The organism is Mucilaginibacter sp. P4_A11, from assembly GCF_056402535.1.
In genome coordinates this window covers 692,058-749,728 of the sequence record NZ_JBFUHE010000001.1, presented here as the reverse complement: position 1 = coordinate 749,728, position 57,671 = coordinate 692,058, and the positions used below count along the sequence as shown (strand labels likewise).

The window sequence follows — 57,671 nt, the reverse complement described above, 5'->3', positions numbered from 1 at the left end:
TTGCTTATGAACTAAATAAACTGCATGTATAGCTATAAATACAAAGAGTTGGCCTCAGCCTTATATGAAGCCCTCATCCCCGACCCATTTTATATAGAATTGCTACGGGATATTCCTGGCGGCGAACCCGAAAAGCGGGAAACGCTGATGAGATATATGGATTACTCCATGACAGAAGGCGAAAAGTACGGCAGGTTGACCATTACAGGTGATATCTCCTACGGCGCGGCCATCTGGACTAAGCCATTAGATACTGAAACTGATAACGAAAAGAGCCTGCAAAAGAAACATTTTATAAAAACGTACATGGGCGAAACATCGCTCAATGTTTACCTTACTATTGTTTCGTTCATGAGCGAGCAACTGGGTGAAGTACCGCCCGATGCGTGGTACCTGTCAATAGCAGGGATTAAGCCTGCCCACCAGGGGCGAGGATTGGGGGTCGATTTACTGATGAAAGTAATTAATGAAACCGATAAAAACGGAATCCCAACCTATCTCGAAACCTTTACTCCACGCAACATCAAATTTTATGAGCGGATGGGATATAAAATAACCAAAGAGATAGCTGAACCGGTTACAGGTTGTCCTTATTGGATCATGGTTAGAGAATCGTTGTAGTAGACAAAAAACGAAGAAAGGCTAATAACGTAATTATAATTTCATGAGGAGTTAACAAAATACGGGCACCTTTGCCCCGTTTTATTCCGGCTTAGCGAAAATCTTACCTGCGCAAACCGGGTATCTATCCACCATGAAAAAGCAATTATCAATCGCACTCCTTGCGCTGTTTATAACAACAGGGCAGCTTATGGCGCAAACCGCCAAGCACGTTATCTTCGTAACCATCGACGGGTTCCGGCCTGACTTTTACCTGGATAGCGGATGGCAGACACCTAACCTGCATGCGCTGATGAACGACGGCGCTTACGCCAAAGGCGTTAACAGTGTATTCCCTTCCATGACCTACCCTTCGCATACTACAATCGTTACAGGTGTGCAGCCCGCCAAACATGGCGTATTTTATAATAACATATTTACGCCGGACGGAGCACCGCAACAACCATACTGGCAGGATAGCTCCATTCACGCACCCACCATTTGGAAAGCAGCAAAAAACAAAGGCATGACGGTTGCTTCGCTATACTGGCCGGTGTCGGCCAATGCTCCTGTAGATTATAATATCCCGGACATAGGTGGTCTGAGTGATGGGGTTCGCGAGCAGTATTCCTTGCCGCAGGGATTTTATGCCGAAGTGAAAAAAGAAGTGTTCGGCGGCGTTGACAAGATAGATGCGGGAAAAAATCAAAACATCGCTAAGATTGCCGCCTATGTGATCATGAAAAGCAAGCCTGAACTGATGACCATTCACGTATTTTCTGTGGATGGTGCGGAACACGCCGAAGGGCGTTCCGGAACACGGGTTCAGGAAGCAGTGGCGGATGCAGATGCTGCAGTAGGCATTATTGTAGATGCTTTGAAAGCAGCAGGAATATGGGAAAGCACGGTATTACTTATTGGAGGCGATCATGGGTTTTATGATGTAAAGAAAACCATCTCGCCCAACGTATGGCTGAAAGAAGCCGGGTTGATCAATGATCTGAAAACCGGCGACTGGAAAGCGCAATTCAATTCAGTAGGCGGATCTGCTTACCTGTACCTGAAAGATCCTACTGATAAAGCCACCGCCAATAAAGTAAAAGCATTGTTGGAAGCCCAGCCCGACAGCGTAAAGCAATATTACCGCATCATCAGCAGGGAACAATTGAACAAAGGCGACTATAACCCGAATGTCGCGTTTGCGGTCACCGGGGAGCATGATGCTGCATTCAGCGCTGCCATTACAGGCAATGCCGTAAAGCCCGGCAAAGGTGGTACACACGGACATTTTCCCGATACAAAAAATATCCGTACCGGCCTGATAGCCCACGGCCCGGGCATCCGCAAAGGCGCTGTAATAGAAGAAATGAACCTGCGCGATATGACGCCCATTATGGTAAAACTCCTGGGCATTCCATTTCCAAAAGTAGACGGAAAAATTCCGGCGGGATTGTTGAAGTAAGCGCTATACAAGCTGTAGCGCACCATTACTTTATTAAGTAGAAGGGCATCACTAAAAGGAGTGAAGTGCAGCAACATCAATATAACGTCATTGCGAGGCACGAAGCAATCCCAAACTATACAGGGTGAATCTGTTAATCGGGGATTGCTTCGTGCCTCGCAATGATGTGTCCTTATTGTATGCTTACACCTTCTTTCTTAAGCGACCTCAGTTGGCACAGCTCTACTCCTGCCTCTCACCGGTTTCTTCTTCGTTTTACCGATACGGTTAAGCCACATCATTACCCCGGTTACCGGGAAAATAAGCGAAACCAAAGTAATAAGAAAAGCTAAAATCTGTGTTGGCCAGCCGTAGATAGAACCGGTATGGATAGGCTTAATAACCCCTCTGATTCGCTGACCAAGGCTTTTATCAGCGTACAAAGCTGATCCGGCAACCTTGCCGCTGTACTGATCTACATAATAAACATCAGTAGCCAACTCAATTGAACCTTTTTTTAGAACGTTGAAAGTATAAACCGCTGCCGTATCTCGCGGGTAACGGATGGTATAATTTTCGGCATCGGTTATTTTATCACCTAATGCACTAACGGCCGCTTCTGGCGAAATAGCAGCAATACCCGGCTGATAAACAGAAAGCGGGGCCTTAACATCTTCTTTGGCAACAACCTTTGAACCGGTAAGGAAAAACAAAGTATTGTTTGCCCACTTAAAGGTCATTACCAGGCCCGAAGCAGAAATAATGATCAGGAATATAGAAGTATAAAAACCGGTAACGATGTGCAGGTCGTGCGTTAGGCGCTTACCACTGCCATCCCATTTTATTTTAAGCCGCTGCTTCATAATGGCTTTGGTTTTTGGCCACCAGAGTATTACACCAGTTATCAATATCACAAGGAAAAACAGTGTCGAAATACTGATCACCCAATCGCCCAGGCTATTCTTACCACCTAATAAATAGCGGTGAAACATCTCTACCGAATACAGGAACGTTTGCCTGCGGTTAAACTGTTCAACTATTTGACCGGTGTATGGATTTACAAAAGCAGTAAGATTTGAGCGCTCGGCATCTTTTGGCTTAGCACCCTTTTTATCATGTGCTCCGGCATGTTTTTCTGTTTTTGGCTTATCAGCCGGCTTTTTATCTTTCTTTTCAGGTACAATGAGGCCCACTTCTACCGTACGTGCCGGATCATCATATACCATTACTGTTGCCAGCTTTGATTTTGGGATCTGTTTCAACACCCCGGCAGTTAAATCAACAAGCGGCAACCTTTTATCCTGCGGTTTTACAAAATACCGCTGCGGATGCAACGACTGTTGAATTTCCTTTTCAAAAACCAGCATCGTGCCCGTTAAACACGAACAGAAAATGATTACCCCCGCTGCGAGGCTCAAATAAAGGTGAATGGTGCGGAAAAATACTTTCATTGGTTGGTATAAGCATAAAAACCGGGCATGTTGCCATGCCCGGTTATTTCAATTAATTAAAATTTATAACTCAACGTAGTTAAAAACTGTCTTGGCGGTATAGGATTAATACTATAGTTTTCGTGTACATTGTAATTAAGCACGTTACCTATGTTAGAAATCTTACCAATGATAGAGATCTTTTTATAAGTATAACCAACTGAAGCATCAACCGTGGTAAAGCCCGGTACATACACTAACTTTGACAACGTCTGAGCCTGACCTACTGTATTGGCATTACCCGCTACACGGTTGCCCAGGTAATAAACAGATGCGCCTACTTTGAATCCCTTTAAATCGCCGTTGTAAAAATTATAAAATATGCTTGTATTCGCGGTATGTTTTGGTGTATTCAGCAAAGGTTGCCCTGCTATGTTACTCCCCTGTGCGGTTCCTGTTTCAGTATATTTAGCATTAGTATAACTGTAACCTGCCAATATATCCAAACCTTTAACCGGATGACCGGCAATATCCAGTTCAACACCATCGCTTTTAGTTGCGCCGCTTAATACCTTAATGTTGGTATTGGTATTCGGCGTAACGCCATCTGCACCGAAGGGTGCCGGTTGGGCCAAGTTATTGTTTTTAATACGATAAGCCGTTACGTTTACCGACAAGTTACCATTCAGGAAATCGTTTTTCACCCCTATCTCATACTGATCGATCAGCGAGGGGTCAATAGGTTTACCACTCACATCGGAACCTGTATTTACAACAAACGAATTAGAGTAGCTGGCAAACAAAGCGGTATTGTCCAAAGGTTTGTAAACAAGCCCTACTCTGGGCGAAAAGGCTTTATCCTCTTTGCCGACAGCCTGCGCTAAGATAGCAAGCGGCGAATAACTGGTTACAGAGGTAGGCGAAATGTATTGGTAGGACCAGCGCAAACCTGCTAACACTTTAAATTTATCTGAAAGGCTGATGAGATCGTTAAAATAAGCACCAAAACGGTTTGTAGGTGTAAGGATGCTGTAAAACGGGTTCATCTGTGGTTTATCCGTACGGAGCGTGTATTTATTCAGATCGAAAATATTGATCTTATCATAAACGGCGTTTTGCGCGACACCGTTTTGATCAAGATAGCTCGATACTTTGTTGCTTAACGTTGCTACATATGTAAAGGCATTATTACGATACCAATCGGCATCAACACCAGCCAAAATATTATGTTTTATTGACCCTGTATTAAACTGACCGGTAATATTAAACTGACCTGTGTAATAATCTTCAAGCGTTTTAGCCCTGTTCAGGGTACGGCCCCAATCGCCATTGGCATCGGGTAACACACGCTCGGTTGTTTGGTATGAGCGGTTGAAATGCTGGTATGAAAAACCGCCGCTTAACTGCCAAAGACTATTGAGCTGATGATTGATAGTTGCTGTAGCCGTAGTTTGTTTGGTGTTACCAGTTGACCATGACGCACCTAAATACCTGTTACGCGGAACTTTGGCAATAACATTATTGATTTGCCCGGTTCCGAAATCGGGGGTAAAGTCATAGTTCAGATAATCGCCTTCAACAATTAAGGTTGTTTTATCGCTTATTTTGTACAGGAATGAAGGGTTAATGTATTCCCTTTCTGACTTTACATTATCGCGGTAGCTTTTGGCATTTTCATAGGTACCATTTACGCGATAAGCTAATTTGGAAGATATAGGGCCATAAACATCAAACGACGGGCGGTAAAGATCATAGCTGCCATAGGTCATTGACACCGAGCCGCCCTGCTCAAATAAAGGCTTTTTGGTTACCATATTCAGGATACCGCCGGGGGCAACGTTTCCGTATAATAAAGCAGCACTGCCTTTTAATACTTCTACACGCTCCAGTGAGCTGATCTCCGGCACAACGCCCGAGTTAACCCTGAAACCGTTTTTAAACATGTTGTTACTTCCAAAATTATAGCCACGGGCACCAAAGGTTTCCTGGGTATTGCCACGGCTGCTGTATAAATACACGCCGTTCACATTCTTGATAACATCACTTAAACGTAGTGATTGTTGCTGGTCAAGCACGTCACGACCTATTACAGTAACGCTCTGGGGCAGGTCCATTGGCGAAACGTTCATTTTGCCGATGTTTAACTTTTTACGGTTAATGGTTTTGGTTGAAGAAACTACAACCTCATCTAACTGGGCCGAGCTTTCATTAAGCTTAAAGGATACAACAGTTGTTTTATTTGCTGAAACTGTTACCGTTTGCTCTTCGGTTTTTGTACCAACGTATGAGGTAACCAGGGTATAAGTACCCGGTTTAACGTTATGGAAAGCAAATGATCCGTTATCAGTTGTGGTAGTACTTTTATTTAATCCTTTAATGGCAACATTTACAAACGAAGCCGGTTTATCATCGCTGGTTTTAACAACACCGGTTATTTTGCCGTTATTGCCTTCGTCATCAGCTTTAAGGATCAACGTATTTGAAAACAGGAATAAAATTAAAAAAGGGATAATGCGCAGGGAATAGTAAAGGTTATTCAACATTCTATTTAGATTAAGTCTAATTAAGCGCAAAAGTATAAAAAGACTTTTTATCTGCAAGTTTTATTTATAATTAGTTTAAATAAGACGCTGGATGTTAATTCAAAAACAAAGGAGGCTGTCCTTTGGGAACAGCCTCCTTTGTTTTTGGTTTCTTTGATCTTTGCAGTCAGCACATATCATTAGATATAACAAACAGATCTAAATCGCTTCATACTATTCAATCACCCTTACCTTTAAATAACTCGGACTTGTTTTTGAAGTATAAACTTTATGCGTAGCCTTTTTAAAATCAGTGTCTTTAGCTTTCATGATATCCTGAAACTGTTGCGTGTTCCTGTCGATAAGCGGGAACCAGGTACTTTGTACCTGCACCATCATTCGGTGCCCCTTTTTGAAGGTGTGCAGCACATCCTGTAATTCAAAGTTTACCGGGGTTACTTTACCGGGCACAAAAGGCTCAGGTTTATCAAAGCCATTACGGAACTTGCCGCGCATAGCCTCACTGCGTACCATTTGCTGGTAACCACTCAGGTACACATCCTTGCCTGCCCATTTTGTATTTTTGGTAGAATCGGGATAAACATCTATCACTTTAACCACCCAGTCGGCATCGGTACCTGTTGTTGATACCTTAAGGTTGGCCCAGATATTACCGGCAATGGTTACGTCATTATCTAAAACATCAGTTTGATAAGTAAGCACATCCGGACGCTGCGAAGCAAAACGCTGATCGGCAGTCATGTATTCGCGTTTCATATCCATATCAATGCTGTTGATAAAAGGCACCGGCTTATTAGGATCAGATACAAACTCATCAAAAGTATTGGCAACGGTTGCAGGAGTCGTGAAAGATAATTTACCTCCCGGCAACAGGTACAAGTTCTTTTCTGTCGATTCTTTTGGCGGCCAGGTATTATAGGTTTTCCATTGGTTAACACCGGTTTCAAAAGTTGATATTGGTTTCAGGTCGAAATCAGCCGTGCCTTTTAAATAATGGCTAAAGAAACTGAACTCAATTTTCTCGCGGTAGAAGGGGCCTGTAGGGCCGCCAAAGCCAACATCGCCCAGGTGATCGCCATCCCCGCGAGCCCAGCCGCCGTGCACCCAAGGGCCCATAGCAAAATAAACCGGGGTTTTAGGATTTTCTTTTACCAGGGTTTTATAGGTATTGATAGCGCCATAAAGATCTTCGGCATCATACCAACCGCCGGTTACCAGTACCGCTGTTTTAATATCATGCAAATGATAAAGTACATTACGGTCTTTCCAGTGCTGATCATAGTTAGGGTGGTCAAGCATTTCGTTCCACAGGCGGATGGTGTCCTTATAATATTTATCGTTTGTATTTTTTACAGAGCCCATCTTCAGGAAAAAGTCGTAGCCGTCTTCGGTACCCGCGTCAAAGCCTTTACCACGCCGTTGGGTTGGTTTATCATCCTGCCTGTTGGTAAAGCCAGGGTAAAAACCAAAGTTGGCTACCAGCATAAACGCGCCGTTATGAAAAGCGTCATCACGATACAAATCAGCAATCGGGGCCTGCGGCGATGCAGCTACCAACGCCGGGTGACGGCTTAATAAAGCAGTGGTGGTATAAAAGCCGGGATATGAAATTCCCCATACCCCTACCTTGCCGTTGTTATTGGGAATGTTTTTCAGCAGCCAATCTATAGTATCATAAGTATCAGTGCCCTCGTCAACATCTTTATTAGTTTTATGATCTTCCTTTTCCGGGGTCATTTCCTCATAAATACCTTCGCTCATCCAGCGTCCGCGCACATCCTGGTAAACAAAAATATAACCATCATGCGCAAATAGCGACGACGGGCCAAGGCTGCCTTTGTAAAGTTCGGTACCATACGGCGCAACACTGTATGGGGTCCTGTCCATCATGAAAGGATATTTTTTTGATTGATCCTTTGGCACGTATACCGATGTGAACAGCTTTTTGCCATCCCGCATCGGGATCTGATATTCATATTTCTGGTAATTGGCCCTGATATAATCAGCATCAGGCGCTTTGGATTGCGCGTAAATACCCGATGCCGAAAGCAAAAGGCAGAAAAGTAAAAGTAAATTTTTCTTCATAAAATTTTTGTCAGTCAAATCAAATGTAACCGAATAAAACAAAATGGGCAACTAACTACATTGCTATTTAACAAAAGCCTCCTTTTTGTTACAGAATAATGGTTTTTGTTATAATTAAAATTAACTGCAAAAAACACCTTTATTAACCCTGGAAAATTTTTATAAAATAATAATTAAAACCTGTAAGCATTTATACTCGTTTAATGGTCTATTACCTTGACCGATATAATGCCGGAGCGAGGACCTAAGCGCCCGGTAACCTAAATATTTAAACAGTTTTTATGAGATAGTAATTATCCCCTGGCTATGCCATGGGCTGGCTTTACACAAACCCATTGCGCTAAAACAATTTACTTTTTATAAACAATTTAACAAAAAACAACAATTATGAGAACAAACTTCAATTTGCCCCTTGCAAAAACACTGATCGTGTTATTCGGTGCTGTGCTGCTCATTACCTCTGCCTGTAAAAAGGAAAAAGCGCCCCTCCCCACCGATGCCGGCAGTAACACTCCATCAAAATTAGGCACCAACGCTATAGGCGTAGCCGGGCCAAAAGGAGTTTGCTATGTGGAAGTAAACAACAATGATATCCGCAACGTGGGCAATTATACATTATCGACAGGGCAGCAACTTTTTGATATCGCTATCATATTTGCCGCAAACATCAACTACAACACCACAACCCAAAAGGCCGAACTATTTTTTAATCCGCAGGTTACCAATGTGCTCAACAATAAGGCAACCTATATCCAAACTTTACAGGCTAAAGGCATTAAGGTATTGTTGTCAATTTTAGGCAACCACCAGGGGGCGGGCATCAGCAATTTCCCAACCCAGGCAGCAGCAAATGATTATGCCCAGTTGCTGAGCAACGCCGTTACCACTTACGGGCTGGACGGTATCGATTTTGATGATGAATATGCCGATTATGGCACCAATGGCACCGGTCAGCCTAACTCGAGCTCGTTTGTTTACCTGGTTACCGCGCTTCGCACCCTGATGCCAACCAAAATAATTTCGTTTTATTTTTATGGCCCTGCAGCATCACGATTGAGCTTTAACGGCGTAACTGTAGGTTCAAAGGTTGACTATAGCTGGAATGCTATTTATGGCACTTATTCTGTCCCTAACGTACCGGGGCTTGCCGCTTCCAACCTTGGCCCTGCGGCTATTGATATTCAAAGCACCAGTTCTTCAACCGCAGCGTCACTGGCTACTCAAACGGTAAATAACAACTATGGCATTTACCTATATTACAACCTGCCAAATGCCGATTCACACACTTACCTCACAAGTGTATCTAATAAGCTGTATGGTAAGGCAACGGTGTTCAACTCGGGTACAAGTACTACCGGGGTTACTTTTTACCAGGATATCAATTATGGTGGCACAGTTACAAGCGCCATCCCTAAAGGAACCTATACCCTTGCCCAATTACAAGCTTATGGCTTTGTTGATAACTGGGCTTCATCAGCAAAAATTCCGACGGGTTGGACAGTTACTATGTATTCAAATGATAACTCAGCAGGCACAACCTGGACAAGGACTTCAAACACACCTAATTTTACCACGCTATCGCCTAATGCTAATGATGTGGTGACTTCGGTGAAAATTCAATAAAATATAATGAGGCTGTATCATAATCATGATCAGCCTCATATTTTGACTTATTCAGATACTTAAGCGATATATAGTTTTGGGTTGGATTGACTCTACTTAAAAAAAGGGGGGTTAACAGGGTTAACACAACGCAGGGCTAACATTTACTTATATATCTAATAATCAATTAGTTGATATCTACTTTCTCAAAAAACATGTTAACCCCCTTTTTGTATAAATATTATAGGCTAAATTTCAATTTACAGATAACACAACACCGTGGAGTGGTGAATTTGACTTATGATAAGCATCATTATTTATATGCTACGCTGCATTAAGAAATAATCTCCCAAAGTATCGCTCCCCTCACCTATCACTTCCCAATTCAAAGCACGATAAAATTGAACCGCCGCCTCATTCTTAACAAGACATTTTAAACTAAGTGAGGCTGGGTAAATTTGAGCCGCCAAAGTAAGCAGTGCCTTACCAATACCTTTTCCTCTGTATTCGGTATCAATATATAAATGATGAATAAAAACATCAGGGGGCCATACAGCCATAAACCCTGTTATCTTATTGTCGCAAGTTGCTACCCAGATCTCTTCTTCCCGCGTGTGGATGTCAAAATCATCGATATCAAACTGTTCACTATCGCACCAATAAAATGTTTGTATCCGGCAAAGAAGATAGATTTCCCGGAGCCGCTCCCTATCGGTTTCAACGCATGGACGGATAGTTATGTTAGTTTTCAAATGGATATATTAATACCTACTCAACGCAAAAAAGGCCCGGCTGTTCATCAACCGGACCTTTTTAATATTTTGATAACGATTACTCGTTTATCGCTTTTACACCAGGTAATTCTTTACCTTCCATGTATTCAAGCAAAGCGCCACCACCGGTTGACACGTAGCTCACCTCATCGGTCATACCAAATTTGGCTACTGCCGCGGCAGAGTCACCACCGCCTATCAGCGAGAAAGCACCATTTTCTGTGGCTTTAGCTACTGCTTCGGCTATGGCTTTGGTTCCGCCTAAAAATTTCTCCATTTCAAATACTCCCATAGGGCCGTTCCATAAAATGGTTTTTGATTCTTCAACTACCTTGCTGAATAAAGCAACGGTTTCAGGACCGATATCAAGGCCCATCCAGTTATCTTTTATTTCGCCTGTTTTAGCTACATCAGTATTGGCATTGTTTGAAAATGCATCGGCTATGATATTATCTAAAGGCAACAATAGGTTTACACCCTTTTCTTTAGCTTTTTGCCTCAGGCTAATCGCCAAATCGAGTTTATCAATCTCAACTAATGAAGTACCGATGTTACCACCGTCTGCTTTAGCAAAGGTATAAGCCATACCACCACCGATGATCAGGTTATCAACTTTATCAAGCAGTTTTTCAATAAGCTCTATTTTATCAGAAACCTTTGACCCACCCATAATAGCAGTAAAAGGCTTAGGTGCATTGTTCAGTATCTTTTCAGCGTTATTTAATTCTGCTGCCATCAGGTAACCAAAGTATTTTGCATCAGGGAAAAACTGAGCAATGATAGCGGTTGAAGCGTGAGCACGGTGAGCAGTGCCGAAAGCATCATTCACGTAAACATCGCCTAACTTTGATAGTTTCTCAGCAAAAGCAACATCGCCTTTTTCTTCTTCTTTATAAAAACGAAGGTTCTCTAATAATAAAACCTCGCCGTTACCAAGTGCTTTTGCTTTTTCAACAGCTTGCTCACCAATACAATCATCGGCAAACTGAACCTGCTGACCAAGCAGATCAGACAAATGAGACACAATATGTTTTAATGAATATTTTTCTGTAGGGCCATCTTTCGGTCTGCCTAAGTGCGACATCAGGATAACTTTACCGCCATCTTTTAGTATTTTTTTTATGGTTGGCAAAGCTGCCGTCATGCGGTTATCATCGGTAATATTGTAATTCTCGTCAAGAGGCACGTTAAAATCCACCCTGATGAGGGCTTTTTTGCCGGCAAAACTAATTTGATCTACTGTTTTCATATCTATTAAAGGGTCATTTGTTATGAACGGGCGCAAATTGAACATTTTAATTCAAAATACTTAACGAAAAAGGAAAAAAGCTGTTTCAATCCGCCAAAACTTCATCTTATTTTAACATACATTACATGGTGAGGACCTATCCCCGGAACCTCAAATTCAGGCGAAACGATCTCGAAACCAAGGCTGCTATAAAAGCGTACAGCTTTTTTACGGGCGTTGCACCACAGATAATCTGCTTTTTGTCCGCGCAGATATACCAGTGCAAAATTAACCAGCAGGTTACCGAAGCCTTGCCCCCGGTATTTTTCGATTGTTGCCATGCCCCGCAGCTGGTAGCCGATACCGCCAAATTCGCCATAGCTTTGAGGGTGAAACGAAGCAATACAAGTTAGCTCGTCATCAACAAAATAACCAAGGTGAAAATTACCTTCATTATTGTCTGATGGAAAACGGCATTCATCCAGCGTGAGTTTCCCTTCACGAAGCACCTCATTACGCACGTGCAACAGCTCATCAACTTTTATAAACCTGATCATGCCTGCAAAATTGGAAAAATTCCCGGAATGGGGAATTTTAATCCCATCAAATTAATAACCACTGGTTAATGTTTCGTTAAGCAACCTGCCTGCCCTAACTCCCAATTAAAAGGGTTTGCCTATTACTTACTATTAAACATATAAGGAGTAAGGCACAGTTGTTGCCAAAAGAGTAGAAACACAGAATATAAAAATGAAAAAAATCTTTACCTGCATACTTATCGCAACCACACTTTTCAGTTGTAAAAAAACAGATATAGTTTCTGAAATAATGAAAGGAAACAATGGTACAAACACGGGTACCAATACTGGCACAAATACAGATACAAGCACCGGCACAACAACAGCTTCGGTAAAACTTGATATTCCCGACCAGGTTGTATACACCAGGGTAAGCAACGACACGCTTTATTTAAATTATACCGAAACTGCTAATTTGATCTTAAATTCAGCTGACTATCAAAAATCATCGGCTGTGCATTTTAAAGAAGATTTTTCAAAATCAGGTTTGGCTAAGTTTGATTTTACAACTATTAATAAAGATAAACAGGTAGCGACCAACTATCTTGATGACAACCTGAACAATGTGGTTATCAAATCGGCCTCAACGTTAACAATTGATGGTAAACAATTTACTAAGCTGGTGCTTGAGCGGGCTATAACATTTTCAAAAGCATATAAACAGCATGATCTTGCAGTTGAATCTCAAAACCAGATTTTAACACTAACTAAGGATGTGATCAGCTTTTCGACATATTATTATACTAACGGCAAAAATACAGACACGACGTCGGCCACTGCTAATGTGGTATATAGAAAATAATTTGTGCAGCCGGCTTAGGCCGGCTGTTTTTTTAGTTCGGCAATCTGAATAACCAGGTCAGCCAACCTGCTGCTGTACCCCATCTCATTATCATACCAGCCAACAACTTTTACAAGCCCGCCCACTATGGACGTTAGCTGCGCGTCAAAAATGCAGCTATGCGGGTTATCCAATATATCGGTTGATACAATAGGATCTTCAGTATATTCCAATACATTTTTCATAGGCCCATCGGCAGCTTGCTTAAAAGCTTCATTAATTTGGGCTATGGTGGGCTGCTTTTTAAGGCTGCAGGTAAAATCTGTTAATGAGCCGTTAAGTACCGGCACACGGATCCCCGCACCACCCAGCCGGCCTTCCAAATGCGGAAATATATTGGTAATAGCCTTGGCGGCACCTGTGGTGGTTGGTATAATTGAAGCCGATGCAGCCCTTGCCCGTCTCAGGTCTTTATGAGGAGCGTCATGCAGGTTCTGATCGCCGGTCATGGAATGTACGGTGGTAATATAGCCATCAATGATGCCCCAGTTTTCGTCCAGTATTTTCACCATTGCGGCAACATTATTAGTTGTGCATGATGCATTTGATAATATAGGAGATTGCAGGTCAACCTGCCCGTCATTCACAGCAAGTACAACCGTTGGAACATTCTTGTCGGCTGATGGTGCCGATATAATAACCTGCCGTGCGCCGGCCGTTAAATGAGCTTCGGCACCTTGCATTGAGGTAAATTTACCAGTTGATTCTATTACAATATCAATATCGAGGGCCTTCCAGGGCAGTCTAAGCGGATCGCGTTCAGCAAATACATGTATGCGGTTGCCGTTTATAGCAAGGCTGTTATCATCAAAATCCACAGTGCCTTTAAAACCGCGGTGAACAGAGTCATACTTAAATAAATGCGCAAGGGTTTGCGTGTCGGTAAGGTCATTTATAGCTACCACCTGTATTTCGGGATGCGATAAAATATTCCTTAAAAATATGCGGCCAATGCGGCCAAACCCATTTATAGCTATCTTCATTGTATGCTGAAATAAAGCATCAAAGTTAATGAAGATGGATGGTTAATTTGTTGATTTACTTTATTACTACCTGCAGGTTACAATTGGTTATCAATCGCCAAAATTGCGGACTACCATGGCTTCGCGCTTTTTTGACCGGATAAAATAAGTGATCATCCCGTTAAATGATATCGACAGCAAAAATATAAGGACAATAAGCCAAGAATTATTTAAACTACTAAATACCAGTACCATTACTATGGAAACAAGATTAAGGCAGGCCAAAACAAGGGTAGTTTGTAAATGTGTTAAGCCCATTTTTAACATACGATGGTGAATATGGTTCCTGTCGGCATCGAAAGGGGATTTTCCGTTTAAAATACGGATGGTGAAAACCCTGAGCGTATCAAAAACAGGGCCTATGAGTATTGCTACAATAAGTGCCGGGGCTGTATATATGAATGGCATTTTAACAGTCGAAACTTTACTTAACTCAATAAATTTAATAGCCATTACTGCCGATACCAGGCCAATGAGCAGAGCGCCTGTATCGCCCATAAATATTTTAGCAGGGGTTATGTTAAAACGTAAAAAACCGACTACAGCTCCAACCATAGCAAGCGAAATTGCTGCAAGCTCATACTGTTTCATATAAATAAAAAGTGCCGCGAAGGTACTATTGGCAATGATGCCAGTGGTTGCTGCAAGGCCATCAATACCGTCAATAAGGTTAAACGAATTGATGATAAGCATAATAACCAGTATTGACAATATTACGCTGGGGATATACGGCAGAGCCGAAATATCAAAAACCCCGTACATACTGCTGATCCGGATATCTCCGGGGATAACGAGTATGGCGGCCACCACAAACTGGATCATGAATTTAGTACTGGAATTAACCCCCGAAAGGTCGTCCTTTAAACCCATTGCAAATAAAATAATACACGCAGTAAGAAGATAGCTGATAGGCAGCGATTTATCAATAATACTAAATAACAAAGCAGTAATAGTAAAGCTTACAAAAATAGCTACACCACCTAAACGTGGGATACCATGGTCGTGCTGTTTCCTGAAATGGCCAACATCATCATATAAATGGCGGGCACGTGCAACATGTAAAATGGAGGGAATACAAAGTGACGTTACCAGGGTTGAAAATACAACAATCAGCAAATTATAAACAAAATGATAAGAGCGTAGAAATTCAAGCATATGCTATAAATGTGTTAGTTATCTGCCTGTTCATTTATAAAGGTTTATACGGCTACCGCCATAAAAGGTTAACTAAAAATTAAAGAAATTGAAAAATCTTTCTCAGGGGTTTCAGCAAAATTGTTAAAGCAGGTAAAAAAAAATTATTTTCACGCATTGCTTTCAAATCAAACGACCATGCCTTAACCCGGTTTGTTAAATTACTGTTACTCACCCCACCAACCTGCATTTTAACCATAACCTTGTTAAGATGCAAGCTCCCTACCTGCCACTTATGCATAAGTCTTGCCATGAATTCGTAATCAGCTGCAGAACCATATTCAAGGCTATAAAAACCATATTTTTCAAACAAATTACGTTTACAATAGAAGGTAGGGTGCGGGGGCATAAAACCCCATTGAAAGGAATTTTTTCCACAGGTGTGACTTTCCCATTTACGGATAATTTTTCCTGCAGCATTTATATAATCAAGGTTTCCGTAAACGATCCCGGCATCGCTGTTTGAAAAGGCCTGAGCCACTGCTGATATAACTTCCTGATCTACAAAAAAATCATCGGCATTAAGCATCCCCACAATTTCGCCTGTTGACAAACGGATTCCCTTATTCATGGCATCATAAATGCCCTGATCCGGTTCGGATACTAAAACTTTGATGTGCGATTTGTACTGGTCAATTATTTGCAGAGAGCCATCAACCGAGCCGCCATCAATTACAATATACTCAATGTTACTGTAGTTCTGGCTGATGACAGATTCGATACATTTTTTAATGGTATCCCGGGCATTATAAACGATAGTGATAACTGATATCTTCAACCTTGCAACTTTGGGAAAAATACAACGTATTAATAGCCGAAATTATGTAATTTTGACCTTGAGGCCTAATTATATTAAATATAACGTGGAACTTTATAGCTGAACATGCGCAATTATATACCTTCTTGCCTGATTATCGGGATCCTTTTTTTACTAACCTCCTGCTCAAGCAAACAATATCAATATCTTTTTGAACAAAAAAACATTACTGATACCGCGTCAAAAGGAAGCGATGTTACCACCGGCCCATACCGCATCAAAGCTCAGGATATACTACAGATCAGAAACCTGCAAAGCATTAAGTATATAGTTGATGAAACTCCATCTAACGCTGGCGGCGGTGGAAGCGGAAGCGGCAATACCGGGCAAACCTTCCAGGTTGATGACGACGGTACCGTTGCCCTGCCAGCTATTGGCCACATAAAAGTTGCCGGTCTTACCCGCCCCCAAGCAGCAAAACAAATTGAGGAGCTTTATCGTAAAAATCTGCTAAAAGACCCCATCATTGAACTAAAGATAGTTAACCTTAAGGTAACCATACTTGGCGAGATAAAAGGACAGGGAAATTATACATTAACAAAAGACAGGACCACTTTGGTTGAATTGATTGGTGAAGCCGGCGGCCTTACAGATAAGGCTAATGAAGCAAATGTAAAAATAATACGGGGCGACCAGAAAAACCCACAGGTTACAGAAATTAACCTCCGGGATATCCAATCAATTAATGATCCCCGGGCCGTACTTCAAAGCGGTGATGTTATTTATATAGCACAAAACAAACGCGCTGTACGCAACGATAAATTGCAGAACTTGTCGGTAATAACCCAGCCTGTGTTATTACTGCTCAATACTGCTTTAATTATTTTTACGCTTTCTCATCGGTAAATGGAAGAGTTAGAAAAAGTACAAAGAAAGCTGCCCAACCAGGAAATTGATTATTTTAAGATAGGCAAGATACTATTCAGCCGTTGGTATTGGATATTGGCATCAGTTGCTATTACTTCGGCTATCTCCTACACCTATTTGTGGTATACCCCTAAAACATATGCCACAGGTGGTACTTTAAAAGTAGAGGAAAAAAAATCAGAGATCTCTGACATCATTAGTGTGATGACCACGCCCGAACGCGGGCCGTCAAAAATTCAAAGCATTACTTCGGTGTTAACCAGCCGTACCCTCATTCTTACGGCAATAAAAGATCTTGACTATCGCATCAGTTTTTATATTTCGGGCCGGGTGCGTACCTCCGAGACCTATCCGCAAAAACCGCTTGATATTGGCCTGGTAAAGTTTGATAGCCTTAACTTTTTCCGTAGCCTGATAACTTTTAAACCGGTTAACCCACAAACCTTCAATCTTACCTATAACATCAATGGTAAGGAGAACCAAAACAACTACAATTATGGAAGCCTTGTAACTATAGGCAATACCAGTTTCCGGATAAAATACCCGGGCGTAATTCCGTCCAAAACAATTTATTTGTTTAAGTTCAATACTCCCGAAGATTTTGTTGGCCGGGTACAAGGTAATTTATACGCGGGTGAAACAGCAAAAAACTCAAATATAATTGCCATTCAGCAAACAGATTCAAATCCTCAATTTGCTGCTGATGTACTCAATGCCATCATGAATGAATATGTGATTTTTGACCGGAACCAAAAAGCCCAGTCGGCCTCACAAATGATCGACTTTATTGACAGCCAGCTGGATTATCTGTCAACAGAAGTAAAAGGTTCTGAAAGCTCAATAGAAAAATACAAGAAAAAATCTAAGATCCTTGATGTAGCATCGGCCTCAACCACATCGGCAACCAAAGCAGCCGAGCTTGAATCAAACAAATCATTATTAAAAATACAACTAATAGCGCTCGACCAGCTTAGTAGTCAAATAGCTAAGGAAAAAAACAACGTAACCTTAAACTTTAATGTTGGCAGCGCCAATCTTCCGTCGTTAGAGACTCTGGTAGCCCGCCTGGACAACCTGATCACCGAGCGGGCCAGTTTACTAACTACTTATAATCCCGATTCGCAGCCTATCCAAAATATTAATCAAAGCATTATTCAAATTAAAACCACTGCTTTAAACAATATAAAACAGATCCGGTCCGGAATTGAAAAAAACATCCAATATCTTGATAGTCAGCTCGGGCAGGTTAACTCAACTATAGCAGCCCTTCCTGCTGCCCAACGCGATATGGTGAGCCTGCAGCGTGACTTTGACATTAATGACAAGGTATACTCCTTTCTATCCGAAAAAAAGCTGGAAGCCCAGATCAGCCGTGCAGGGATCTTACCGGGCGCAACTATTATTGAGCTGGCACAGCCAAACTTTAACCCGGTTTCACCCAATGAACATAGCATCCACCGCACAGCAACTATTTTAGGGCTGGCTATAGGCTTAGGCCTTATCATACTTATCAGGGTACTAAACCCCTATATTTATGATAAGGAAACTATTGAAAGCCTTACCAGCATACCTATACTGGGTGTTATCAGAAGATTTCCTGATGCACTTGATGAAAGCAGCGAACAGATCCTGGCTATCAGCAAGCCCAAATCAATTTTTGCCGAATCGGTTCGTTCCGTACGTACCAACCTCAGCTTCCTTTCGTCAGAGAAAGCAAGCAAGGTCATTTGTATAACCTCGGAGGTCGCGGGTGAAGGCAAATCTTTTGTAGCTGTAAATTTATCAAGTACACTATCTCTTATTGACAAAAAGGTAATACTAATAGGGGCCGATTTACGACGTTCAAGATTGCACAAAACGTTTCATGTAGCCAACGATATTGGCTTAACCAATTACCTGGCCCACCAAACAGAAATTGATGATATCATTCATCATTCCGATCAGGAAAACCTCGATTTTATAGTTTCGGGCCCGGTACCGCCCAACCCGTCAGAGCTATTGCACAGTAAAAGAATGGGCCTTTTAATTGAAACACTTAAAACAAAGTACGATGTAGTGATGATTGATACCGCGCCGATTGGCCTGGTATCAGATGCTATACCGCTTATTAGGGTAAGTGATATCAATGTTTTCGTGATCCGGTCGGGCAAATCAAAATATTATGCCGCAACAGTGCCGCAACGCATTGCACAGGAATATCACCTGGATAATACAGTAATAGTTTTAAATGCCTTTGAAGAAGATTTGCTGCATTCAAGATATTACACCACCAAGTTTACCGGCGAAAATGCAGGCTCACGCTATTACTATTATTCAGACTACAGCGGCTATGAAGGTTCGGGCTATTACCTTGACGATGAAAAGAAAAAATGGTGGAATTTAAAACGATGGTTTAAATAAACAAGTTTATTTAAAAGGATTGTTACTAAAATTAATATGGCAGTAAACAAATGGTACCCGGTTTACACCAACCCACGAGCCGAAAAAAAAGCGTATGAAGCATTAATGAGCAAAGGCATTAATGTTTACCTGCCCCTGCACCGTCAGCTTAAACAATGGAGCGACCGCAGGAAATGGGTTGAGGAACCGTTTTTAAAATCGTACCTGTTTGTACATATTGCCGAACAAGAGCAGGCCGAAGTATTAATGACCAAGGGGATTTCGCGGTTCCTTTATTTTTCGGGCAAGCCCGCCGTTATGCCCGATAAACAGATCCATGAACTTAAATTACTCATGGCAAGCCCGTATGAATTGGAGATAACCGAAGAGGACCTGCAACCGGGCGAAAAGATCAAGATCAGGGCTGGCGCTTTAAAAGGGATGACGGGCGAAATTGTATCGCTCAGATCACAAAAACAACTGATATTACGCCTGGAAAGCATTGGTTATTCCATTATTGTTAACGTTGCTGCATCGCTCATTGAGCGGTTTTAAAATAAAAGGAAGTGTTTTGAGCGACAGATAATATTTCATTATTTGCGTCCGAAATCCACTAAATATCCGGCTTATGCCATGCAACATAAGTCGCTAATAATTAATAAGTTACAAACAATAAATGTAACTTACGGGGCGAAGCTATGAAATTTAATGAACAATGTGCCGTATAGCAGGAATCGTTTCTGAAAAACGGTCTCCAAACGAGATCAGGAACAAGGTGAAATTGATGTGCGATGCATTGCAACACGGCGGGCCCGATGATGGGGGAATATTTGAGGATGAAGAAGCCCACCTTGCCTTCGGCCACCGCAGGTTATCTATCATTGACCTAAGCAGCAACGGCCACCAGCCTATGGTGGATGTGGGGCAAAACGCCTGGATCACTTTCAATGGCGAGATCTACAACTACCCTGAACTGAAACAGGAATTACTACGATCAGGCGCGCAATTTAAATCTGGCACCGATACCGAAGTAATTCTCCAGGCCTATCTCAACTGGGGTACCCAGGCGTTTGCAAGGTTGAGGGGAATGTTTGCTTTTGCCTTGTACGATATTAACAAAGCCCTTACTTATCTGGTGCGCGATACCGCGGGTATAAAACCGCTGTATTATTCGGCCTCGAACGGCGAATTGAGTTTTGCTTCCGAAGTACGGGCATTTAAAGAATCGGGACTGGTTACTGAAAGGGATGCCAACTGGCCAGTAAGGCTGCTGGCATTTGGCCATATCCCTGAACCATATACTACGCTAAAAAATGTATCCTGCCTGCCCAAAGGGCATTTTTTATGCTGGAACAACCAAAACGCCGGCTATACTTTAAACAAATACCAGGTTGATGGCTTGCAGAATGTAGTGACCGACGAAAACCAAGCGTACCGGTTGATCCATGATGCCCTAAGCCAGAGCGTAAACAGGCAGCTGATTGCTGATGCACCCATCGGCGTATTTTTAAGCGGAGGTATTGATTCAAGCCTGATCACACTGCTGGCCGACCAGCAAAAAAAAGAACAGCTTAAAACAATTTCTATATTTTTTTATGATAAAAGCTATGACGAAAGCAGCTATCAAAACATCATCAACAATAAAATAGATGCGCAAAACTTCTCGCACCTGGTAAAACAATCAGATTTTGAAGCATGCTTTCCGCAAATCATAAACGCTATGGATATGCCCACTACCGACGGTATCAATAGCTGGTTTATAAGTAAATATGCGCATGACGATGGATTGAAGGCTGTATTATCTGGCGTGGGCGCCGATGAGCTTTTTGGTGGTTACCCATCATTTAACCGCATCAAATATCTTGGCTACCTGCGTAAACTACCGTCATGGCTGCTTAAAATATCAGGTCATCTTTTGCCCGATCATTATAAACGGCTAACAAGCCTGGCTATTGACCATCCTGCTGCTGATTATATGGCATTACGGGGCTTTTTTCCGGTAGCAGACATTTCTGCTTTACTGGATACCGGTGTAGATCATATTAATGACGTGTTGTTCGGCTCAACCCCGGCTCCCGCGCCATCCGGTTATGATTATGAACACGCCGCATGGTTCGAAACACATTTTTACATGCAAAACCAATTGCTTAGGGATACCGACGTAATGGGTATGAGCCATGGCCTTGAAGTTAGGGTACCATTTTTAGATGAAGACTTTAGCCAAACAGTGCGAAGCATTGTACCGGGCATAAGGTTTAATAAAACCCAGCCAAAAAAAATCCTCATAGATAGCTTCAGCAACCTGCTACCACGCGAAATTTGGGACAGGCCTAAAATGGGTTTTACTTTCCCTTTACAAAAATGGATGAATGGGCATAGTCAAATAGGCAGCATCGATAATTACAAAGGCAAGGCGGTACAAAATATTATAAAGCAATTTAAGAGTAATAACATTCATTGGTCAAAGGCTTTTGCTTTGCACCTGGTTCAGCATAATGAGTAAAAACGTAATTCTTTTTACTTTACAAACTTTTAGCACTACAGGTGGCATTCAAAAAATGACGCGCACCCTCGGGCATTCTTTACACCGGGCTGCCGCAAATAATGATTGGAACTTTGAACTTTGGTCGGCTTATGACAAACAGGATGACCTGATAGAGCAATATTTACCGGCAGTAAATTTTAAGGGGTTCGGCATACACCGGGTAAATTTCGTTTTAAAAACTTTCAGTAACTCTGCAAAGCCCGATGTTGCTATATTAAGCCATATTAACCTGGCCATAATTGGCCTTATCATTAAACTGGTTAATCCTAAATGCCGGTTATGGCTTGTAGCCCATGGTATTGAGGTTTGGCGTCCACTTTCGTTTTTCAAACGCCTGATGCTTAAACGCTGCGACAGCGTGATTTGCGTAAGCAATTACACCAAACAGCAAATGATAAGCAGGCATAACATAAATGCAGATAAATGCATTGTACTGAATAATGCCATCGACCCTTTTATGCGCTTACCCGATACATTTGCAAAACCACAAAACCTGCTACATCGTTATGGCTTAAACGATAATGATTTTATTGTATTTTCCTTAACCCGCCTGGCATCTACCGAGCAATACAAAGGGTATGACCAGGTAATTAGTGTGCTGGGCAGTCTGAAATCAAAATTCCCGCAAATAAAATATGTGCTTTCGGGTAAATATGATGACCAGGAACACATCCGCATAAAAAAATTAATTGCGGACCATGAAGTAGGCGACCATGTAATTTTAACAGGCTTTATTGACGAAGCTGAACTTACCGACCACTTTCTGATGGCCGACCTGTTTGTTTTACCAAGCAAAAAAGAAGGGTTTGGCATTGTATTTATTGAAGCCCTTGCCTGTGGTTTGCCTGTTATTTGCGGCAATGCCGATGGAAGCGTTGATGCCGTCCGAAATGGCGAATTAGGAGAAGTTATTGATCCCGATAATCTCACCGAACTTAACAATGCTATAACCAGGCATTTGCAAAAGCACATAGCTGCCGATACCCGCAAAAGTTTACAGGAAAAATGTATAGGCCATTTTAATGAACACGATTATATGACCAAACTTGAACAGCTAATAAATGAGTGAACTGCAACCAGAACATTGGGACATTGAAATAAATGCCAAAAGCAGCCTGTTTGATCTCAAGCTAAAAGAGGTATGGCACTATCGTGACCTGCTCATATTGCTTGTTCGGCGCGATTTTGTTTCTTTTTATAAACAGACTATTTTAGGGCCGGTGTGGTTCTTTGTTCAACCAGTTATCACCATTCTGTTTTATACCCTGATATTTGGTAACCTGGCAGGTATCCCCGTTGATGGTTTGCCCAAGCCGCTCTTTTATCTTGCCGGCACCATCATTTGGAACTATTTTGCCGACTGCCTGAACAAAACCTCAACTGTTTTTAAAGATAATGCCGGCATGCTGGGCAAAGTATATTTCCCAAGGCTTATTATGCCCTTAAGTATTGTACTTTCCAATTTGATCCGCTTTGCGGTGCAGTTTTTACTTTTCATTACGCTGTACATTATATTTGTTTTAAAAGGCGAACATATAACTCCCAATATAGCAGCACTCCTATTGCCATTGCTTATTATCATGATAGCGTCATTGGGTTTAGGTCTCGGTATGATCATATCGGCGGTTACCACAAAATACAGGGATATTGCTTTCATAGTAAGCTTCGGCGTACCGCTTTTAATGTACGCGACAACGGTGATATACCCATTATCGGTAGCGCAGGCTAAATATCCTAAATACAGCTGGCTTATTAAATTTAACCCCATTACGGCAGTAATTGAAACATTCAGATATGGATGCTTAGGCAAAGGCAGTTTTAGCTGGGAATTGTTAACTTACAGCATCATCAGTACTGTTATAATACTGCTGGTGGGCATAGTGATATTTAATAAGGTTGAAAAAACTTTTGTTGATACCGTATAATGAGCAAGGCAATAAAAGTTGAAAACCTGTCAAAAGCCTACCAGTTAGGCGATTTCGGCACAGGCACCATCTCCCGCGACCTGGAACGCTTTTTTGCCCGTTTGCGAGGTAAAGAAGATCCTTTTTTAAAAATAGGCGAAGTAAACGACCGTACCACCAAAGGCGAAAGTGATGTGGTATGGAGCTTAAACGATATTAATTTTGAGGTTGAACAGGGCGATGCCGTTGGTATAATAGGCCGTAACGGAGCAGGCAAAAGTACCCTGCTCAAAATATTAAGCCGCGTTACCTCCCCTACCACCGGCTCAGTAAAATTAAGGGGCAGGATAGCAAGTTTACTCGAGGTAGGCACCGGTTTTCACCCGGAGCTGAGCGGCCGGGAAAACATTTACCTTAATGGTGCTATCCTGGGAATGCGCAAGGCCGAGATAAAACGAAAGTTTGACGAGATCGTAAGTTTCTCGGGGGTTGAGAGGTATATCGATACGCCAGTTAAGCGTTATTCATCAGGTATGTATGTGCGGCTGGCATTCGCGGTAGCAGCGCACCTTGAAAGCGAAATTTTGATTGTGGATGAGGTACTTGCTGTTGGCGATGCTGAGTTTCAGAAAAAATGCCTCGGTAAAATTGGACAGGTGAGCAAAAACGAAGGGCGTACAGTTTTATTTGTTAGCCACAACATGGCTGCTGTTAAAACATTGTGTAACCGGGGTATTGTGCTCGCCAACGGACAACTGATATATGAAAACCGCCAGCTTGAAGCAGTTAGTTTTTACCAAACCAATAACAATACCCGGTCAACTTTTGAACATCATGGCGATTTGAGCTCGGCACCGGGGAATGAAAATATAAGGGTGCTTAAATTTATTATCCGCCCGCTTACCGGCGACAGCATTTCCATTTCGACAGGTGTTAGCTTTGAGATGGCCTTTTTTAACCAAAAGGCAGGTATTAACCTCGATGCCACATTTGAATTAAAAAACAGCGATGAGATCCCGGTATTTCATAACGGTGTGCTTATATCAACCAACAACAATTCAAAAACTGGATTGTATACAGTTAAATGTACTATCCCACCAAATTTGTTAAATGCCGGTAACTATTCATTCAAGTTAATTTTTGGCGAAAATCAACGCTACCTGTTATTTGGTGCTGATGATTTTATAGGGTTTGAGGTTGAAAATGAAAGTAAGGGTAGTAACAGCGCATTAGCTCCGGGGGTAATCCACCCTAAACTTGATTTTAACGTTAGTTACCAGGCATAATAACATATGGAAGCTCCGCAAATCATACAATTGCCAAAGTTTTTAGACGATAGAGGGAACCTTTCCTTTATCGAAGAAAACAATCATATCCCATTTAACATTGAGCGTACTTATTGGATCTATGATGTGCCGGGCGGAGAACGGAGGGGCGGTCACGCTTATTTAAACCTGCAGGAATTTATAGTTGCCATAAGCGGCAGTTTCGATGTAGTACTTCATGATGGCGAAAAAGAAATGCGGTTTAGTCTTAACCGATCATATTACGGGCTGTATGTGCCTAAAATGATGTGGCGCGAAATCGAGAATTTCTCAACCAACTCCCTGGCCCTTATCCTGGCCGACGGTAAATATGATGAAAAAGATTATATCAGGGATTTTGATCATTTTATAAGCAGCAAGCATGGAAGGTAAGTCGTCAACTGTTTTTGATTGTAACATCATTCACCTGCGCCGTATCCACAACCGGGCTGGAAATATCACGCCTGTTGAAAACAATATCCATATTCCGTTTGCTGTTAAACGGGTATATTATCTATATGATATTCCAGGGGGCGAATCACGTGCGGCACATGGGCATAAACAACTGGAACAATTTATTGTAGCAGCCAGCGGGAGCTTTGATATTACTATAGACGATGGCATTAATAAAAAAACAGTACAGCTAAATCGCCCGTACATGGGGCTGCATATTAAGCCCGGTATTTGGCGCGATATTTCAAACTTTTCGTCAGGCGCCATTTGCCTTGTACTGGCTTCCATGTTATACACGGAGGGCGACTATTTAAGAGAATATAACCAGTTCAAAGAATACAAATCATTATAAATGCAGTTTCCATTTTATAAATTTGGCTTAATATTTAGATTGGTTGAAGAAGGCGATGCTGAATTTATTTTAAGCCTGCGAACCGATAAAGTCCATGCCCGGTACCTTTCATCCACCGAAAACGATTTGCAAAAGCAAATTGAGTGGATCAGGGAATACAAAAAGCGGGAAGAAAAACAGCAGGAATTTTATTTTTTATTTGCCAATGAGGATAATGAGCCTGTTGGGGTTGTAAGGGTGTATGATATAAAAGATGATACATACACAAACGGCAGTTGGATCGTAAAACCCGGATGCGATGAATTTATCAGTATAAAATCAGATCTTTTTCTTTCAGAATTTGCAGCCACCCAATTGAAAAATAAAAGGTGCGTGTTTGATGTAAGGAAAGACAACAAAAAAGCGCTGCGGTTTCATAAAATGTTTGCCCGCATAACCGGCGAAGATGAGCTCAACTATTATTTTACCATAGATGAAGACGGCGCCAAAAGAAAACATGAATTTTTAACAAGTATAATATAACCTAACACACAAGCTATGAATATTGAAAAATTTGTAAGTGAATTTGCTGATCAGTTTGACGATTTAGATACAAGTGCTTTCAGCCCCGAAACTTTATTTAAAGAAAATGACGAATGGAGCTCAATGACAGCCCTTTCGGTTATTGCAATGGTTGATGATAGCTACGCAGTTAGGTTAACCGGTGATGATATCAGAAACTCCAAAACAATACAAGAGATCTATGATATTGTGTTGACTAAATCAAACTCCTAAATGGCATTTTTAAGCATAAAAAATGTTGCCATAAAAGGGATATCAGCATGTGTGCCCGCATATGTTGAGGAAAACCTTGAAATTGCCGATGTCCCCAGTATGGATATCGATAAGTTAATTAAAACAACCGGTGTTGAACGCCGGCATGTGGCAACCCAGGGTATCTGTACCTCTGATATGTGTTTTGCAGCAGCCGAAAAACTGATTGAAGAATTAAACTGGAATAAAGATGAAATTGAAGGGTTGATCATGGTAACCCAATCGCCCGATTATCTTGTACCGGCTACCTCTCCATCGTTGCAGCACAGATTAGGCCTTTCGCAAAATTGTTTTACAATTGATATATCCTTAGGCTGCTCGGGCTATATTTATGGCCTAAGCACGCTGGCCAGTTATATGCAAAGCGGGATGATCAGGAAAGCCCTGCTTTGCGTTGGCGATGTATCATCGGTATCCTGTTCAAAACAAGATAAAAGCACATACCCATTGTTTGGCGATGCCGGCACCGTAACTGCATTAGAATATTGCGAAGGAGATGAAGGGATGAAGTTTCATCTATCAAGTGATGGAAGTGGCTATAAAGCGATTATAATACCCGACGGGGGGCACCGTAACCGCTTTTCAGCGTCGTCATTGCAAGAGCATGTGATTGATCAGGGTATTAGCCGAAATAACATTGAGCTATGGTTAGACGGTATGGACGTATTTTCGTTTGGCATTTCAAAAGCCCCCGAAACCGTCAATCAACTACTTACAAAATTCGAGATAGTGAAAGATTCGGTTGATCATTTCTATTTTCACCAGGCCAACCTGATGATGAATGAACGCATCAGGAAAAAATTACAGCTACCCGAAAACAAAGTACCCTATTCATTAAAAGATTTTGGTAATACAAGCAGCGCAAGTATCCCTTTAACCATAGTTACTGAAACCGCCGATGAATTAAGAAACGGGCAAAATAATATAATTGCGTGTGGCTTTGGCGTAGGCTTGTCATGGGCAACAATGCACTGCACTACTACTAACCTGGTAATCCCCGATTTAATATACTATGGATAATCCATTCTCTTTAAAAGGTAAAAAAATTTTAGTTACAGGAGCCTCATCCGGCATAGGCAGACAAATTGCTATAAGCGCATCTGGTATGGGTGCAGAAACCTATATCACCGGCAGAAATGAACAAAGACTATCTGAAACTTTCGACCAGCTTGAAGTACCCGGCGGAAAATATATTGCCGATTTGGCGGTAGAAGAAGAACTGGAAAACCTGGCGCAATTAATGCCCAATTTAGATGGCGTAGTACTATCGGCAGGCATTATAAAAGCATTGCCATTCAAGTTTATAAACAGGCCTGATTTTGATGCAATTTTTCAAACAAATTTTTTCTCAGCTACCTTTTTAATTACCAAGCTGTTAAAAACTAAAAAGCTAAATAAAAAGGGATCAATAATATTTATATCATCCATAGCCGGCAACTATATAGGCGCGCCGGGTAATGCCATGTACAGCGCTACAAAAGGGGCCATAAATGGTGTTCAAAAAGTATTAGCTGCCGAGCTCTCCCCTCAAAAAATCAGGGTTAATAATATCTCGCCCGGAATGATCAAAACTGAGCTCATCAACGACCCCTCGTTTACGGAAGAGCAGATGAAAAAAGATGAAGAAAAGTATCCTTTAGGGTACGGTGAGCCCATTGATGTTGCCAATGCAGCGGTTTACTTATTATCTGATGCCAGCAAGTGGGTAACTGGAAGTACATTGGTAGTTGACGGAGGCTTTATAATACGATAAATGCAAGCCTTTATCAAAGCTATTTCGTATTATCTGCCGGGGAATAAACTAACCAATGCTGATCTGTCGGCCTTATTTCCCGAATGGGGAGTTGAAAAAATAGCTAACAAAATAGGCATCGATACACGGCACATTGCCGCCGGCGACGAGTTCGCATCTGACATGGCCATAGCTGCGGCACTAAAACTTTTTGACGAACATAATGTCAATCCGGCCAAAATTGACTTTATATTATATTGTACACAAAGCCCGGATTATTTTTTGCCCACAACAGCCTGTATTATACAGGATAAGCTGGGGATCCCGGTTAAAGCTGGCGCTCTTGATTTTAATTTAGGATGTTCAGGTTTTGTTTACGGACTTGCTTTAGCCAAAGGCCTGATTGCGGCCGGTATTGCGGCCAATATCCTGCTGCTTACGTCCGAAACTTATTCAAAGTTCATACATCCTAAAGATAAAGGAAACCGCACCATCTTTGGCGATGCCGCTGCCGCCACCCTTATCAGCACCGAGGGCTTTGCAGCCATTGGCCAATTTGAACTGGGTACCGACGGCAAGGGCGCCGAAAACCTGATGGTAAAGCAGGGGGCTATCCGCCATCCCGAAAAAACCGCTGATACCATGGACGACGGCTATGGCAATGAGCAGTCGCCAGGTAATTTACATATGGATGGGCCTGAGATCTTCGCTTTCACCTCAAAAGAGATCCCTGCCCTGATAACAAATACTCTCAAAAAAAACAGCGTAAACAAAGCCGATATCGGGCAGTTTATCCTGCATCAGGCCAACCGGTATATGCTGGAGCACCTGCGTAAAAAAATGGATATAGCTGCTGAAAACTTCTATATCTATATGGCTAATGTGGGGAACACAGTATCGTCATCGGTACCTATAGCGCTTTATGAGGCTATGAAGGAAAAACCTGCCGCCTCTACAGATCAATGGCTTTTGGCCGGTTTTGGTGTTGGCTACTCATGGGGGGCAACCGTAATAACGTTTATATAAAGCTCAAAGCAAAACGCATGAGGCTTAAGCTACATCAATGAATATTCCATTTTTATCATTTACCGCCCAGAATAATTTAGTTGAAACAGAAATCCGTGCGGCATTTGAACGCGTTTTTCAAAATAAATGGTACATACTTGGTAAGGAAGTAAGCGATTTTGAAAATGCTTACGCTACCTTTAACAAGGTACAACACTGCATTGGCGTAGGCAATGGACTTGACGCCTTGCACATTGCTCTTAAAACACTTGAAATAGGCGAAGGTGATGAAGTTATTGCTCCCTCGAATACTTTTATAGCTACCTGGCTTGCCATATCGCAGGTAAAAGCAACTATAATTCCGGTTGAGCCAAACAGGAATACTTATAATTTAAACCCCGATTTGATCAAGGCCGCTATCACCCCTAAAACCAAGGCGATAATGCCGGTACACCTGTACGGGCAGGCCTGCCAAATGGATGCCATTATGCAGATAGCCGGTAAATACAACCTCTATGTTATTGAAGATAATGCCCAGGCTCAGGGCTGTACCTATAATGAAAAACTTACAGGCAGCTTTGGCCACATCAACGCCACCAGCTTTTATCCAACAAAAAACTTGGGGGCTTATGGGGATGCAGGGGCTTTAACTACAAACGATACCAGCCTGGCGCATAAAGCAAATCTGCTGCGCAATTATGGCTCCGAAAAAAAATATTACAACGAGGTTATCGGCGTAAATTCGAGACTGGATGAATTGCAGGCCGCATTTCTTTCGGTAAAGTTGAAATATCTGAATGGATGGATCGATGAAAGACAAAAGATAGCCGAAGCTTATGATCAGCAGCTTGCAGGTATCAGCGGGCTTATATTGCCGGTAACCGGACCAGGCGCAAAACATGTATATCACTTATATGTTGTCCGCACCGACAAGCGTGACACACTGGAAAAACATTTAAACAATAACGGGATAGGTACAGGAGTCCATTACCCTATTCCTGCCCATTTACAAAAAGCATATGACCATCTCGGTTACAAAAAAGGTGATTTCCCAATAGCTGAAGAGCTTGCAGAAACCTGCCTGAGTATTCCGTTGAATCCGGGCATGAGCGACGAAGAAATTGGGTACGTGGCTAAAACCATCAAAAAGTTTTATGCGTAAAATCTTAATTGTAAATGGTCAGCTGGTTCTTGGAGGCGCAGAAAAGCTTGTTTATGAACTGGTCAGCTTTGCGCAAAAAAATAATATTGAACCTACTGTATTAATTTTGGAAAACTACCAGAAGGAATACTATGATGATATATTTAGTCAAAAAAACGTTAAAGTTGTAAGGACCCGTCTTACCGGGATCAAAAACCTCCGGTCACCTTTAAGAATGTGCAGGTCGTTATTTTGGTCGTTCAAATTGAAATTCCTTGCCAATTCTATTTATGACAGCGTTCATGTTATAGGCTTATACAATATTTATCGTGCCAAGGATACCATCATTCACAAACACAGGTTTTTTTGGCATATTACCAATGCCATTCAGGGAGCATATAATTTCCCCGCAAGCTATTTTGATAATGCCAATGATACGATAGTGTACATCAATCAGTACCAGGAAGCTGAATTTAGCAATTATGAAAAAGACATTCCGGTAAAATGTAAAAAGGTGCTGTTTAAGCTTTTTTTAAATGATTAACTTAAATGTCGTATCGCGGATTGCTGAAGACAAAAACTCGTTCCCCAATTTGATTGAAGCACTCCATACACTAAAAATTGAAGGAATTACTGACGTACACATACTTTTTATAGGAGCAATTTATAGCCAGCAGGTATATCAAAACACACTTAACCTGGCCGGTAAATTGGCCGTTTCCTCAAATATTTCCTTTACTAAAACTTCAATCCCCTTGCAGGAGTTAAATGACGAAGTAAAAAACGGGTATTTCATAAACTTTACTATCGGCCAATTTACAGGGTTCTCGGGGTTAGAGGGGATCAGGAACGGACTAAAGACCATTCTTTACAATGTAGATCCTACGTTGGAAAACGAACGTTCAAACTCCACTGCCTACTGCTGCAACACCGCCGGGCTGGTTGCCTTGATCATGGCTATCAGGGCTGACCAAACTAAGCTTGACGAGGAAATCAAATTTTGCAATCGGGAATTGATAAACCAATTTACCCTCGACTCATCTTCGGCAAAAAAACTATTGAACATCATGCTGCCGGGCGAATAACCGACTACAAATAAATTGAATAGCGGAATATCAGTTATCGTTTGTTGCTACAATAGTGGCAAACGGCTTCCCGAAACAATTAAACACCTGGCCTTACAGCAGGTGCCGGTAGCTGTTAAATGGGAAGTTATTATTGTTGACAATGCTTCAACAGATGATACAGCCGGCATTGCCACAGCCGAATGGGACAAGTACAAATTGCCCAATGTCCCTTTCAATGTTGTGAACCAGCCGGTTGCAGGGCTAAGCCATGCGCGGGATATGGGTTTAAGCTATGCCCGGTACGAATACCTCCTTTTTTGCGATGATGACAACTGGCTTTGCGATGATTATATTGAACGCTGCTTCAAGATCATGAACAGTGATGGCCAGATAGGTGTATTAGGAGGATGTGGCCTGATAGAGGCCGAACAACCGCCTATGCTTTCTGAAGAACTGATGAAATTCACTACCGTTTGGGGTTCTCAAACATGGGTAGCTGATAGTCATTGGGTTTATGGTGCAGGATCTGTTTACCGGAAAAGTATCCTGCTTGAACTAAAGAACGCGAACTGGCATCAGGTGACAACCGGTCGGATAGGTAAAAAGCTGCTTTCGGGCGAAGATGTTGAGATCTGCCTGATGAACTATTTGATGGGCTATAAGATCATTGCCAATGATAGCCTGAGGTTTAAACACTTTGTTCCCCTTCAAAGGCAAAATATCGATTACATATTGAAAGTTGCATTTTGGCTAAATTACAGCAGTGCTTTACTCAATGGCTATTTTGCGTTAGTTAATAACAAACAACCTATTGAACAGGTCATAAACCATGACCTGCTTTCGGCGGCAAAATCATTAGCTAAATTTACTGGTAACTTGTTTTATCAAAGGGCGGTTAAATTCCAGCCAATAAGCATTGAACAAAAAATTTCATACTATCAGAAATTGGGCCAGCTCAAATCACTCCTAACTAACAGGCAAATGATAAAACAGCAGTACCAGCATATAAAACAATTATTAAAAGTTGTGAAAACAGCTCAGGCCGCTACAAGTCATTAAGGTTATGGGGTATTCTGTCCCGGTACTTTTTTTAATATTTAACAGACCCGCGTTTACAGACCTGGTTTTTGAGGCTATAGCCGAAATTAAACCAAAATACCTGTATATCGCTGCCGATGGCCCAAGGCCGGATAAACCCGATGATATTGAACTATGCGCCAAAACACGATCGGTAATTGAGCGGATAAACTGGGACTGTGAAGTTAAAACTTTATTGAGGGATAAAAACCTGGGCTGCAAATCGGCCGTTAGTGAAGCCATTAACTGGTTTTTTGAAAACGTTAGCGAAGGTGTCATTTTAGAAGATGACTGCCTGCCGGATAAATCATTTTTTTCGTTTTGCGAGGAGCTATTGGAAAAATACCGTTTTGATGATAGGGTGATGTCGGTATCCGGTTCAAATTTATTAGCGGATGGCTGGAAGAAAGACACACAATCCTATCATTGGGGACATGGCGGTATCTGGGGCTGGGCTACCTGGAAACGCGCATGGAACCTTTATGATCTTGAAATGCAACATTGGCCCGAGCAGCAAACAAAGGATAAGATCAAAGCCCAACTTGGCACTGCCGACTGGTACAACAGCTATTACGGCATGTTTGAATCATCCTTCAATAAATCATTAAATACATGGGATATTCAATGGTTTTACAGCATATTAATTAATGGCGGCATGGCCATTAACCCCTGTGTAAATCTTGTAAAGAACATTGGTTACGGGAATGGCACTCATACGCATTCGGCCGATGATGTTATTGCCAGTTTACCGGTGAACGCAATGAGTTTTCCGTTGATCCATCCTCAAAAAATGCTTTTGGATGTAGGTTATTTAAAGCAGGTTTATGCTCATCTCAATAAAAAATACAAAAGCTCCATTATACGCAGGGCACTTAAATTATTTAAGATAAAGTAATGAAACAGTTCATCAAACGGTTATTGCTTGGCTTTTTTGAAAAAATAAACCTTCTTCATTTAATTCACCTGCTCCAGGAAAAGCAAAGCAAACGTAATATCCAATTAAGTATTACTGATCTTGGGGCTACTTTTTACCCGGAGGCAGTAGTATCGAACTCGCTCGACAAATCAAAAATAGTAGTAGGCAAAGGGACCCATATCCGTGGGATGCTCAACGTATTTAAATACGGCGGTAAAATTATGATTGGCGAAAACTGTTACATTGGCGATCATACCAGGATCTGGTCGGGCGAAAGTGTAACCATTGGCAATTTTGTGCAGATCTCGCATAACGTAAATATCATCGATACCAACGCCCACGAACTTGAGGCCATTGAAAGGGCCGAGCGATGGATGGACCTGCTGCGCAACGGGCACTGGGCAGATAAAGGCAATGTACTTACCGCCCCAATAATAATTGAAGACTACGCCTGGATTAGTCTTAACGCCGTAATATTAAAAGGTGTTACCATTGGTAAAGGCGCTATCGTAGCAGCCGGAGCAGTAGTTACAAAAGATGTTGAGCCATTTACCATGGTTGCCGGTAACCCTGCACAATTCATAAAAACACTACCCCAACAATGAAGATACTCATCATAGGCTCCAAAGGATTTATCGGCTCGGTTTGTTACAGTTATTTTAAAGATCAGCCGGATAATGAGGTTTATGGTGCCGATGTAATGGTAGAATATGACGATCCCAATTACTTTTTGATTGATGCCACTAACGCAGATTTTAAAAAGGTATTCCACGATCATCAGTTTGATTGGTGTATCAACTGCGCCGGGGCCGCATCCGTACCAGAGTCATTCAATAATCCTGAGCGCGATTACCTGCTAAACGTTCATCACCTGGTAAGCATTCTTAACGCTATAAAAGAGGGTAACAGCAATTGCAGATTGATTCAAATGTCGAGCGCGGCAGTTTACGGAAATCCGCAGATCCAGCCTATCAAAGAAACACATACGCTTAAGCCGCTTTCGCCTTACGGCCTTCATAAAAAACAGGCCGAAGAGCTTTGCCGATTATATCATGATCATTTTGGTTTAAGCGTTCATGTCTTTCGGGTGTTTTCGGCATATGGGGCCGGTTTAAAAAAACAGCTGTTTTGGGACTTGTATAAAAAATCACAAAGCCAGGATAATATTACCCTGTTTGGCACCGGCACCGAAACCCGTGAATTTATTCATGTTACCGATATTGTAAATGCCATGGACCTGTTCATCAATGCCGATATGCCCGGGTTCAGCATTACGAACATCGCCAATAATAATACCATCACTATAGCAACAGCCGCCGAAACATTCTTAAAGTATATTGGCTTTAAGGGCGGGTTATCATTTACCGGCACCAACCGCATTGGTGATCCTTTATACTGGCAGGCCGATAACAGCCAACTGATGAGCATGGGCTATCAACAAAGAATAAACTTTGATGATGGCATAAATAACTATTGTAAATGGCTAAAAGGAAAAGAATAGGGTTAAGCTACGCCTATAACGAAAACTGGATAGGCGGTACTTATTATATCGAAAACCTGGTAAACGCATTGAACTCACTCAATGATGCGGAAAAGCCGCATATTGTTTTACTGACCGATAGTTACGAAAGTTTCCGGGTAGCACAGCAAAAATTCAATTATCCTTATATCAGCTTCCGGCTCGGTTCGGGCGAAGCAAATAAGGCATTTCAATTTTTGAACAGGGCAACAAATCGCTTATTTAAGGCACGCCTGTTCAATCAAAAGGTAAAAGGCCTTGATGCAGTTTTTCCTTATTATAAAAGTGAACAACAATCGGCAGCTAAAAAGAAGGTATACTGGGTAGCCGATTTCCAGGAGCATTTTGCACCCGAGTTTTTCAGTAAAGATGATATCGCCTCACGCCTGCAAAATCAGCAGGAAATCCAGGCTTCGGCCGAGCAGTTAATTGTGAGCAGCACTACCGCGCTCGGGCATTTCAAATCTATTTTCCCTAAGCATACGGTAAAAGTAAGCGTGCTGCCTTTTGCGGTAGCACATCCGCCTTACCAGGATCTTGACATCAAACAGCTGCTTGAAAAATATCAATTGCCTGTCCATTATTTTATCTGCCCTAACCAGTTCTGGAAACATAAAAACCAATTGGTAGTATTAAAGGCAGTTAAAGAATTAAAAGCAAAAGGTATAGAAATCACAGTTGCTTTTACCGGCAATACCAACGATTACCGCAACCCGCATTATTTTACAGAACTGAAGGCTTTTGTTGAAGAGCATAACATTGGCAGCAATATTAAATTTCTTGGTTTTATTGACCGGCGCGATCAGCTTCAGCTCATGAGCAATGCAATTGCCATTATTCAGCCATCGCTTTTTGAAGGCTGGAGCACCGTTGTTGAGGATGCCAAGCTGATGAACAAATTTTTGCTGGTTTCAGATATTGAGATCCACAGGGAGCAACTGGTTAACAGTTCGGCCCGCTTTTTTGATCCGCATAATGTAGATCAATTGGTGCAGTTGCTCCACCAGGCCAATGAACGTCAGGCCTCTCCCCCTTTATTTGAAAATAACACCTATCATGAAAACGTTGAAAAGTTTGGCCGCACCTTTCTGCAGATCATTGACTGAGCAACAAACATGAACCTCCCTGATCTTCAATCATATCGTTCAGATTTTATCAGCAAAGGTGTTCAACTACCCCTGCCCGTTGTAGCCGGTACCGAAAGGGGATTGCTGGAGCAATTGCCTAAACCGCCGCAAGGTAAAACCGGCTGGCCCTGGGATGAGCAGGTTGAGCCAACGGTTTATGATCATAAAATAAACTGGCCAAGGCTTACCATTGTAACCCCTTCATATAACCAGGCCAACTTTTTGGAGCAAACCATCAGGGCGGTACTTTTACAAAACTATCCTAACCTGGAGTTTATTATTATCGACGGCGGCAGTACCGACCAATCCAAACAGATCATTGAAAAATATGCCCCATGGATCAGCTACTATCAAAGTGAAAAAGATAGCGGACAAAGCAATGCTATCAACCTTGGGTTTAGTCTTTCATCCGGCCGGTACCATGCCTGGATTAACAGTGATGACTATTATCTTAAGGGTGTTTTCCATAAGGTAGTAAGCAAGTTTATAAGTACAAAAGTCGATTTTATATACGGTTACGGGAACGACTATAATGTGTTATCCGGCCAAACAACAACAACCAGGGTATTGCCATTTATGGATTACTTTATCAAAATCCCAAGCCTTGTGCAGCCCTCTACTTTTTGGAGCGCCGCTATTCATGAGCCTATTTGGGAGGAGCTTCATTGCTCGCTTGATTTTGAACTATGGCTCCGGCTGGTAAAAGGGCACAGCAGGGCCTTGATCAAAGCACCGCTTTCCGTTGCCAACGTGCATGACCAGGCCAAAACCCATTCGCCAAAAATGAAGACGCAGTGGGAAGCCGACCATCAAAGAATTTGGGCAGCCGATGCACATGGTACCGTTCATGAATGGAAAAAGATCGTTTTTTTAAACAGGATCAGGATTAAATTATATAAGGTATTTGGTTACTACCAATAATCAGGCATTTATTAAACATGATCATTAACTCAACCATATACTGTAATTTTTAATGCTCTTTAACTCCCTGCTGTTCCTTATATTTTTTGTAGTAGTAACCATTACTTATTACCTGCTGCCTCATAAATTAAGGTGGATATGGCTTTTAGCTGCAAGCAGTTATTTTTACATGTATTTTAAGCCGGTATATATCCTCATCATTCTTTTTACCATTATTGTTGATTACTGTGCCGGGGTCCTGATAGAAAAATCCAGCGGAAAAACCCGCAGGTTCTATCTTATTTTAAGCCTGGTTACCAATATTGGGGTGCTGGCGTTTTATAAATACTTCAACTTTTTGGCGGGGAACCTAAATTTGTTATCCGGCGCATTCCATGGCCCGCAATTACCGCTGCTTGATTTTATACTACCCATCGGTCTATCGTTCCATACGTTTCAAGCCATGAGTTATACCATTGAAGTTTATAGGGGCAACCAGCCTGCCGAGCGGCATTTTGGCCTTTATGCCTTGTATGTAATGTTTTACCCCCAAATGGTTGCAGGGCCAATTGAGCGGCCTCAGCATATTTTACCCCAATTGCACCGGGTTAACAAATTCCGGAGCAGCAACTTAATAACAGGCTTATTTTTTATGGCGATGGGCCTGTTTAAAAAAGTAGTGATTGCCGACAGGCTGGGCCTCTATGTTGACCCGGTATTTACCTACCCACATGGTCATTCGGCGCTCGAATTACTCGTAGCAACCTATTTTTTTGCATTCCAGATTTATTGCGATTTTAGCGGTTACTCGGATATCGCCATCGGTACAGCGCTAGTTTTGGGTATCGAGCTGATGCAAAACTTTAACTTCCCCTATCTGGCTACCAATGTTTCTGACTTTTGGAAACGTTGGCATATCTCCCTTTCCACCTGGTTTCGTGATTACCTGTATATCCCGCTGGGCGGCAGCCGGATTAATTTTTCCGTAACCTGCATAAACTTGCTCATTGTATTCATGATCAGCGGTCTTTGGCACGGAGCCAACTGGAAATACCTGGTTTGGGGATTAATTCATGGTCTGTTGCTTGTTGCTTACCAATTATTCCATAAGCTCAACATCCGTATTAAAGGCTTTGCCTTTTTAAAATGGCTCATCACCTTTAACCTGGTTTGTCTTGCCTGGGTATTTTTCAGGGCAGGTACGGTAACCGACGCTTTTTATATCTTAACTAAAATATTCAGTGGTAGCAGCTTTACCTATTCGGCAGGCAGCCTCATGTCGGTACATGAGCTTTGGTATTGTGCTTTCATTATCATCGCCCTGCTTTTAGGTGAACGCTATCTGCGAAAAGCGAAAGATTATTCAAACACAGGCAAGTTGTTTGTTATAGGCGGACTGGTACTTGCCTGCTATTTTTTGGGAATCTTTAATGAAGCACAGTTTATTTATTTCCAGTTTTGATGCGTAAGGTTACCGGTCTGTTCATATTGCTCATCAGTGTTATGTTGCTGGGTAGTGCCATGAACCAGTCGTTTATTAATAAAATAAAATTTGAAAAATATTTCGACCACCTGAATCCGCAAATGATCCGGGAAAACGCTTTGCACAAGGCAGCATTCGTACATTCGGACAGGTGGCGTTATGGCGACCTATATGGTGTCAGCTTTCTGCCTCAATACAAATTTGAGCTCGAACCTTTTAGGCAATACAGGCACAAGTCCGGCAGGCAAAACACCAATAAAGTACTGTATATAATAGGCGATAGCTTTTTGGCCGATAAAACACTTTCCGGTGCTTTTAATGCCTTTGATAATGTGGTTTTTCTTGATCGCCGTTTTGCTTTCGGCCCAATTAAACTGGACACTGCTAAACAAAATTACCTGCTGATGGAGTTTGCCGAACGTAATCTTAATGGCTATGATATCAGCAAAACCGATGAAATTCGTTGGACAAGTAACGAGATCAAAAGCGGCGTAAACTTCAGTAATGCGCCTGCCATGGCAACAAGTCAACCACCTCCGGTATCACTTTTTGAGCGCCTTAACAAGATCATTTTTAATAAAGACTTAAGCCGCAACCTTGAGCTTATTCTTTTTGATAATAAACTTGCATCACCTTTCAAAGAGGCTAAAGCATCGCTAAACTATAAGCTTTTTGACCGCGTAGCAAATGAGGTAGCAGTAAGCTCTGATAAAAAAAGACTGCTTTTTAATATTACCGTCGATAGCGCCAGTGTACAATCGGCCTTCAGGTGTAAGGCTGATCATGCTGTGGATTCTTTACTCCGCAACCTGGATACCGCACGTGATTATTACCTCGAGATTGGCTTTAAAAAAATTTTCCTTTCGGTGATACCTAATCCGGTTTCTGTTTATGATGACAAACGGATGCCTTACAACCACTTGTTGGAAAGAGTGGAGCAAAAAACCGATCTGCCCCTAATATCATTGTATAAAATTTTCAAGGCCGATAAGCGTAATCTTTTCTACCGCAGCGATTCGCACTGGAATCCGCTGGGGCTGGACATTTGGGTAAGCGAAACCAACAAAGTACTAACATCAAACCTTAATTGAAGCCATTTTTTTCCATCATTATGCCGCTGTATAATTGTGAGGGCACCTTACAGCAGGCATTAGATAGCATCACCAGCCAGGTTTTTAAAAACTACGAGCTGGTTTTGGTTGATGGGGGCTCAAAGGATGATACACAATATATCATCAGCAATTTTAAAAAGACCGGTGATATTAATACACAGTTCATTTCCGAACCCGACAGGGGCATTTATGATGCCATGAATAAAGGCATTGATATGGCAAGCGGGCAGTGGCTTTATTTTATGGGGGGCGATGATACTTTCAGCAATCCCATGGTATTGGACCAAGTTTATCAGGCCATTCAAAACGATCCTGCCGATCTGGTATACGGCAATGTAACAGGCCTCGTATCAAACACCAAATACGCTGATGATACTGTTAATAAAGTATTGTCGCGAGGCATCCATCACCAGGGCATTTTTTATAAACACGAAACGTTTAACTACACAGGCAAATACAACTTAAAGTTCAGGGTAGCTGCCGACTACCATTTAACGCTGAAAGTATTTTGTAACCCGGCATTTAAAACCAAATACATTGATCTGGATATAGCAAACTTTGGTGAAGCCGGCTTAAGCTCATCAACTTATGATTATCGTTTTTACAGCTATCATTATAAATTCTTATCCATAAATAAGGTATTAAATAAAATTGCTGACAAGTCAACCTGCCTGCAGCAATCCATATACTGCTGCCTGTGGCTGGTGAAAGAAAAACAAAGCATGACTTTTGCCTGGCTCAACATTTTATACTACATAACCGGCACAAACGGGCTTGGCATCGCCTTTAGGTTTAAAACCTTTTTAAGGATGATATACTGGAGCCTGGCACCCAAATCATGACTATAGCGCTGGTAACACCTTATTTCCCTGATGAGCATACTATCGACAGCGGCATAGCTAATCATTGCCTGCTGCTGGCCAAAAGCTTGGCAGCTAAAGGGAATAAAGTTATTGTATTACACATTCGGCCTCATTGTAAAGATGAGCCTGATACTTTTAGTAAGCATGACCTGGCCGAAAACATTACCGTACTTACCCATAAGGTTAAAGTGCCTGCACTTATCAATAAACTTTTTAAGCACAAATGGGCCATCATTGATTTTGCATTGAAGATCAGATCCATGCGTGTTACATCGCAGGTTCTAAACAAAATCATACAGCAATACGGCATTGAGGTGATTGAAACAACCAGCTACTTTTCGCTGTGTTATTTTTCGCTTTATAAAAAAATCAAAGCCCCTGTGGCTGTACGGGTAAGCACCACCTTTTCGCAGATCATGAACGAACATTACCCTTTTAAATCAAGAGTAATGGATGTGACAGCCAAAATGGAGATAACCTTTATTAAAAAGAGCAAGTACGTAATTACCCATGCGCACAACCATGCGCTGGAACTGGAACGTCTTTATGATATTGTACCTGAAAGGTTTGAAATTATTCCGCATGGTATAAACCTGCCTGTTATAACTGAGCATACAACTACCGGCCCGGTCATTAAAATATTATACACCGGTCGGTTGGAGTACCGCAAAGGCACCGATGTTTTGCTTTCGGCAATCCCCCTTGTGTTACAGCAAAACCCCAATGTTTTATTTGAACTGATTGGCAGCGATACTGGTAATGATTACCAGAATAGGTTTAAAGCTGATAATCCAGAAGCAGTTTTACAGAAGGTGATTTTCAGCGGGAAAGTTGATCACGAAGCCTTATCACAAGCCTACCGGGTATGTGATATTTTTGTTGCCCCGTCAAGATATGAATCGTTCGGGTTGATATTTATCGAAGCCATGAGCTATGGCAAACCTGTTATAGGCTGCAATGTCGGTGGCGTATCCGAAATTATTACAGACAGTTACAACGGCCTGTTTGCCAAAACCGGCGATACGCAAAGCCTCGCAGATAAGATCATTCAACTGGCTAATAATGGCAACTTAAGAAAACAAATGGGCCTCAATGCCCGCAAAACGGTTGAAGATAAATTTACCGGTGACCAGTTAGCCGATAATTCATTGGCATATTACAACATGATCATTACTGATTTTAACTGATGCAGCTTTCGGTAATTATCCCTACTTATAACCCGGATGCCACAAGGCTGGAACAAACGCTTACCGGTTTAAAAGGCCAATCCCTGCCAATTGCCCAGTGGGAGTTAATCATCATCGATAATAATTCATCCAACAATTTCGGGCAACAACTTAACCTAAGCTGGCACCCTGCCTCCCAAATTGTACATGAAACAAAGCAAGGGTTAACCTACGCCCGGCTTAAAGGCTTTAATGAATCAACAGGTAATATCATTGTCATGGTTGATGACGATAATATCCTTGATGCAGGTTACCTCGAAAAGGTATTGAACATATTTCGTCAAAATTCCCAAATGGGGGCTATAGGCGGTAAATCGATCCCACTGTTTGAGACTACTCCGCCCGAATGGCTGGGCGAATTTCGCGGCAACCTGGCCCTGCGCGATCTCGGCGATGAGCTCTTGCTGGCAACCTGGAATAATGAATACCCTGCCTGTGCGCCCATCGGCGCAGGGATGGCTATACGACGCGAAGCCCTCACATCTTATATCGAAAAAATAACATCGGGCAAAAGCAAGATCAGCGACCGGAAAGGTAATTCCCTAAGCTCGGGCGGAGACAACGACATGGTGATCGGGATCCTTAAAAGCGGCTGGCATGTTGGTTATTTTCCCGAACTTACCTTACAGCATATTATTCCAGCTCAACGAATGCAGGCAGATTACCTCGCCCGATTGCTTAATAGTACAAATAAATCATGGGTGCAATTGCTGCAAAGTCATGATATAAACCCCTGGAAACCAATCACCAAATCAGGAGCTTTATTAAGGAAAGCTAAAGCCTGGTTTACCTATCAGGCTTGGAAAAACAAGCCAAACTATATTAAATGGCGGGGCGCTTGCGGCACATTTGACGGCCTGGCGTCATTGCCTGATAAATAACAAAATGCAATCGATCATCAATTTCTTATATCGTACCCCACGCTCACAATTGCAAAAGTACAGGCGGTTTGGAGGCTATTTCAATTACCGCAGCATGATGAACGGGCGCAGGGAGATGGAACAGCGTTCGGTTGAGCTGCCCCCGGTAATTTCCCATATCAACGGGTTACCGATTTACTTTTTAACAGGCAAAAACTACCTTTACCAAACACTCTATTGCATCCAATCATTAATTAAAACATCCGCTGTTCAGTTTAAATTCATATTGGTTGATGACGGCAGTTTTAATACAGCACTAATTGAAAGAATAGCAAAACAGTTGCCCGGTGCTCAGGTAATCGCAGCGGAGCAGATCAGTAAAAATCTGCAAAATGCATTGTCCGAAGGCCGTTATCCATACCTGCATAAAAAAAGAGCGGTTTATCCCCACATAAAAAAATTAACCGATGTGCACACCATTCCGGGTGATGCATGGAAGCTGGTACTGGATTCGGACATGCTTTTCTGGCATGAGCCTGCAGAGATCATCAACTGGCTTAACAATCCGCAACAGCCCCTCCATATGGTTGATTGTACAGAGGCTTACGGATACTCACAACAATTGATGGAGCAATTGGCAGGTTCAGCGGTAAAACCATTGCTTAATGTGGGTGCTATCGGTTTAAAAAGCGAAGCTATCAACTGGGATAAACTGGAAAACTGGGTTAAAACGCTGGAAGAGCAGGAAGGCACCTCTTACTATTTAGAGCAGGCGCTTTCGGCCATGCTGATAGGAAATGCCGACGCCACCGTTTTGAAAGCAGAAGATTATATCGTTAACCCCGAGGCGGATCAGATCAAAAACAAAACAGGCATACTTCATCATTATGTCGACCTTTCAAAAGAGGGCTACTTTAAACATGCTTGGAAACATTTTTTATAGCCTGTGTCATTAGGTAAAATAGCGTACAAATACTTTTTTAAACCTACTTTTTCGGTAAGATACCACATCAGTCATTTCGGGCTGAGGGGCTGGCTGAACATGCGAAGGGGTGAGCAGCAAATGAAAAAAGCGGCCCTTAAGTTGCCGCCTGTTAATCTCTCCGCAGATAAAATACTGAACGTTAGCTTCCTGACGGGAGCAAATTACTGGCATCAAACTATTTTTTGCGCGTATACACTGGTCGGCTATCTGGATGGCCGGGTAGGGATCAAACTATATTCGGACGGGACACTGACCGATGAACATATTGGCTTTATAAACAAAGTATTGCCGGGTATTGAGGCCATATCCGAAAAACAGGTGCTGCAACACCTCGATGTGGCTTTACCACAATATAAATTTCCAACATTACGGCATTTGCGTAACTGGCACCCGTTTTTTCGCCGGTTGATAGATATTCATACCGCTCCTTCATGGACCATTCATTTGGATAGCGACATGATCTTTTTCGGTAAACCCGACCAAATCCTGGAGGCATATCAGCGTAAAACGGCTCTTTACATGAAAGAACAGCTGGCAAACTCCTACTTTGTTGATAACGAGGACACACTGAGGGATAAGTACAGTATCAATTGCATAAAAAGCGTTAACGGCGGCATCATAGCTTATGATAACGACAGAATTGATTATCTCGATCTTGAAGAAAAAGCCAAACTACTGTTGCATCATTATCCCCAAGCCGGCCCGGCACAGGTTGAACAAACACTCATGAGCTATGTGTTGTACCAACAAACCGCAGCAGCGCTCGATGAAAAAGCATATACCATCTTCTACGATGACAGACCTGATTTAAGCGGCCAGCAGATCGTTCGTCATTATATTTTCAAGGCCAAGTTGCCTTATTTTACTACCGAATGGAAAAAAGCGGCCCTTTAGTTTCTATTTGCATGCCCGCCTATAACGCGGGTAAATATATTGCCGAAGCCATTAGTTCGATACTTGATCAAACCTATACCAATTGGGAGCTCATCATTGTTAACGATGGCTCTGCTGATGATACCTCTTTTATACTGGAGCAATTTACCGATCCGCGCATCTGTATTCATCAGCAGGAAAATAGTGGGCAATGCGCTGCTGCAAACAAAGCTTTTGCGCTTTCAAAAGGCCAGCTCATCAAATTTATGGATGCCGACGACCTGATCTCACCCGGTTATATTGCCGAACAGGTGAAGCGTATTGGTGATGGGGATGATGTGATAGCCTCAGCCGCCTGGGGCCGTTTTTATAACGACGATATCATCACCTTTAAGCTGAACGAAGATCTCATCATGCAGGATTGTAAACCCATTGACTGGCTGGTATCCTCCATGGATAACGGTAAACAGGCTATGATGCAATGCGCCATCTGGCTTATCCCAAGGGGGATACTTGCAAAATCGGGGCTGTGGGACGAGCGCCTGAGCCTTGTGAACGATTTTGAATTTATCACACGGGTACTGTTACATGCAGATGAAATCCGCTTTGCCCCAAATGCGGTTTTGTACTACCGGAGTGGTATCAGCAATTCGCTATCCGCATTAACTTCAAAGCCGGGCGTGGAATCAGCTTTTATCTCTCTTTATGAGGGTACAAGCTACATGCTGAAATATGAAAATAGCCCAAGGGTTATGGCTGCCGTTGCCGATTGCCTGCAAAACTTTGTTTACGCCTATTACCCACATCATACCGATATCATCAGCAAGGCACAACAACGCGTCAAGGAGTTAGGTGGCTCAAAAGCTAAATTCCCGGCAGGTGGTTACACAAAAAAGCTGAACCAGCTCATCGGCTGGAAGCTAACACAAAAATTTAAAGCCCTTTTTGGCCTGTAATACATCCATGCGTATACTGCTTTCATTTCTACAGGATCAGGTAAGCAAGCCCCACCCCGTACCCTCATATCGCTTTTGGCAGCATTATATTAAAAACGGCATTGAAGAGGCAGGTATGAGCTATGTTGAAATACCGGAGGTTGACTGGGCCGAGGGATTGATACATGATGAAGGTTCGGTTGCTTTACAAAACTGGCAGGAACGGAGCTGGCAGGCAACCATCAATTATATCAAAGCTAACCGGCATAACATCGATATTTTTTTAACGTACCTGTATCCTAAACAAATCTATCCCGATGCGATAGAACAGATTCGAAAAATGGGGATCCCCTGTGTTAATTTTTATTGTGATAACATCAGGGAGTTTAAAACGATACCGGCAAAGTTCAGGATCTTCGACTTGATTTGGGTCCCCGAATTTGAGGCTTTGGAGATGTACAGGAAAGCTGGAGTAAAGCATATCAATTTACCAATGCCCATGTGGGTTGAACCCGAATTGAGAAGAGGCACCATATTTAACGAAAAGCCAGGCGTATCATTTATTGGTTCAAAAGACCTGCTGCGCGAAAACCTTTTAGGCCAGGCCATTCAAAAAGGGCTCCCGCTAAGTGTTCGCGGTGCCGGGTGGCTTACCCAAAGCGGCGATACTTCCGCATTTGTTGCAGGCTCTGTTTATCAGAAGCTTATTAACCAGGTTAACTTTGTAAAACAACAGGGGCTTTCCGGCTTGGCAATTAAAGGGGTTCAGCAATTAAACAAGCTCCCACACATCCCGGTTAGTGAAGATCATCTATTCCCGAGCCCTGATTTTGCTGAATACATCATCATCACACAATGCAGCATGGTTACTTTAGGGATTAACCGGGTCCCCACCTTTAAACGTACACATAATAAACCGCTTACCTATTCACGACTGCGGGATATAGAAGCACCCATGCTGGGTGCCTGTTATCTTACCGAATATTGTGAAGGCATTGATAGCCTTTATGACACCGATAACGAAATTAATGTTTACAGTACAGTTGACGAACTGGTGCAAAAAGCTACCGAACTGCTCAGCAATAAAGAAAAAAGGGACAAGCTCAGGGCAAACGGACAACAAAGAGCCTTGAGCGATCACACCATCCCGTCATCGTTAAAAAAAATAAAGAAAGCTGTTTTTGGCAGATAAGCGTCGCCAATAGCATAGTATTTAATAAACCAGACCTAAACCTTGAAAATAGCCCTTATAGTAAACCCGCTGATCCCTGTACCACCAGAGCAATACGGCGGCATTGAACGGATTGTTTTTATGCTGATCCAGGAGTTAAAAAAAAACAGGCATGATGTCACCCTCTACGCCAATGAACGTTCGCAGCCGGGTTGTAAACTTATCGGCTATCGCGAATCGGCAGGTTACGGGGTAAAGGATTTAATGAAGATCAACCGACTTACTTCAAAAATTGCTTTTCAGCATTTTGATCTTGTACATACTTTTGGTCGCATGAGCAATATTGCTTTGCTCATGTTAAGCAGGATTCCCAAGATCGTATCCTACCAGTTGCCGCCTACTATATCGCAGGTAAAAAAAGCAGTAAGCATAGCCCATAAAAACTCGCTAAGGTTCACGGCCTGCAGTAATTATATTGCCGGGCAGATCAGTGCTTTTGCTGATGTTACCACTATTTATAATGGAGTTGATATTAACGATTATCAGTTCAATGCCGATGTTTCCACCGATGCACCACTCACTTTTTTAGGCCGCATCCAACAGGAAAAAGGTACTGCTATTGCCATACATGCAGCAAAAAAAACAAATCAAAAACTGGTAATAGCAGGCAACATCCCCGACGAGCCGATCCACCAGCAATATTTTAATGAGCAGGTAAAACCACATATTGATGGTGAACAGATCAAGTATATTGGCCCCGTTAACAACAGTCAGAAAAACCAATTGCTTCGTAATTCAAAAGCATTCTTAATGCCTGTAACCTGGGATGAGCCTTTCGGTATTGTAATGGCCGAGGCCTTAGCCTGCGGCACACCCGTAATCGGGTTCAAACGGGGTGCAGTTCCGGAGGTGGTAACCAACGGATCAAATGGCTTTGTATGTGATACGGAGGCAGATATGATAACGGCCATTAGCAACATCGGCAGCATCAACAGGGCAACCTGCCGGCAGGTAGCCGAGCAAAAATTTAGCGCCACGGTGCTGGCCAAACAATACGAAGAGTTATACCAACTGGCAACAGGCAAAAATTGAAGAACGTTACTTTTATAACTACCGGCCAGCCTACTACTAACCCTCGCCTGGTTAAAGAGGCCGAAACCTTACACAAGCTTGGTTACAACGTAAAAGTGATCTGCTGTTTTTACCAGCAATGGGCGCAAAAACCCGACGAAGCTTTAACAGGCAAATTCCCGGGCATGTATATTTATTGCGGCGGCGACCCTGTTGAACAAAAAGCTGCCTACATTAAAACCCGCATCCGTCAAAAGCTAAGTATGCTGCTCTTTAAATATACCCGGCGGTTCGGCGTTCCCGAAAACGCCATCAGTCGCACCCATGCCGAGGCATTAGTTATCACCAAAAAAATTAAAACGGATCTTTATATAGCCCATAACCTTGGCGCGCTGCCCGCCGCTGTACTGGCAGCGAAATATACCGGAGCCAAAGTTGGTTACGATGCGGAGGACATGCATTCGGGCCAGTTCACATCAACGCATGATGAAAACTACCGGCTTAATAAATATATTGAAGAAAAGTATTTTAGCCAGGTTAATTACTTTACCGCTGCCAGTCCGCTCATTGCCGAATATTATCAACACGAATACAACTATTTGAAGCCATTTGTGGTAAACAATGTGTTTCCTAAAACAGCGCTTAATATCGGCCAAAATTATAAAGCCAATGAGCCGTTAAAACTGTTTTGGTTTTCGCAAACCATTGGCCCCGAACGGGGATTGGAAGATGTTATTAAAGCAATGGCCGCTGTTAAAGACAAGATACAGCTACACTTGTTAGGTAGTTGCAATGAAGGTCACAAAACGGCACTATTAAACCTTGCTGCTGCACTTAATTTGAACCCGGATCAGCTTTGTTTTCATGAACCCATTGGTGCCGATGAGATTTTCAGTTTCGCAAGCAGGTTTGATATCGGTATGGCTACCGAAACAGGCGTACCGCTAAACAGGAATATCTGCCTTACCAATAAGATCTTTACCTATATTCAATGCGGTTTGGCTATGATAGCGAGCGATACGCAGGCCCAAACACTCTTTATGGACCAATATCCCGGTACCGGAAAATTGTATCAGAAAAGCAACCTGCAATCACTTATGGATTGTATCAGTTTTTACCTCCAAAACCCGGATGTTTTATACCAAACCCGATTGCAAAATTATCAGTTAGGCCAAGCCGAATTAAACTGGGAAACCGAAAGCCATAAGTTTTTAGATCTTGTTGAAAACCTATAACCATTGAATAAAAAGCTGCTCATCATTTCACCATACTTCCCGCCGGTAAACGCGGCGGACATGCAGCGCATAAGGATGAGCCTCCCCTATTTTGCCTCTTGTGGCTGGAATGCCGAAGTAGTTACCATTGATGAGCAATATGCTGATCTGGCAAAGGATGAATTATTGCTTCAAAGCGTATCTCCCGATATTAAAGTTCACAAAGTAAAAGCGTTGAGTAAAACGCTCACTTCAAAAATCGGGCTGGGGAGTATCGCCATCCGGTCGTTATGGTATTACCGCAAAACGGTTAATCGCTTGCTGAAGGATAACAAATTTGACCTGATCTATTTTTCAACCACACAATTCCCGGTTTGCATCCTGGGAGCATACTGGAAAAAGCGCTTCGGCATCCCCTATGTTATTGACATGCAGGACCCCTGGCATTCCGACTATTATATCAACAAACCTAAAAGCGAACAGCCCCCTAAATATTGGTTTGCCTATCGCCTAAACAAATACCTGGAACCCATCGCCATAAAAAATACAGATGGGTTGATCAGCGTATCTGCCGCCTATATTGACGAGCTCAAATCACGCTATCCGGTAATTCAAAATATCCCGGCAGCAACCATTACCTTCGGCGCTTTTGAACCAGATCTTCAAATAGCTAAGGATAATCAAAAACTATTTACCGGTTTGCTCGATGAAGGTTTTGTTAATGTGGTATATATCGGTCGCGGGGGTAAGGATATGCACAAAGCCATCGGTCCGGTGTTTGAATCATTGCAAACCGGGCTGAATACTAATAAAGAACTGTTCAGCAAAATAAAACTTTATTTCATAGGTACCAGCTACGCACCTGCCGGGCAAGGGATAGCCACTATATTACCCCTTGCAAAGCAATATGGTATTGAGAAACATGTAGTGGAAATTACCGACCGGATCAGCTACTATCAAACATTGCTCACCTTGCAGCAAGCCGACGCGCTTTTTATCCCGGGCTCGGATGACCCCAAATATACGGCGTCAAAAATATTCCCCTACCTGCTTACCCGGAAAACGGTTTTAGCCATATTTAATGCCGCAAGTTCTGCTATACCTATTATGCAGCAATACGGGGTGGAGCATGTTTATAATTATGATAATATCACCTCCGAAAGCCTGTCTACATTTTTCGAGCAATTAATACAGGGTGATTTAAAACCTGTTGTATACAATACCGATGCCGTTAAACAATATTCGGCATCTGAAATGACACTGGCACAGTGCCGCTTATTTGATAAAATTATTGATGAACGCCATTAAACGAACCGTTGGCTTTATTTTAAAGCACCCTTTAGGAAAAAAGCATCCGGCTAAAGCGCTATGGCGGTTTGCGTGGTGGCAGGCCCAGTCGCGGCTTTCAAAGTCGAAATTCATTATAAAACCTTTTGTTGGCGATGTTAAATTTTACGCTGCAAAGGGCTTAAGCGGTATTACCGGTAACATATACACCGGTTTGCATGAATTTAATGACATGGCCTTTTTACTTCATTTTTTAAGGCCGGACGATACCTTTTTTGATATCGGTGCAAACGTAGGCTCATATACCTTATTGGCTTCGGGCATAGCAAAAGCCAACAGCATTACACTCGAACCCGTTAAAGCAACTTTTGACATTTTAAGCAGTAATATCGGGCTTAATAATTTGCAGGATAAAGTGAAGCTTATTAATGCAGGCGCCGGCGCAGCGGCAGGTGAGATCATATTTTCGGCAGATGAAGATACCGGGAACCATGTTATTGCCCAGGATGAAACAGGCAAAAACACTGTTACTGTACCCGTAATCACTATTGATTCATTATTGCACACACACCAGCCCTCTCTTATTAAGATTGATGTAGAAGGGTTTGAAACCGAAGTGCTTAAAGGAATGATAGCCACTCTTGATTCGCCTGTGTTAAAAGCCATTATCATTGAGCTCAACGGCAGTGGTGGCCGGTATGGCTTCAGCGATCAGGATATTCACAGCCTACTGCTGTCAAAAGGTTTTAAAGCTGTTGATTATGATCCGTTTAAACGTGCTTTAACCCAATTGGATACTTTTGGCAAATACAATACCATTTACTGCCGGGATATTGACTTTATCAAATCCCGTCTGCAAAGTGCTGCAGGTATTAATATCATGGGCGAAACCATCTGAATGAAAAAATTAGCCATAGTTATCACCCACCCTATACAGTACTATGCCCCGGTGTTTAAGCTGCTGCACGATCGGCAAAAAATAAATATCAGGGTATTTTATACATGGGGTGAGGGCGGCGCTCAAAAGTTTGATCCCGGTTTCGGTAAAAACATCAACTGGGACATTCCGTTGCTTGAAGGTTATCCTTATGAATGGGTGAAAAATATTTCGGCCGATCCAGGTTCCCACCATTCAAAAGGAATAGATAATCCGGATCTGATCAACCAGATAAATACCTGGCAGCCCGATGCCGTATTGGTGTATGGCTGGTTTTATAAAAGCCATCGCAAAACCCTTAAATATTTTAAAGGAACGATCCCCGTTATTTTCCGGGGTGATTCAACTTTACTTGATGATACCGGCGGGGTCAAATCTTTATTGCGAAGCTTATTCCTAAAGCGGGTTTACCGACATGTTGATTATGCGCTATATACCGGCTCTAACAATAAGGCCTATTTTAAAAAATGCGGATTAAAAGAATCACAATTATTTTTTGCACCGCATGCCATAGATAACAACCGCTTCGCTGCCGACAGGGCCGATGAAGCTCTTGCTCTGCGTAATCAGTTAGGCATAACTCAGGATGAAAAACTCCTGTTGTTTGCAGGTAAGTTTGAGAGTAAAAAAGATCCATTACTGCTGCTTGAAGCTTTTATCGATGTAAAACAGCCTGGTATCCACCTGCTGTTTGCAGGAAACGGCATTTTAGAGATAGAATTGAAAAACAAAGCTAATCAGCATAAAAACATCCACTTTATTGATTTTCAAAATCAGCTTTTCATGCCTGTGGTATACCAGGCCTGCGATATTTTTTGCCTCCCGTCAAAAGGCCCCGGCGAAACCTGGGGACTGGCCATAAACGAAGCTATGGCCTGCGGCAAAGCCATCCTTATAGCAAACAAAGTTGGTGCCGGTACCGATTTGGTAAAGGACCATGAAAATGGCCTTATCTTTAAGCCCGGTGATGTCACCGATCTTAAAAGCAAGTTAAAAACATTGCTTCTGTATAATAAAACTGCTTTATTTACAATGGGGCAACATTCCAAACAAATAATCGAGGATTGGAGCTTTAACAAACAGGTGGAGGCGATTGAACAATTAGTTAATAAATGCAGCAAAGCAAATCAATAGAGCGGTATATTGTATTATTTATACCATGGCTACTGGCATTGGCATGTAAAAGCGATAGCGTGCTCTCCTATTTTATTGCATGGGGCGGCTCATTTTTTATATTCCTGATCACGCTTACAGGCTGGGTACGCCCTATTCCCAATGACCGGCCCATGGCTGAACAATTGATGAGGCCCTTATTTATTATCCAGATAATTTTTGCAGGGTACATGTGCTGTACATCCATCTTCTTTTTCATGAATACCCTTGGCTATGAAAACTTTAAGCATGTATTTATCCATACGCTAAATGACAAGGATACATTAGGCTTAATTGCCCAATGCCAGCGTTACTATTGCCTTGGGCATGCTTCTTTTGTAATGGGCGTGCTTATCTTCATGAACTATCCTGTAACTAAAAAGTACTATATAGAAACCGAAAAACTGGCAAACCTGCTCATGATGTCGGCAATTATCAGTTTTCCGTTATCGCTGCTATTCATTGCTATTCCTGGTCTTTCGCAATTTTATTATCAGTTCAGTTCGTTAAGCTTTATTGCCGGTACCCTGGCGCTGGCTTTTGCCATACCGTTAAAAAAATCAGCCAATACACTCATCTGTCTTTTACTATACGCCTTTAACTTTTACCAGGCGCTTACATCAGGGTTTAAAGAACCTATAATTATCAGCGTACTGGTTTTGGGCATCTTCCTGTACCCAACCTATAAAAAACTGGTAGCCATCACCTTTATTCCGATCATTTTTTTATTATTTACTGTATTACCAACGTACAACCATATTTTCAGGGCCAACGCCTGGAATGGGGATACTAACAGCGATGAAGCCTCGCAACTGGCACTTGACGCCGCGCTGAATGGCGATAACAGTGATGTTGAAGAAACCAACTGGGATTTTTTAGTATATCGCTTAAGCGAAATTGATATGTTTACCAGGTTTGTTCAATCGACCCCTAAAAATGTTGGTTTTTATGGTATGGGCATTGTTTCGCAATCGGCCATAGCTTTGGTGCCGAGGGCATTATGGCCCTCAAAGCCAATTACCGAAGATCTGATCATGCAGCGAGTTTATGATGCCGGGGTGGTTAACCGTAACTCTTCCGTATCGGCCAAACCCGCTTATATTGTTGATGCCTATTTGTCGGGCGGCGATTGGGGGATCTTTATCTTCCTTTTTGCCTATGGCGCCCTCGCTCAACTAATTGCCGTTAAAGCCGAAACGCTTTTTGGGGGATATATATTAGGTACGGCACTCATATTTTCGGGCCTGTTCCAGATCATGTGGCGCGGTATCAGTTTTGAGTTTTTGTTCAATACCATTTTCTGGAGCTATATCAGTATGCTGCTTATTCATAAGGTGTTGGTAAGCTCCAAAATTTTAAAACAGATTTGAACCCAGGCAACTGGCCACTATACTTTTGAAAGAACTGCGCTAATGAAAAAACATATAAATACTTATCTGCAAATAACAACCGCATGAGCGCCTATAAAGATTACGATTATCCCGATGCAAGTCCCTGCCATGTATTTAAGGAGCTTGAGAAGCCGCTTATGTCGTTATTAAATAAAGATACGAACAGCAGTATTCTTGACCTCGGTTGCGGCAACGGCCACCTGGTAAATTATTTACTGGCCAGGGGATTTAACGCGTATGGTATTGACGCATCCAAACCCGGCATTGCTATCGCTGATAAAATAAATCCCGGCAGATTTTTCGTGCATGACCTTTCGGTCGAAGGTTTACCGGAACCGTTGAAAAATACGCAGTTTAACACCATTATATCAACCGAAGTTATTGAGCATTTGTATGACCCCTACGCTTTTATAAGTCTTTGCCGTGATGTTCTGAGCGAATCAAAAGGAGAGCTCATTATATCAACCCCATATCACGGTTATTTAAAAAACCTGTTTTTAAGTATCTTAAATAAATGGGATAACCATATCAGTCCTCTATGGCAGGGAGGGCATATTAAATTCTGGTCAGTTAAAACACTCACACAGATCCTGAACGAACATGGTTTTGAGGTAACAGCATTCAGGGGTTGCGGCAGGTTCTCTTATTTTTGGATGACGATGATCATTAAAGCCAAACTCAAGTGAGCGAGAGCCTGGATATTATTATTTTAACTTTTAACGAAGAGAAGAATATCGCCAACTGTCTGCAAAGCGGCGTAGCGCTAAAAGCTAATATCTACATTGTTGATTCAGGTTCAACCGATAACACTTTGGCTATTTGCCAAACATATACTCAAAATATTTTCAACCATCCGTTTGAAAACTATGCGGCACAGCGCAACTGGGCCCTTGATAACCTGCCTTTAACAGGAACCTGGATACTTAACCTTGATGCCGACCACCGGGTAACACCCGAGCTTGCCACCCAACTTAATGATATTTTCAGCAGACCTGTAGATGCTGAAACCAGTGGCTTCCTGATCAGCAGGCGTACTATGTTTATGGGTAAGTGGATCAAATATGGCGGTCACTATCCTACTTATCACGCCAACCTGTTCAGGAGGGGCTTCGGGCGTTGCGAAGAAAAACTGTACGATCAGCATTTTAAGGTTACGGGCAAAACACAGGTGCTTAAAACTGATATTATTGATGTGATAACTGATTCGCTTACCAGTTTCATTGCCCGGCATAACCATTGGGCAACACTGGAAGCCCAATACCTTGTTGAACAGCAAAACGCGCCGGTTATTAATGATGATGGAAAACTGGTACATCCACGGTTATTTGGTAACCCGATGGAACGCCGCCGGTATATGAAAAAGCGGTACGAATCGTTCCCTTTGTTTGTAAGGCCTGCAATTTATTTTTTCATAAGATATTTTATAAAACTTGGCTTTTTAGATGGAACAACCGGACTGATATTCCATTTTTTACAGGGCTTTTGGTTCAGATTTTTGATTGACGCTAAAATTTACGAATTACGAAAGGAGAGCAAAAAACAATGAAACAACCTGCTTTTTTAAATAACCCGGCAATACGGTTCATGCTGTTGTTTGTATTACTGTTTGCCGTATTTTACAGCTTTAATATTTTCTTTTTTGGCATTACCAATCCCGGCGGAAATTATAACGCCTTCTTAGCCGAGCATCTGAACTATATTGCAGCTTTGAGGCAGGTATTACTTGATTGCAGCGTAACGATATTGAAATGGTTTGGCTATGCCGCTATCGATAACAACTATGAATTATTGGTAGCAGGCAAAGGAACACTGGCTATAGTTTACAGCTGTTTGGGTTTAGGATTGATCAGCTTCTTTTCGGCGTTTGTACTGGCGTATCCATCTCCGCTTCGCTCAAAATTAGTGTTCCTGTTTTCAGGGATCTTTGTTATCGAATTTTTAAACGTGATCCGTTTTGTTTTGCTGGCCATCTTCTGGTCGAAAAAGGCAAACCGGATAGTTGATCATCATACCATTTTTAATATACTTCTTTACATTATTATAGCGGTTAGCCTGTATATTTGGGTTAAACGTAATGATAAGCTTACCGGCACTGATGTCCAAAACTGATCTTTCCACCTATAATAATCATCCTTATCACCCTGGCGGCAATGCTTTAAAACGTATTTTATGGTATTATTTTAATGCCGTATTCTTTAAAACAAGCATTATACCCTCAAGTGGCTTCAAAGTATTTTTCCTGAAGCTTTTTGGTGCCAGGATCGGTAAAAACGTAACGATCAAACCCTGTGTAAATATCAAATATCCATGGAACCTGCATATAGGCGATAAAAGCTGGATAGGCGAAAATGTATGGATAGATAGTTTGGTGCTCATCAGTATCGGGCACAATGTGTGCCTGTCGCAAGGGGCTATCCTGTTAACCGGCAGCCACGATTACAAAAAAACATCCTTTGATTTGATAACCAAAGGCATAATTTTGGAAGATGGCGTGTGGATCTGTGCCGGGGCTATGGTAACCCCGGGTATAACGGCGGCATCGCATGCAGTGCTGGCCAGCGGTTCTATCGCCACAAAAAACCTGGAGGCCTACAGTGTTTACCAGGGTAATCCTGCAGTAAAGATCAGGGAACGGGAAATCAATTAAAACTTATACAATCATCTGCTTAAAATAACGCTATGCTGAAACAAAAACTACAACCCCACCAGATCATTTTATTGGTTATGAGCGGGATTGTTTTCATTATGGGTATTATGCTGATCATAGCGCCGGCCGCCATTTACCCCGACCCGAGCAAAGGCTTCCAGGTAATGCGCTCAATGGAACTTGGCTCAGCGTTTAACATCAGCATCAAACCCGATCAGAATGACATCAGCAAAAACACGTCTGAATTTTTATCGTGGTGGTCGCCGGGTCAATACCTGGTACCTTACTTTTTCAAGCTTATTTTTGGTGTTAATACCGGGCAGGCTTCTTCAATAGTAACCCTGCTGTTTTCTTTATCCGGGATTTACGGCTTCTATTTTTTCTTTAAAAAGGCCGGGTTCACACCCATGATCTCAGCATTGAGCGTACTGTTCATCATAATTCAGCTATCGTTTTTTACACCATACGTATTTTATAATGGGGGCGAGCTATTACTTTTTGGATATGCCGGCTGGTTTTTATACGGATGCATGGCGATAGAAAAGGTCGGCTGGAAACTTGTTGTATTCCTCTTCATAGCTGGGATATTGGGCTTCATCTGTAAATCATCATTCTTATGGATGTTTGCTGCCGGCTGCTGCTTTTTATGGATCAGGCTTTCATCGGGCTCAAAAGCTCTTGTTAACTGGATAAAGAATGGTTTTTGGATAGGCGTTCCGGCGGTGCTATCCCTGTTCACGATTTATCATTTTTACCTTTCAAAAGGTGGTAATCCTTCATCTGGTGGGGGTGGTATTAAACTGGCATGGGAAACTTTTGGCTTCCCGCTGGCATCACCCTTATTGACCGCATTTTCGATAGATGACCTTACTAATGGCCTCCTGTTTCATGATGATACACCCATGTTCAACTACATTTGGGCAGTTATCATTGTTCTTATTTGTGCCGTATTAAGTATTTTACTGATTGGGTTTATCGTAAAAAAGGTACCCAACAAAAACTATGCTTTGCTACTTTCGGTTTTTTATGTGGTTGCAGTATTGTTTTTCGGACAGTCATTTTTGAGGCAGGCTTATATCTCGTATGAGGCAAGGCATTTAAGGCTTGTTGGGCTAATTGCTGCCCCGGGCATTATTTACCTGGTAAGCGGGCTGCAAACCGGTTATAAATACCTGTTTTATTTTGTATGCTTTGTGATAGCTTATTCAA

Annotated in this window: 56 protein-coding genes (1 of these 56 only partly in view); 47 read left to right on the top strand and 9 right to left on the bottom strand. The window is 42.2% G+C overall.

Going from position 1 to position 57,671, the window contains the following annotated elements; genetic code table 11:
* The first annotated feature begins 24 nt into the window (after positions 1-24).
* Both AC1DUD_RS03390 and AC1DUD_RS03385 read left to right on the top strand, forming a co-directional pair.
* The gene (locus AC1DUD_RS03390; RefSeq protein ID WP_477371611.1) at positions 25-621 is read left to right on the top strand and encodes a GNAT family N-acetyltransferase; all 597 of its coding nucleotides are present in this window, start codon (positions 25-27) and stop codon (positions 619-621) included.
* 133 nt (positions 622-754) lie between these two features.
* Positions 755-2,062, top strand: a complete 1,308-nt coding sequence (locus AC1DUD_RS03385; RefSeq protein WP_477371609.1) for an alkaline phosphatase family protein — start codon at positions 755-757, stop codon at positions 2,060-2,062.
* Positions 2,063-2,259: 197 nt separating this feature from the next.
* Here AC1DUD_RS03385 and AC1DUD_RS03380 read toward each other — a convergent pair whose 3' ends face one another.
* The 3 genes from AC1DUD_RS03380 to AC1DUD_RS03370 all read right to left on the bottom strand — a co-directional run bounded on the left by AC1DUD_RS03380 (position 2,260) and on the right by AC1DUD_RS03370 (position 8,099).
* Positions 2,260-3,492 (bottom strand): PepSY-associated TM helix domain-containing protein, encoded by a 1,233-nt coding sequence (locus AC1DUD_RS03380; protein WP_477371607.1) that lies wholly within the window; start codon positions 3,490-3,492, stop codon positions 2,260-2,262.
* Positions 3,493-3,548: 56 nt separating this feature from the next.
* On the bottom strand, positions 3,549-6,014 hold the full coding sequence (locus AC1DUD_RS03375; protein ID WP_477371605.1) for a TonB-dependent siderophore receptor: 2,466 nt from the start codon (positions 6,012-6,014) through the stop codon (positions 3,549-3,551).
* 213 nt (positions 6,015-6,227) lie between these two features.
* The gene (locus AC1DUD_RS03370) at positions 6,228-8,099 is read right to left on the bottom strand and encodes a CocE/NonD family hydrolase (protein WP_477371603.1); all 1,872 of its coding nucleotides are present in this window, start codon (positions 8,097-8,099) and stop codon (positions 6,228-6,230) included.
* A gap of 387 nt (positions 8,100-8,486) precedes the next feature.
* On the opposite strand from AC1DUD_RS03370, the gene AC1DUD_RS03365 reads away from it, so the two are divergent.
* A complete protein-coding gene (locus AC1DUD_RS03365; RefSeq protein ID WP_477371600.1) occupies positions 8,487-9,722 on the top strand; it encodes an endo-beta-N-acetylglucosaminidase H in 1,236 nt (411 codons plus the stop codon).
* A 296-nt stretch (positions 9,723-10,018) separates the two neighbouring features.
* Here the strand turns inward: AC1DUD_RS03365 and AC1DUD_RS03360 are convergent, their stop codons facing one another.
* The 3 genes from AC1DUD_RS03360 to AC1DUD_RS03350 form a co-directional block, all read right to left on the bottom strand.
* A complete protein-coding gene (locus tag AC1DUD_RS03360) occupies positions 10,019-10,453 on the bottom strand; it encodes an N-acetyltransferase family protein (protein ID WP_477371598.1) in 435 nt (144 codons plus the stop codon).
* Positions 10,454-10,532: 79 nt separating this feature from the next.
* Positions 10,533-11,723 carry a phosphoglycerate kinase gene (locus tag AC1DUD_RS03355; RefSeq protein WP_477371596.1) on the bottom strand — a complete coding sequence of 397 codons (1,191 nt, stop codon included), beginning with the start codon at positions 11,721-11,723 and terminating at the stop codon, positions 10,533-10,535.
* Positions 11,724-11,824: 101 nt separating this feature from the next.
* Complete coding sequence (locus tag AC1DUD_RS03350; RefSeq protein WP_477371594.1) at positions 11,825-12,259, bottom strand: GNAT family N-acetyltransferase; 435 nt, start codon at positions 12,257-12,259, stop codon at positions 11,825-11,827.
* 193 nt (positions 12,260-12,452) lie between these two features.
* On the opposite strand from AC1DUD_RS03350, the gene AC1DUD_RS03345 reads away from it, so the two are divergent.
* A complete protein-coding gene (locus AC1DUD_RS03345; RefSeq protein WP_477371592.1) occupies positions 12,453-13,082 on the top strand; it encodes a hypothetical protein in 630 nt (209 codons plus the stop codon).
* Between the two features lie 14 nt (positions 13,083-13,096).
* On the opposite strand, the gene gap is transcribed toward AC1DUD_RS03345, so the two are convergent.
* The 3 genes from gap to AC1DUD_RS03330 form a co-directional block, all read right to left on the bottom strand.
* Positions 13,097-14,104, bottom strand: a complete 1,008-nt coding sequence (gene gap / locus AC1DUD_RS03340) for a type I glyceraldehyde-3-phosphate dehydrogenase (RefSeq protein WP_477371590.1) — start codon at positions 14,102-14,104, stop codon at positions 13,097-13,099.
* Between the two features lie 90 nt (positions 14,105-14,194).
* Positions 14,195-15,298 carry an MraY family glycosyltransferase gene (locus AC1DUD_RS03335; RefSeq protein WP_477371587.1) on the bottom strand — a complete coding sequence of 368 codons (1,104 nt, stop codon included), beginning with the start codon at positions 15,296-15,298 and terminating at the stop codon, positions 14,195-14,197.
* A 79-nt stretch (positions 15,299-15,377) separates the two neighbouring features.
* Complete coding sequence (locus tag AC1DUD_RS03330; protein ID WP_477371585.1) at positions 15,378-16,115, bottom strand: glycosyltransferase family 2 protein; 738 nt, start codon at positions 16,113-16,115, stop codon at positions 15,378-15,380.
* Positions 16,116-16,220: 105 nt separating this feature from the next.
* Here AC1DUD_RS03330 and AC1DUD_RS03325 point away from each other — a divergent pair, with 105 nt between their 5' ends.
* From AC1DUD_RS03325 to AC1DUD_RS03115, 43 genes are all read left to right on the top strand, one after another.
* Positions 16,221-17,000 (top strand): polysaccharide biosynthesis/export family protein, encoded by a 780-nt coding sequence (locus AC1DUD_RS03325; protein ID WP_477371583.1) that lies wholly within the window; start codon positions 16,221-16,223, stop codon positions 16,998-17,000.
* Complete coding sequence (locus AC1DUD_RS03320; protein ID WP_477371581.1) at positions 17,001-19,421, top strand: GumC family protein; 2,421 nt, start codon at positions 17,001-17,003, stop codon at positions 19,419-19,421.
* 36 nt (positions 19,422-19,457) lie between these two features.
* Positions 19,458-19,955: a UpxY family transcription antiterminator gene (locus AC1DUD_RS03315; protein WP_477371579.1), complete on the top strand. Its 498-nt coding sequence runs from the start codon at positions 19,458-19,460 to the stop codon at positions 19,953-19,955.
* A gap of 160 nt (positions 19,956-20,115) precedes the next feature.
* On the top strand, positions 20,116-21,903 hold the full coding sequence (gene asnB, locus AC1DUD_RS03310) for an asparagine synthase (glutamine-hydrolyzing) (RefSeq protein WP_477371577.1): 1,788 nt from the start codon (positions 20,116-20,118) through the stop codon (positions 21,901-21,903).
* A complete protein-coding gene (locus AC1DUD_RS03305; RefSeq protein WP_477371575.1) occupies positions 21,896-23,014 on the top strand; it encodes a glycosyltransferase family 4 protein in 1,119 nt (372 codons plus the stop codon). The genes asnB and AC1DUD_RS03305 overlap by 8 nt, the downstream gene beginning before the upstream one ends.
* The gene (locus AC1DUD_RS03300) at positions 23,007-23,870 is read left to right on the top strand and encodes an ABC transporter permease (RefSeq protein ID WP_477371572.1); all 864 of its coding nucleotides are present in this window, start codon (positions 23,007-23,009) and stop codon (positions 23,868-23,870) included. Before AC1DUD_RS03305 ends, AC1DUD_RS03300 begins: the two co-directional genes overlap by 8 nt.
* Positions 23,870-25,135 carry an ABC transporter ATP-binding protein gene (locus AC1DUD_RS03295; RefSeq protein WP_477371570.1) on the top strand — a complete coding sequence of 422 codons (1,266 nt, stop codon included), beginning with the start codon at positions 23,870-23,872 and terminating at the stop codon, positions 25,133-25,135. The genes AC1DUD_RS03300 and AC1DUD_RS03295 overlap by 1 nt, the downstream gene beginning before the upstream one ends.
* Before the next feature lie 6 nt (positions 25,136-25,141).
* Positions 25,142-25,546 (top strand): sugar 3,4-ketoisomerase, encoded by a 405-nt coding sequence (locus AC1DUD_RS03290; protein WP_477371567.1) that lies wholly within the window; start codon positions 25,142-25,144, stop codon positions 25,544-25,546.
* The gene (locus AC1DUD_RS03285; RefSeq protein WP_477371565.1) at positions 25,536-25,958 is read left to right on the top strand and encodes a sugar 3,4-ketoisomerase; all 423 of its coding nucleotides are present in this window, start codon (positions 25,536-25,538) and stop codon (positions 25,956-25,958) included. Before AC1DUD_RS03290 ends, AC1DUD_RS03285 begins: the two co-directional genes overlap by 11 nt.
* Entirely contained in the window at positions 25,959-26,480 is a 522-nt protein-coding gene (locus AC1DUD_RS03280; protein ID WP_477371563.1) for a GNAT family N-acetyltransferase, read from the top strand.
* Between the two features lie 15 nt (positions 26,481-26,495).
* Complete coding sequence (locus AC1DUD_RS03275) at positions 26,496-26,732, top strand: acyl carrier protein (protein ID WP_477371561.1); 237 nt, start codon at positions 26,496-26,498, stop codon at positions 26,730-26,732.
* Positions 26,733-27,791 carry a ketoacyl-ACP synthase III gene (locus tag AC1DUD_RS03270; RefSeq protein ID WP_477371559.1) on the top strand — a complete coding sequence of 353 codons (1,059 nt, stop codon included), beginning with the start codon at positions 26,733-26,735 and terminating at the stop codon, positions 27,789-27,791.
* On the top strand, positions 27,784-28,524 hold the full coding sequence (locus AC1DUD_RS03265) for an SDR family NAD(P)-dependent oxidoreductase (protein WP_477371557.1): 741 nt from the start codon (positions 27,784-27,786) through the stop codon (positions 28,522-28,524). Before AC1DUD_RS03270 ends, AC1DUD_RS03265 begins: the two co-directional genes overlap by 8 nt.
* Positions 28,525-29,529 (top strand): ketoacyl-ACP synthase III, encoded by a 1,005-nt coding sequence (locus tag AC1DUD_RS03260; RefSeq protein WP_477371554.1) that lies wholly within the window; start codon positions 28,525-28,527, stop codon positions 29,527-29,529.
* 37 nt (positions 29,530-29,566) lie between these two features.
* A complete protein-coding gene (locus tag AC1DUD_RS03255) occupies positions 29,567-30,670 on the top strand; it encodes a DegT/DnrJ/EryC1/StrS family aminotransferase (RefSeq protein ID WP_477371552.1) in 1,104 nt (367 codons plus the stop codon).
* The gene (locus AC1DUD_RS03250; RefSeq protein ID WP_477371549.1) at positions 30,663-31,193 is read left to right on the top strand and encodes a hypothetical protein; all 531 of its coding nucleotides are present in this window, start codon (positions 30,663-30,665) and stop codon (positions 31,191-31,193) included. The genes AC1DUD_RS03255 and AC1DUD_RS03250 overlap by 8 nt, the downstream gene beginning before the upstream one ends.
* Positions 31,186-31,734 (top strand): hypothetical protein, encoded by a 549-nt coding sequence (locus AC1DUD_RS03245; protein ID WP_477371547.1) that lies wholly within the window; start codon positions 31,186-31,188, stop codon positions 31,732-31,734. The genes AC1DUD_RS03250 and AC1DUD_RS03245 overlap by 8 nt, the downstream gene beginning before the upstream one ends.
* A 15-nt stretch (positions 31,735-31,749) precedes the next feature.
* A complete protein-coding gene (locus AC1DUD_RS03240) occupies positions 31,750-32,775 on the top strand; it encodes a glycosyltransferase family A protein (protein WP_477371545.1) in 1,026 nt (341 codons plus the stop codon).
* Between the two features lie 4 nt (positions 32,776-32,779).
* On the top strand, positions 32,780-33,688 hold the full coding sequence (locus tag AC1DUD_RS03235; RefSeq protein ID WP_477371543.1) for a nucleotide-diphospho-sugar transferase: 909 nt from the start codon (positions 32,780-32,782) through the stop codon (positions 33,686-33,688).
* The gene (locus AC1DUD_RS03230) at positions 33,688-34,314 is read left to right on the top strand and encodes an acyltransferase (RefSeq protein ID WP_477371541.1); all 627 of its coding nucleotides are present in this window, start codon (positions 33,688-33,690) and stop codon (positions 34,312-34,314) included. Before AC1DUD_RS03235 ends, AC1DUD_RS03230 begins: the two co-directional genes overlap by 1 nt.
* Positions 34,311-35,210 carry an NAD-dependent epimerase/dehydratase family protein gene (locus AC1DUD_RS03225; protein ID WP_477371538.1) on the top strand — a complete coding sequence of 300 codons (900 nt, stop codon included), beginning with the start codon at positions 34,311-34,313 and terminating at the stop codon, positions 35,208-35,210. Before AC1DUD_RS03230 ends, AC1DUD_RS03225 begins: the two co-directional genes overlap by 4 nt.
* Entirely contained in the window at positions 35,189-36,334 is a 1,146-nt protein-coding gene (locus AC1DUD_RS03220; RefSeq protein WP_477371536.1) for a glycosyltransferase, read from the top strand. Before AC1DUD_RS03225 ends, AC1DUD_RS03220 begins: the two co-directional genes overlap by 22 nt.
* Positions 36,335-36,343: 9 nt before the next feature.
* Positions 36,344-37,276, top strand: coding sequence for a glycosyltransferase family 2 protein (locus AC1DUD_RS03215; protein WP_477371534.1), 933 nt, complete (start codon positions 36,344-36,346; stop codon positions 37,274-37,276).
* 52 nt (positions 37,277-37,328) lie between these two features.
* Positions 37,329-38,717, top strand: a complete 1,389-nt coding sequence (locus tag AC1DUD_RS03210) for an MBOAT family O-acyltransferase (protein ID WP_477371531.1) — start codon at positions 37,329-37,331, stop codon at positions 38,715-38,717.
* The gene (locus AC1DUD_RS03205) at positions 38,717-39,829 is read left to right on the top strand and encodes a hypothetical protein (RefSeq protein ID WP_477371529.1); all 1,113 of its coding nucleotides are present in this window, start codon (positions 38,717-38,719) and stop codon (positions 39,827-39,829) included. The genes AC1DUD_RS03210 and AC1DUD_RS03205 overlap by 1 nt, the downstream gene beginning before the upstream one ends.
* Positions 39,826-40,692: a glycosyltransferase family 2 protein gene (locus tag AC1DUD_RS03200; protein WP_477371527.1), complete on the top strand. Its 867-nt coding sequence runs from the start codon at positions 39,826-39,828 to the stop codon at positions 40,690-40,692. The genes AC1DUD_RS03205 and AC1DUD_RS03200 overlap by 4 nt, the downstream gene beginning before the upstream one ends.
* The gene (locus tag AC1DUD_RS03195; protein WP_477371525.1) at positions 40,689-41,900 is read left to right on the top strand and encodes a glycosyltransferase family 4 protein; all 1,212 of its coding nucleotides are present in this window, start codon (positions 40,689-40,691) and stop codon (positions 41,898-41,900) included. The genes AC1DUD_RS03200 and AC1DUD_RS03195 overlap by 4 nt, the downstream gene beginning before the upstream one ends.
* On the top strand, positions 41,900-42,820 hold the full coding sequence (locus AC1DUD_RS03190; protein WP_477371523.1) for a glycosyltransferase: 921 nt from the start codon (positions 41,900-41,902) through the stop codon (positions 42,818-42,820). The genes AC1DUD_RS03195 and AC1DUD_RS03190 overlap by 1 nt, the downstream gene beginning before the upstream one ends.
* 4 nt (positions 42,821-42,824) lie before the next feature.
* Positions 42,825-43,742 (top strand): hypothetical protein, encoded by a 918-nt coding sequence (locus tag AC1DUD_RS03185; RefSeq protein WP_477371521.1) that lies wholly within the window; start codon positions 42,825-42,827, stop codon positions 43,740-43,742.
* A 3-nt stretch (positions 43,743-43,745) separates the two neighbouring features.
* A complete protein-coding gene (locus AC1DUD_RS03180) occupies positions 43,746-44,678 on the top strand; it encodes a hypothetical protein (protein ID WP_477371519.1) in 933 nt (310 codons plus the stop codon).
* Positions 44,657-45,613 carry a glycosyltransferase family 2 protein gene (locus tag AC1DUD_RS03175; protein WP_477371517.1) on the top strand — a complete coding sequence of 319 codons (957 nt, stop codon included), beginning with the start codon at positions 44,657-44,659 and terminating at the stop codon, positions 45,611-45,613. The genes AC1DUD_RS03180 and AC1DUD_RS03175 overlap by 22 nt, the downstream gene beginning before the upstream one ends.
* A gap of 7 nt (positions 45,614-45,620) precedes the next feature.
* The gene (locus tag AC1DUD_RS03170; protein ID WP_477371515.1) at positions 45,621-46,784 is read left to right on the top strand and encodes a glycosyltransferase family protein; all 1,164 of its coding nucleotides are present in this window, start codon (positions 45,621-45,623) and stop codon (positions 46,782-46,784) included.
* Between the two features lie 42 nt (positions 46,785-46,826).
* On the top strand, positions 46,827-47,855 hold the full coding sequence (locus AC1DUD_RS03165; RefSeq protein WP_477371513.1) for a glycosyltransferase family 4 protein: 1,029 nt from the start codon (positions 46,827-46,829) through the stop codon (positions 47,853-47,855).
* Entirely contained in the window at positions 47,852-49,069 is a 1,218-nt protein-coding gene (locus tag AC1DUD_RS03160) for a glycosyltransferase family protein (protein ID WP_477371511.1), read from the top strand. Before AC1DUD_RS03165 ends, AC1DUD_RS03160 begins: the two co-directional genes overlap by 4 nt.
* Before the next feature lie 3 nt (positions 49,070-49,072).
* The gene (locus AC1DUD_RS03155) at positions 49,073-50,356 is read left to right on the top strand and encodes a glycosyltransferase (RefSeq protein ID WP_477371509.1); all 1,284 of its coding nucleotides are present in this window, start codon (positions 49,073-49,075) and stop codon (positions 50,354-50,356) included.
* A complete protein-coding gene (locus tag AC1DUD_RS03150) occupies positions 50,343-51,233 on the top strand; it encodes an FkbM family methyltransferase (protein WP_477371507.1) in 891 nt (296 codons plus the stop codon). The genes AC1DUD_RS03155 and AC1DUD_RS03150 overlap by 14 nt, the downstream gene beginning before the upstream one ends.
* Positions 51,234-52,406 (top strand): glycosyltransferase family 4 protein, encoded by a 1,173-nt coding sequence (locus AC1DUD_RS03145; protein ID WP_477371505.1) that lies wholly within the window; start codon positions 51,234-51,236, stop codon positions 52,404-52,406.
* Positions 52,385-53,794: an exosortase Y-associated Wzy-like protein gene (locus AC1DUD_RS03140; RefSeq protein ID WP_477371502.1), complete on the top strand. Its 1,410-nt coding sequence runs from the start codon at positions 52,385-52,387 to the stop codon at positions 53,792-53,794. Before AC1DUD_RS03145 ends, AC1DUD_RS03140 begins: the two co-directional genes overlap by 22 nt.
* An 83-nt stretch (positions 53,795-53,877) precedes the next feature.
* A complete protein-coding gene (locus AC1DUD_RS03135; RefSeq protein WP_477371500.1) occupies positions 53,878-54,501 on the top strand; it encodes a class I SAM-dependent methyltransferase in 624 nt (207 codons plus the stop codon).
* Positions 54,498-55,361, top strand: coding sequence for a glycosyltransferase family 2 protein (locus AC1DUD_RS03130; RefSeq protein ID WP_477371498.1), 864 nt, complete (start codon positions 54,498-54,500; stop codon positions 55,359-55,361). The genes AC1DUD_RS03135 and AC1DUD_RS03130 overlap by 4 nt, the downstream gene beginning before the upstream one ends.
* Positions 55,358-55,924, top strand: a complete 567-nt coding sequence (xrtY, locus tag AC1DUD_RS03125) for an exosortase Y (protein WP_477371496.1) — start codon at positions 55,358-55,360, stop codon at positions 55,922-55,924. Before AC1DUD_RS03130 ends, xrtY begins: the two co-directional genes overlap by 4 nt.
* A complete protein-coding gene (locus AC1DUD_RS03120) occupies positions 55,911-56,462 on the top strand; it encodes a WcaF family extracellular polysaccharide biosynthesis acetyltransferase (protein WP_477371493.1) in 552 nt (183 codons plus the stop codon). Before xrtY ends, AC1DUD_RS03120 begins: the two co-directional genes overlap by 14 nt.
* A gap of 32 nt (positions 56,463-56,494) precedes the next feature.
* A protein-coding gene (locus AC1DUD_RS03115; protein ID WP_477371491.1) for a hypothetical protein crosses the window boundary here: on the top strand, positions 56,495-57,671 show its 5' portion. The gene runs 395 nt beyond the window's last position; 1,177 of the gene's 1,572 nt are visible here — the first part of the coding sequence; it begins with the start codon at positions 56,495-56,497; its stop codon lies off the right edge, out of view.

What these genes read in the sequence shown, in the direction of transcription:
- AC1DUD_RS03390 (WP_477371611.1), top strand. Translation starts at nt 25, where the DNA reads ATGTATAGCTATAAATACAAAGAGTTGGCCTCAGCCTTATATGAAGCC.
- AC1DUD_RS03385 (WP_477371609.1), top strand. Translation starts at nt 755, where the DNA reads ATGAAAAAGCAATTATCAATCGCACTCCTTGCGCTGTTTATAACAACA.
- AC1DUD_RS03380 (WP_477371607.1), bottom strand. Translation starts at nt 3,492, where the DNA reads ATGAAAGTATTTTTCCGCACCATTCACCTTTATTTGAGCCTCGCAGCG.
- AC1DUD_RS03375 (WP_477371605.1), bottom strand. Translation starts at nt 6,014, where the DNA reads ATGTTGAATAACCTTTACTATTCCCTGCGCATTATCCCTTTTTTAATT.
- AC1DUD_RS03370 (WP_477371603.1), bottom strand. Translation starts at nt 8,099, where the DNA reads ATGAAGAAAAATTTACTTTTACTTTTCTGCCTTTTGCTTTCGGCATCG.
- AC1DUD_RS03365 (WP_477371600.1), top strand. Translation starts at nt 8,487, where the DNA reads ATGAGAACAAACTTCAATTTGCCCCTTGCAAAAACACTGATCGTGTTA.
- AC1DUD_RS03355 (WP_477371596.1), bottom strand. Translation starts at nt 11,723, where the DNA reads ATGAAAACAGTAGATCAAATTAGTTTTGCCGGCAAAAAAGCCCTCATC.
- AC1DUD_RS03350 (WP_477371594.1), bottom strand. Translation starts at nt 12,259, where the DNA reads ATGATCAGGTTTATAAAAGTTGATGAGCTGTTGCACGTGCGTAATGAG.
- AC1DUD_RS03345 (WP_477371592.1), top strand. Translation starts at nt 12,453, where the DNA reads ATGAAAAAAATCTTTACCTGCATACTTATCGCAACCACACTTTTCAGT.
- gap (WP_477371590.1), bottom strand. Translation starts at nt 14,104, where the DNA reads ATGAAGATAGCTATAAATGGGTTTGGCCGCATTGGCCGCATATTTTTA.
- AC1DUD_RS03335 (WP_477371587.1), bottom strand. Translation starts at nt 15,298, where the DNA reads ATGCTTGAATTTCTACGCTCTTATCATTTTGTTTATAATTTGCTGATT.
- AC1DUD_RS03325 (WP_477371583.1), top strand. Translation starts at nt 16,221, where the DNA reads ATGCGCAATTATATACCTTCTTGCCTGATTATCGGGATCCTTTTTTTA.
- AC1DUD_RS03320 (WP_477371581.1), top strand. Translation starts at nt 17,001, where the DNA reads ATGGAAGAGTTAGAAAAAGTACAAAGAAAGCTGCCCAACCAGGAAATT.
- AC1DUD_RS03315 (WP_477371579.1), top strand. Translation starts at nt 19,458, where the DNA reads ATGGCAGTAAACAAATGGTACCCGGTTTACACCAACCCACGAGCCGAA.
- asnB (WP_477371577.1), top strand. Translation starts at nt 20,116, where the DNA reads ATGTGCCGTATAGCAGGAATCGTTTCTGAAAAACGGTCTCCAAACGAG.
- AC1DUD_RS03305 (WP_477371575.1), top strand. Translation starts at nt 21,896, where the DNA reads ATGAGTAAAAACGTAATTCTTTTTACTTTACAAACTTTTAGCACTACA.
- AC1DUD_RS03300 (WP_477371572.1), top strand. Translation starts at nt 23,007, where the DNA reads ATGAGTGAACTGCAACCAGAACATTGGGACATTGAAATAAATGCCAAA.
- AC1DUD_RS03295 (WP_477371570.1), top strand. Translation starts at nt 23,870, where the DNA reads ATGAGCAAGGCAATAAAAGTTGAAAACCTGTCAAAAGCCTACCAGTTA.
- AC1DUD_RS03290 (WP_477371567.1), top strand. Translation starts at nt 25,142, where the DNA reads ATGGAAGCTCCGCAAATCATACAATTGCCAAAGTTTTTAGACGATAGA.
- AC1DUD_RS03285 (WP_477371565.1), top strand. Translation starts at nt 25,536, where the DNA reads ATGGAAGGTAAGTCGTCAACTGTTTTTGATTGTAACATCATTCACCTG.
- AC1DUD_RS03280 (WP_477371563.1), top strand. Translation starts at nt 25,959, where the DNA reads ATGCAGTTTCCATTTTATAAATTTGGCTTAATATTTAGATTGGTTGAA.
- AC1DUD_RS03275 (WP_477371561.1), top strand. Translation starts at nt 26,496, where the DNA reads ATGAATATTGAAAAATTTGTAAGTGAATTTGCTGATCAGTTTGACGAT.
- AC1DUD_RS03270 (WP_477371559.1), top strand. Translation starts at nt 26,733, where the DNA reads ATGGCATTTTTAAGCATAAAAAATGTTGCCATAAAAGGGATATCAGCA.
- AC1DUD_RS03265 (WP_477371557.1), top strand. Translation starts at nt 27,784, where the DNA reads ATGGATAATCCATTCTCTTTAAAAGGTAAAAAAATTTTAGTTACAGGA.
- AC1DUD_RS03260 (WP_477371554.1), top strand. Translation starts at nt 28,525, where the DNA reads ATGCAAGCCTTTATCAAAGCTATTTCGTATTATCTGCCGGGGAATAAA.
- AC1DUD_RS03255 (WP_477371552.1), top strand. Translation starts at nt 29,567, where the DNA reads ATGAATATTCCATTTTTATCATTTACCGCCCAGAATAATTTAGTTGAA.
- AC1DUD_RS03250 (WP_477371549.1), top strand. Translation starts at nt 30,663, where the DNA reads ATGCGTAAAATCTTAATTGTAAATGGTCAGCTGGTTCTTGGAGGCGCA.
- AC1DUD_RS03245 (WP_477371547.1), top strand. Translation starts at nt 31,186, where the DNA reads ATGATTAACTTAAATGTCGTATCGCGGATTGCTGAAGACAAAAACTCG.
- AC1DUD_RS03235 (WP_477371543.1), top strand. Translation starts at nt 32,780, where the DNA reads ATGGGGTATTCTGTCCCGGTACTTTTTTTAATATTTAACAGACCCGCG.
- AC1DUD_RS03230 (WP_477371541.1), top strand. Translation starts at nt 33,688, where the DNA reads ATGAAACAGTTCATCAAACGGTTATTGCTTGGCTTTTTTGAAAAAATA.
- AC1DUD_RS03225 (WP_477371538.1), top strand. Translation starts at nt 34,311, where the DNA reads ATGAAGATACTCATCATAGGCTCCAAAGGATTTATCGGCTCGGTTTGT.
- AC1DUD_RS03220 (WP_477371536.1), top strand. Translation starts at nt 35,189, where the DNA reads ATGGCTAAAAGGAAAAGAATAGGGTTAAGCTACGCCTATAACGAAAAC.
- AC1DUD_RS03215 (WP_477371534.1), top strand. Translation starts at nt 36,344, where the DNA reads ATGAACCTCCCTGATCTTCAATCATATCGTTCAGATTTTATCAGCAAA.
- AC1DUD_RS03210 (WP_477371531.1), top strand. Translation starts at nt 37,329, where the DNA reads ATGCTCTTTAACTCCCTGCTGTTCCTTATATTTTTTGTAGTAGTAACC.
- AC1DUD_RS03205 (WP_477371529.1), top strand. Translation starts at nt 38,717, where the DNA reads ATGCGTAAGGTTACCGGTCTGTTCATATTGCTCATCAGTGTTATGTTG.
- AC1DUD_RS03195 (WP_477371525.1), top strand. Translation starts at nt 40,689, where the DNA reads ATGACTATAGCGCTGGTAACACCTTATTTCCCTGATGAGCATACTATC.
- AC1DUD_RS03190 (WP_477371523.1), top strand. Translation starts at nt 41,900, where the DNA reads ATGCAGCTTTCGGTAATTATCCCTACTTATAACCCGGATGCCACAAGG.
- AC1DUD_RS03185 (WP_477371521.1), top strand. Translation starts at nt 42,825, where the DNA reads ATGCAATCGATCATCAATTTCTTATATCGTACCCCACGCTCACAATTG.
- AC1DUD_RS03175 (WP_477371517.1), top strand. Translation starts at nt 44,657, where the DNA reads ATGGAAAAAAGCGGCCCTTTAGTTTCTATTTGCATGCCCGCCTATAAC.
- AC1DUD_RS03170 (WP_477371515.1), top strand. Translation starts at nt 45,621, where the DNA reads ATGCGTATACTGCTTTCATTTCTACAGGATCAGGTAAGCAAGCCCCAC.
- AC1DUD_RS03150 (WP_477371507.1), top strand. Translation starts at nt 50,343, where the DNA reads ATGAACGCCATTAAACGAACCGTTGGCTTTATTTTAAAGCACCCTTTA.
- AC1DUD_RS03145 (WP_477371505.1), top strand. Translation starts at nt 51,234, where the DNA reads ATGAAAAAATTAGCCATAGTTATCACCCACCCTATACAGTACTATGCC.
- AC1DUD_RS03140 (WP_477371502.1), top strand. Translation starts at nt 52,385, where the DNA reads ATGCAGCAAAGCAAATCAATAGAGCGGTATATTGTATTATTTATACCA.
- AC1DUD_RS03135 (WP_477371500.1), top strand. Translation starts at nt 53,878, where the DNA reads ATGAGCGCCTATAAAGATTACGATTATCCCGATGCAAGTCCCTGCCAT.
- xrtY (WP_477371496.1), top strand. Translation starts at nt 55,358, where the DNA reads ATGAAACAACCTGCTTTTTTAAATAACCCGGCAATACGGTTCATGCTG.
- AC1DUD_RS03120 (WP_477371493.1), top strand. Translation starts at nt 55,911, where the DNA reads ATGTCCAAAACTGATCTTTCCACCTATAATAATCATCCTTATCACCCT.